Below are 57,671 nucleotides of genomic sequence, written 5' to 3' on the forward strand. Positions count from 1 at the left end.
GGCGGCACCAAATACCTGCTGCTCTCCGCCCTGCTCTACGCCCCCGGCGTGATCCTGTTCGCCAAGGCCAAGCATGAACTGGGCAAACCGATTTTCACCAACGTCGAGAAGCTGATTTTCGCCGCCGTCGTCATTGGCGCCCTGGTGGCTGCTTATGGCCTCTACGACGGCTTCTTGACTCTGTAGCTCTTATCTAAAGAAAGCTTTGTTCACTGGAGGATCTGTAATGACCACGGAAAAAGTGAAGTACGGCGTACATTCCGAAGCCGGCAAACTGCGCAAAGTCATGGTGTGCTCCCCAGGTTTGGCCCACCAGCGGCTGACCCCCAACAACTGCGATGAACTGCTGTTCGATGACGTGCTGTGGGTGGCCCAGGCCAAGCGCGACCATTTCGACTTCGTCACCAAGATGCGCGAGCGGGACATTGATGTGCTGGAAATGCACAACCTGCTGACCGATATCGTCGCCATCCCCGAAGCCCTGGACTGGATCCTGGAACGCAAGATCACCGCGAATACGGTGGGCCTGGGCCTGGTCGATGAAGTCGGCTCCTGGTTGCGCAGCCTGGAACCGCGCAAAATCAGCGAGTACCTGATTGGTGGCGTGTCGGCCGATGACCTGCCGAGCAGCTTCGGTGGCAAAACCATCGAGATGTTCCGCGACTTCCTCGGCCACTCAAGTTTCATTCTGCCGCCGCTGCCCAACACCCAGTTCACCCGCGACACCACCTGCTGGATCTATGGCGGCGTGACGCTCAACCCGATGTACTGGCCGGCGCGACGTCAGGAAACCCTGCTGGCCTCGGCCATCTACAAATTCCACCCCGAGTTCACCAACGCGGACTTCCAGATCTGGTACGGCGACCCCGACCAGGAACACGATGCCGCCACGCTGGAAGGCGGCGACGTGATGCCTATCGGCAATGGCGTCGTGTTGATCGGCATGGGTGAACGCTCGTCCCACCAGGCCATTGGCCAACTGGCGCGTAACCTGTTCAAAAACAAAGCCGTGGAACGCGTGATCGTTGCCGGCCTGCCGAAATCCCGCGCGGCGATGCACCTGGACACCGTGTTCAGCTTCTGCGACCGCGACCTGGTCACCATCTTCCCCGAAGTGGTCAACCAGATCGTGCCCTTCACTCTGCGCCCTGATGAAAGCAAGCCACACGGCATCGATATTCAACGGGAGAAAACCAACTTCCTCGAAACCGTGGCCGCCGCACTCAACCTCAAGGCCCTGCGTGTCGTCGAAACCGGCGGCAACAGCTTCGCCGCCGAACGCGAGCAGTGGGACGACGGCAACAACGTGGTCGCCCTGGAGCCAGGCGTGGTGATCGGCTACGACCGCAACACCTACACCAACACCTTGCTACGCAAGGCCGGTGTGGAAGTCATCACCATCAGCGCCGGTGAACTCGGCCGCGGCCGTGGCGGCGGCCACTGCATGACCTGCCCGATCATCCGCGACCCAATCGACTACTAACTTTCAGGCCTTGGCCGCCGCTCACAAGGCGCCGGCCAAGGGGATAACCTAAACAGAAGGAGATCCACCATGGCTTTTAACATGCGCAACCGCAGCCTGCTCTCGCTGATGCACCACACCACGCGCGAGCTGAACTACCTGCTGGACCTGTCCCGCGACCTCAAGCGCGCCAAATACACCGGCACCGAGCGTCCGCACCTGCAGGGCAAAAACATCGCGCTGATCTTCGAAAAAACCTCGACCCGCACCCGTTGCGCGTTCGAAGTGGCGGCCCATGACCAAGGCGCCCACGTCACCTACATCGACCCGGTGTCGTCGCAGATCGGCCACAAAGAAAGCATGAAAGACACCGCCCGCGTACTCGGCCGCATGTTCGATGCGATTGAATACCGTGGCTTTGAGCAGGAAATCGTCGAAGAGCTGGCCAAGTTCGCCGGTGTGCCGGTGTTCAACGGCCTCACCGCCGAATTCCACCCAACCCAAATGATCGCCGACACCCTGACCATGCGCGAGCACAGCGACAAGCCGCTGCACGACATCAGCTACGCCTACCTGGGCGACGCGCGCTACAACATGGGCAACTCGCTGTTGATGATCGGCGCCAAGCTGGGCATGGACGTGCGCATCGGCGCGCCAAAAGCGCTGTGGCCGCATGAAGATTTCATCAAGCAGTGCCAGGCGTTTGCCATCGAAAGCGGCGCGCGCATCACCATCACCGAAGACCCGAAAGAAGCGGTGAAAGGCGTGGACTTCATCCACACCGACATCTGGGTGTCGATGGGCGAGCCGGTGGAAGCGTGGGACGAACGAATCGAGCAACTGCTGCCATACCAGGTCAACGCCAAGATGATGAAAGCCTCGGGCAACCCTCGAGTGAAATTCATGCACTGCCTGCCGGCGTTTCATAACAGCGAAACCAAGGTCGGCAAGGACATCGCCGCGCGTTATCCGAACCTGGCCAATGGCGTGGAAGTGACCGAGGACGTGTTCGAGTCGCCGGCCAACATCGCGTTTGAGCAGGCGGAAAACCGCATGCATACCATCAAGGCGATTCTGGTGTCGGCGCTCGCGGATATCTAACTCAACACCGCTCCCACTGTTGGAACACGGTCAATGTGGGAGCTGGCTTGCCTGCGATGCAGACGCCTAGGTAGTTCAGATGTACCGAGGTGATGCCATCGCGGGCAAGCCCGGCTCCCACACAAGCCCGCTCCCACATTTTGTCCTGTGGTCACAAAGCTAAATTCTAGAAGGATTGCATTATGCGTATCGTCGTTGCACTGGGCGGTAACGCCCTGCTCCGCCGTGGTGAACCCATGACTGCGGACAACCAACGCACCAACATCCGAATCGCCACCGAACAGATCGCCAAGATCCACCCCGGCAACGAGCTGGTGATCGCCCACGGCAATGGCCCGCAAGTCGGCCTGCTGTCGTTGCAGGCGGCGGCCTACACCAGCGTGTCGCCCTACCCGCTTGACGTGCTGGGCGCCGAAACCGAAGGCATGATCGGCTACATCATCGAACAGGAACTGGGCAACCTGCTGGACTTCGAAGTGCCGTTCGCGACCTTGCTGACCCAGGTAGAAGTGGACCCCAAGGACCCGGCCTTCCAGAACCCGACCAAGCCCATCGGCCCGGTGTATTCCAAAGCCGAAGCCGAAAAACTCGCCGCCGAAAAAGGCTGGGCCATCGCCCCGGACGGCGATAAATACCGCCGCGTGGTTGCCAGCCCACGCCCGAAACGCATCTTTGAAATTCGCCCGATCAAGTGGCTGCTGGAAAAAAGCGCCATTGTTATCTGCGCCGGTGGCGGCGGGATTCCAACCCTGTATGGCGAAGACGGCAAGCTGCGCGGCATTGAAGCGGTGATCGACAAGGACCTGTGTTCATCGCTGCTGGCCGCGCAACTGGACGCCGACTTGCTGGTGATCGCCACCGACGTCAACGCTGCGTTTATCGACTTCGGCAAGCCGACCCAAAAGGCCATCGGCCAGGCCCACCCCGACGAAATGGAAAAACTCGGCTTCGCCGCCGGCTCCATGGGCCCGAAGGTGCAAGCCGCCTGCGAGTTCGCCCGCCAGACTGGCAAAACTGCCGTCATCGGTTCACTCTCGGACATCGAAGCCATCGTCCAGGGCAGCGCCGGCACGCGCATCAGCACGGCAAAACCTGGCATCACCTACCTGTGAAGTAGAGGAGAAACGCCTATGGCCACCTTTGAACCCGGTCACTTGCACGTCGAACGTCACGCGCTCAACAAGGATGACTACAGCTACAACCTGTGCATCGACTACGAGGTCATCCAGGATCCAAAGGAAGGCAAGGGAATGCTCTTCAAACTGCACGGATCGGTGCAAGGCAAGGACCTTAAGGAAGAGTTCTTCCTGCCCAAGGACCAGGCATTTGATTTCGCCCGGCACGCGATGAACCGCGCTCAGAAGTATGGGATGCCGAAGATTGCGACGCTTAACGGGCAGATGCACAAGCAGTACGACCTGATGTTTGAGGATGTACGGCATCAGTTGGATGTGAAGTCGGGAGATCCGGTCAAGCCCGAACACCTGGAATAACCCCGCTCCCACAGCCAAAACAGATCAACTGTGGGGGCTGGCTTGCCTGCGATAGCGGTGGATCAGTCGCCGCAAATATTGACTGATCGTTCGCCATCGCAGGCAAGCCAGCCTGCCCACATTTTTGATCTCTATCACCTGTCAGGCATACTTGCCGCCTCAAGCTCCCCAGAATTGTCAGCTGCCCCATGCGTATCCACGTCAGCTTTATCGACCGCGTCGGCATTACCCAGGAAGTCCTGGCCTTGCTCGGTGGGCGCAATCTCAACCTGGATGCGGTGGAGATGGTGCCGCCCAACGTCTACATCGACGCCCCGACACTGAGCGCCGAGGTGCTCGAAGAGCTGCGCGACGCGCTGTTCAGCGTGCACGGCGTACAGGCGGTCACCGTGGTCGACATCCTCCCCGGCCAGCGCCGTCACTTGCAGCTCGACGCCTTGCTGGCGGCCATGACCGACCCGGTGCTGGCCCTGGACAGCGCCGGCAAGATCCTGCTGGCCAACCCGGCGCTGATCGCCCTGTACGGCCGCGAGCCGGCCGGGGAAAGCATCAGCGAACTGTTCAACGATCCCGCGCTGCTGGGCACCTTGCTGGAACACGGCTTTCGCCTGCCCCTGCGCGAAATCAGTGTGAACGGCCAGACCCTGTTGCTGGACGCCACACCAATCACCGACGCCGGCGCCCTGCTGACCCTGTACCCGCCCAACCGCATCGGCGAACAGCTGTCGGCACTGCACCATGACCATGCCGAAGGGTTTGATGCGTTGTTGGGCGAGTCCCCAGCGATTCGCACCCTCAAGGCCCGTGCGCAGCGCGTCGCCGCACTGGATGCACCGTTATTGATCCAGGGCGAAACCGGCACCGGCAAAGAGCTGGTGGCGCGTGCCTGCCACGCCATCAGCGCGCGCCACAGTGCGCCGTTTTTGGCCTTGAACTGCGCAGCGTTGCCGGAAAACCTCGCCGAGAGTGAACTGTTCGGTTACGCCCCCGGCGCCTTTACCGGTGCGCAGCGCGGCGGTAAGCCGGGGCTGATGGAGTTGGCCAACCAGGGCACCGTTTTTCTTGATGAAATCGGCGAGATGTCACCGTATTTGCAGGCCAAGCTGCTGCGTTTTCTCAACGATGGCAGCTTCCGCCGGGTGGGCGGCGACCGTGAAGTGAAGGTCAATGTGCGCATCCTCAGCGCCACCCACCGCGACCTGGAAAAGATGGTCAGCGAGGGCACGTTTCGCGAAGACCTGTTCTACCGCCTCAACGTGCTCAACGTCGAAGTACCGCCGCTGCGTGAGCGCGGCCAAGACATCCTGCTGCTCGCCCGCTACTTCATGCAGCAGGCCTGCGCGCAGATCCAGCGCCCGGTGTGCCGCCTGGCGCCCGGCACTTACCCGGCGCTGCTGGGCAACCGCTGGCCGGGCAACGTTCGGCAACTGCAAAACGTGATCTTCCGCGCCGCCGCCATTTGCGAAAGCAGTTTGGTGGACATCGGCGACCTGGACATCGCCGGCACCTCGGTGGCGCGCCAGAGCGACGGCGAAGTCGACAGCCTGGAACAGGCGGTGGAAGACTTCGAGCGCAGCCTGCTGGAGAAGCTCTACGCCAGTTACCCCTCGACCCGCCAACTGGCCAGCCGCTTGCAGACCTCGCACACAGCCATCGCCCATCGCCTGCGCAAGTACGGCATTCCCAGCAAGCCCTGACTGAATAAACGCGGTCCAAATGTGAGAGCTGGCTCGCCTGCTCCCACAGTGATCGCATTCCACACAAAATTGGGTCTGAGAACGACATCGGCTGTACTGAAAGCGCTACAGCGTAACGATATCGCTACAACCCTGTTTTTTGCGCGCCATGCAAGGCTTTGATCCACATAGGCTTTTTTTCACAAGCCCGACTGTAGCGAAATCGCTACAGCCAAAACGTCTAACGCCATAACCAATTTTATTAACTTGTTGATTTACAACAACTTAATGACATTGGCCGCGATATTGCTAAGTAACTCCTCATTATTCCAATCCCGTCCACCAGACGAATCTGGCCCTGAGGAGTTTCCATGAGCGAGTTGCGTTTCACTGAAGATCACGAATGGCTGCGCGCCGAAGCCGATGGCAGCGTCACCGTGGGTATCACCGCTTTCGCGCAGAACGCGCTGGGTGATGTGGTTTTCGTGCAACTGCCGGAGTTGCAGGCCTACGACAAGGGCGCCGAAGCCTCCACCGTGGAATCGGTCAAGGCTGCGAGCGGCGTGTACATGCCGCTGGACGGCGAAGTCCTCGAAGTCAACGACAAACTCGATGGCAGCCCGGAACTGGTCAACGAAGACCCGATGGGCGAAGGTTGGTTCTTCCGCTTTAAACCCGCCGATGCCGATGCAGTGGCTAAGCTGTTGGATCAGGATGCGTACGACCGCCTGATCAAAGCCAACGCCGAAGCCTGAGGAGCGCGCCATGACTATCAATCTCAGCACCGCTAACGAATTCATCGCCCGTCATATCGGCCCGCGCCAGGAAGATGAGCAAAAAATGCTCACCAGCCTGGGCTTTGACTCCCTGGAAGCCTTGAGCGCCAGCGTGATCCCGGAAAGCATCAAGGGCACCAGCGTGCTCGGCCTGGAAGACGGCCTGAGCGAAGCCGAGGCCCTGGCCAAGATCAAGGCCATCGCCGGCAAGAACCAACTGTTCAAGACCTACATCGGCCAGGGTTACTACAACTGCCACACGCCGTCGCCGATCCTGCGCAACCTGCTGGAAAACCCGGCCTGGTACACCGCTTACACGCCGTATCAGCCAGAGATTTCCCAAGGCCGCCTGGAAGCGCTGCTGAATTTCCAGACCCTGATCAGCGACCTCACCGGCCTGCCGATCGCCAACGCCTCGCTGCTCGACGAAGCCACCGCCGCTGCCGAAGCCATGACCTTCTGTAAGCGCCTGAGCAAGAACAAGAGCAGCAACGCCTTCTTCGCCTCGATCCACAGCCACCCGCAAACCCTCGACGTGCTGCGCACCCGTGCCGAGCCGCTGGGTATCGACGTGGTCGTGGGCGACGAGCGTGAACTGACCGACGTCAGCGCGTTCTTCGGCGCCCTGCTGCAATACCCGGCCAGCAACGGTGACGTGTTTGATTACCGCGCACTGACCGAGCGCTTCCACGCCGCCAACGCCTTGGTCGCGGTCGCCGCCGACCTGCTGGCCCTGACCCTGCTTACCCCACCGGGTGAGTTCGGCGCCGACGTGGCCATCGGCAGCGCGCAACGCTTTGGCGTGCCGCTGGGCTTTGGTGGCCCGCACGCGGCGTACTTCTCTACCAAGGATGCGTTCAAGCGCGACATGCCGGGCCGTCTGGTCGGTGTGTCTGTCGACCGTTTCGGCAAGCCGGCCCTGCGCCTGGCCATGCAAACCCGCGAGCAACATATCCGTCGCGAGAAGGCCACCAGTAACATCTGCACCGCCCAAGTGCTGCTGGCCAACATCGCCAGCATGTACGCCGTGTATCACGGCCCCAAAGGCCTGACCCAGATTGCCCAACGCATTCACCAGCTGACCGCGATCCTGGCCAAGGGCTTGACCGCCTTGGGCTTGAAGGTCGAGCAGGCACACTTCTTCGACACCCTGACCCTCAACACGGGCGCCAACACCGCTGCCCTGCACGACAAGGCGCACGCACAGCGCATCAACCTGCGTGTGGTCGATGCTGAGCGTCTGGGCCTGTCGGTCGACGAAACCACCAGCCAAGCCGACATCGAAGCCCTGTGGTCGATCTTCGCCGACGGCAAGGCACTGCCCGCTTTCACCAACACCGAAAGCACCCTGCCCGCCGCGCTGCTGCGCCAGTCGCCGATCCTCAGCCACCCGGTGTTCAACCGTTACCACTCCGAAACCGAGCTGATGCGCTACCTGCGCAAGCTGGCCGACAAGGACCTGGCGCTGGACCGCACCATGATCCCGCTGGGCTCGTGCACCATGAAGCTCAACGCCGCCAGCGAAATGATCCCGGTGACCTGGGCTGAGTTCGGTGCCCTGCACCCGTTCGCCCCGGCCGCACAAAGCGCCGGCTACCTGCAGCTGACTTCCGAGCTGGAAGCCATGCTCTGCGCGGCCACCGGCTATGACGCCATCTCGCTGCAACCTAACGCCGGTTCCCAGGGTGAATACGCAGGCCTGCTCGCCATCCGCGCCTATCACCAGAGCCGTGGCGAAGAGCGTCGCGACATCTGCCTGATCCCATCGTCGGCCCACGGTACTAACCCTGCTACCGCCAACATGGCCGGTATGCGCGTGGTGGTCACCGCCTGCGATGCACGTGGCAACGTCGACATCGAAGACCTGCGCGCCAAGGCCATCGAGCACCGCGAACACCTCGCCGCGCTGATGATCACCTACCCGTCCACCCACGGCGTGTTCGAAGAAGGCATCCGCGAAATCTGCGGCATCATTCACGACAACGGCGGCCAGGTGTACATCGACGGCGCCAACATGAACGCGATGGTCGGCCTGTGCGCACCGGGCAAGTTCGGTGGCGACGTGTCCCACCTGAACCTGCACAAGACCTTCTGCATCCCGCACGGCGGTGGCGGCCCCGGCGTTGGCCCAATTGGCGTCAAATCCCACCTCACGCCGTTCCTGCCCGGCCACGCGGCCATGGAACGCAAGGAAGGCGCGGTGTGCGCGGCGCCATTCGGCAGCGCGAGCATCCTGCCGATCACCTGGATGTACATCAGCATGATGGGCGGCGCGGGCCTCAAGCGCGCGTCCCAACTGGCGATCCTGAATGCCAACTACATTTCCCGTCGCCTCGAAGAGCATTACCCAGTGCTCTACACCGGCAGCAATGGCCTGGTGGCGCACGAATGCATCCTCGACCTGCGTCCCTTGAAAGACAGCAGCGGCATCAGCGTCGACGACGTGGCCAAGCGCCTGATCGACTTCGGCTTCCACGCGCCGACCATGTCGTTCCCGGTGGCGGGCACCTTGATGATCGAGCCGACCGAAAGCGAATCCAAGGAAGAACTGGACCGCTTCTGTGACGCGATGATTGCCATCCGCGAAGAGATCCGCGCGGTGGAAAACGGCACGTTGGACAAGGACGACAACCCACTGAAAAACGCGCCGCACACGGCTGCTGAAATCGTCGGTGAATGGAGCCACCCGTACAGCCGTGAACAAGCGGTGTACCCGGTTGCGTCGTTGATCGAAGGCAAGTACTGGCCGCCGGTTGGCCGGGTCGACAACGTGTTTGGCGATCGCAATTTGGTGTGTGCGTGCCCGTCGATCGAGAGCTACGCGTAACCTGAGGTTGTACCCGATTTAATGCAGAAGCTGGCTTGTGTGGGAGCTGGCTTGCCTGCGATAGCATCACCTCGGTCTACCTGATAGACCGAGGTGCCTGCATCGCGGGCAAGCCCGGCGCCCACACAGTCCTCCTCCACCATTTGACCGAGTACGCCTGAAAAATAATAAGAAACCGGAGAACAACCATGTCCCTTAGCGTGTTCGACCTGTTCAAGATTGGCATCGGCCCCTCCAGCTCCCACACCGTTGGCCCGATGCGCGCCGCCGCCCGATTTGTCGAAGGCCTTAAGCGCGACAACCTGCTGAGCGCCACCACCGGCATCAAGGTGGAACTCTATGGCTCGCTGGGCGCCACTGGCAAAGGCCACGGCAGCGACAAGGCCGTGTTGCTCGGCCTGGAAGGCGAACACCCGGACACCGTGAACACTGAAACCGTGGCTGCACGCCTGGCGCAGATGCGCAGCGACGGTCGCTTGAACCTGCTCGGTGAACACAGCATTGCGTTCAACGAGAAAGAACACCTGGCGATGATTCGCAAACCCCTCGCCTACCATCCTAACGGCATGATCTTTCGTGCGTTTGACGCCGCCGGCATCCAGGTTCGCAGCCGCGAGTACTACTCGGTCGGCGGCGGTTTTGTGGTGGATGAAGACGCCGCCGGCGCTGACCGGATTGTCGAAGACACCACGCCCCTGACCTTTCCCTTCAAGCACGCCAAGGACTTGCTTGGCCATTGCGCCACCTATGGGCTGTCGATCAGCCAGGTGATGCTGACCAATGAAAGCGCCTGGCGCCCGGAAGCGGAAACCCGTGCCGGTTTGCTGAAAATCTGGCAGGTGATGCAAGACTGCGTAGACGCCGGCTGCCGCAACGAAGGGATTCTGCCCGGTGGTTTGAAGGTCAAGCGCCGCGCCGCCGCGCTGCATCGCCAGCTGTGCAAGAACCCCGAATCGGCGCTACGCGACCCGTTGTCGGTGCTCGATTGGGTCAACCTGTATGCGCTGGCGGTCAACGAAGAAAACGCCAACGGCGGGCGTGTGGTCACGGCTCCCACCAACGGCGCGGCCGGGATTGTGCCGGCGGTGTTGCATTACTACATGCGCTTTATTCCGGGCGCGAACGAAGACGGCGTGGTGCGCTTTCTGCTCACCGCCGCCGCCATCGGGATTTTGTACAAGGAAAACGCCTCGATCTCCGGTGCCGAAGTCGGCTGCCAGGGCGAGGTCGGCGTGGCCTGTTCGATGGCCGCAGGTGCACTGTGTGAAGTGTTGGGTGGCAGCGTGTCCCAAGTGGAAAACGCCGCCGAGATCGGTATGGAACACAACCTCGGCCTGACCTGCGACCCGATTGGCGGCTTGGTACAAGTGCCGTGCATCGAGCGCAATGCGATGGGCTCGGTCAAGGCGATCAATGCAGTACGCATGGCCTTGCGCGGCGATGGGCAGCACTTTGTCTCCCTCGACAAGGTCATCCGCACCATGCGCCAGACCGGCGCCGACATGAAAAGCAAATACAAGGAAACCGCCCGTGGCGGTTTGGCGGTCAACATTATCGAGTGCTGACGCTTACACACGCGTCCGCACGTTTTTCAGGAGCTGAATATGTCCACCGAAACCCTGTTGAAAACCCCACTGCATGCGCTGCACCTTGAGCTGGGCGCGCGCATGGTGCCCTTCGCCGGCTACGACATGCCGGTGCAATACCCGCTGGGCGTGATGAAGGAACACCTGCACACCCGTGAACACGCCGGGTTGTTCGACGTGTCGCACATGGGCCAGATCCGCCTGACCGGCCCGAATGCCGCCAAAGCCCTGGAAACCCTGGTGCCCGTCGACATTATCGACCTGCCGGTCGGCATGCAGCGCTACGCAATGTTCACCAATGACCAAGGTGGCATTCTTGACGACCTGATGGTGGCCAACCTGGGTAACGACGAGCTGTTCCTGGTGGTCAACGCCGCCTGTAAGGACCAGGACCTGGCGCACCTGCGCAAACACATTGGCGAGCAGTGCAGCATCGAACCGCTGTTCGAAGAACGCGCCCTGCTGGCCCTGCAAGGCCCGGCGGCGGTGAAGGTACTGGCGCGCCTGGCACCGGAAGTGACCAAGATGACCTTTATGCAGTTCGCCACCCTGCGCCTGCTGGGCGTGGACTGCTACGTCAGCCGCTCCGGCTACACGGGTGAAGACGGTTTTGAAATCTCCGTACCTTCCAGCAACGCAGAAGCGCTGGCGCGTAGCCTGCTGGCCGAGACCGAAGTGCAGGCCATCGGCCTGGGCGCGCGTGACTCGCTGCGCCTGGAAGCCGGCCTGTGCCTGTACGGCCATGACATGAACACCGACACCACACCGATTGAAGCCGGCCTGCTGTGGGCGATCTCCAAGGCCCGGCGTGCCGACGGCGCACGTGCCGGTGGCTTCCCCGGCGCCGACCGGATCTTCACCCAGCAACAAGCCGGTGTAAGCCGTAAGCGTGTCGGCCTGCTGCCACAGGAACGTACCCCGGTGCGCGAAGGCGCAGAAATCGTCGATGAGCACGGCACCGTGATCGGCAGCGTGTGCAGCGGCGGCTTTGGCCCGACCTTGGGCGGCCCGCTGACCATGGGTTACTTGGACAGCGCATTCATCGCCTTGGATACCGAAGTGTCTGCGTTGGTACGTGGGAAAAAGGTGCCACTGCGTGTAAGTAAAATGCCATTCGTGCCACAACGTTACTACCGTGGCTGATTGACTGTTTCTATAAGTAACGCGGTTGCGTTAACGCGCACTAAACTGTAACGCAACCGCCATAAAACAGTGCATTGACGATAGTCAATGCACTAATACTTAACCTATAACAAGTGATCAACTCTATCGAATAAGTGGGATCCACATTGTTGATCAAACAGCCATGAAGCCAAGCAAAACCTGGGCTTTTGACGGGGCTTGTTTTTTCTCCATTAGTTGGCGTAGAGTTTCTTCACTGTGTTTGCATGGGTCGCTTGGAACCTGGACCTGGGCAGTAGCTGAAGTAGTTGCGCTACAACCCGTTCGACGTCTCTTACTTTCCTGCAACCCAGCCCAGTACTCTTTCATGCGAAAGGGGCTGTCATTAATTTTTGCGTCAAGGAAATAAGAAAATGTCGGATAAAAGTGGACGTCAGAGCGGTACCGTCAAGTGGTTTAACGACGAGAAAGGGTTTGGTTTTATCACTCCAGAAAGCGGTCCGGATCTGTTCGTCCATTTCCGCGCTATTCAGGGCAACGGCTTCAAGAGCCTGAAAGAAGGCCAAAAAGTGAGCTTCATCGCCGTGCAAGGCCAAAAAGGTATGCAGGCTGACGAAGTACAAGCAGACGGTTGATCCTTACTGCGACAAAAAGCCCCTGATGGTGACATCAGGGGCTTTTTTATGTGCGTTTGCTCGTAAAATGGCTTTTTTCTCTAGAGAGACTGCCATGTCCAAACCCCTGCTGAGCCCCCAAGGCGAATTCCCCGCCGTTGGCCTGGGCCGTCGTCTGGCAGCGATGTTTTATGACTTTCTGTTGTGCACCGCCTTGCTGATCGTCACCGCGTTTGTCTACAAGCTGGTGTGGATGGCGTTTATCGGCGAAGCCAAGATGCGCACGCTCACCGAATCCGGCGCGCTGGACGGTGACCCGTTGCTGTCGACGATTTTGTTTTTTGTGTTGTTTGGTTTTTTCGCGAAGTTCTGGACCCATTCCGGGCAGACGCTGGGCATGCAGGTGTGGGGCGTGCGTGTACAGAACGCCGACGGCTCGCGGATCAGTCTGTGGCAGGCGCTGTTACGCTTTGTGGTGTCGATTGCGTCGTGGCTGTGCGTGGGGTTGGGGTTTATCTGGTCGTTGTTTGATAAGCAGAAACGCAGTTGGCATGACATTTATTCGGATACGCAGTTGGTGCGGGTTCCGAAGCAGAAGAAGTAATTCAAGGCAACCCAAATCAAATGTCGGAGCTGGCTGGCTTGCGATGCAGGTACCTCGGTCTATCAGGCAGACCTGGGTGATGCTATCGCAGCATAGGTATCTACACATTTTTTTATGGGTTGAGTTCTTTGGTTGTCGTGGGGCGCTGGGTGCATATCCGTTATTTGGGTAACGGCTGCGGAATTGATATGGGTTCCGCCCTTACGGCGGGTCACTTTGGAAAAAAGCCCCAAAGTAACCAAAGGGCTCTTGCCCACCACTCGGCACCTCGCCTCGGTGTGCCCCTGGCTTCACTCCGGCTTTGGACCGTGGGCCCCGCCATGCCATTTCATGTGCCCTCACTCCGGCTTTGGACCGGGCCGCCGCCATGGGCCATCCTGGCCCATCGCGGCTAAACCGGCGTCCTGCCGGTTTACCCACGCTCCAAAGCCTGCGTTCGGCCAGCGTGGTTTAACGGGGCGCCTAAGATCAAGATCAAAAGCAAGAGCACGGCGGCCTAGTAGCCGACCTGAGTGGTTGAAGCAAATCAAAAGCACGGCCGAGGCGGCCTGACAGCCGACCTGACATTTGAAACTGAACTCAATCTAATGTGGGAGCTGGCTTGCCTGCGATGCAGACACCTCGGTCTATCAAGTACACCGAGTTGATACCATCGCAGGCAAGCCAGCTCCCACAGAAAAGCAGAGCACTGCGGGGCTGGCAGCCGAACTCGGTCAAAATTGTGGGAGCGGGCTTGCTCGCGAAGGCGGTGTGGCAGTTACACATGAGCTGACTGACCCACCGCCTTCGCGAGCAAGCCCGCTCCCACATTGGGATCTCATTACATCAGCTAGATAGGGTGGTGCTCTGCTTCTGCCCTGCTTTTGCTTCTACCACTCAGGTCGGCTACTAGGCCGCCGTGCTCTTGCTTTTGATCTTGATCTTGATCTTGATCTTGATCTGAGGCGCCCCGTTAACCACGATGGCCGAACGCAGGCTTGAATCCGTGGGTAACCCGGCAGGACGCCGGGTTAGCCGCGATGGGCCAAGGATGGCCCATGGCGGCGGCCCACGGATTCAAGCCGGAGTGAGGGCATGCCGAGCCTAGGCGAGGCACCGAGTGGGGCGAAGACCTTTTGCTTACTTTTGGGTCTTTCCAAAAGTGAGCCGCTGTAAGAGCGGAACCTAAGCAGCCGTTACCGCAGCAACGGATATGTACTCACATCTACCTAAAACCCCGTCAAAAACTTAGCGCAACACAAAAAGTTGCGTAGATACCCATGCTCATCGCGGGCAAGCCAGCTCCCACAGTTTGACCGTTTTTACAGCTTGGGTCAGGCATTGCCAGCCAGTTTCAGGCGCGCAGCGTGGGTAAAATCCAGCATGCGCTTGAGCGGCCGCACCGCCTGTGGAATCACCGACGGCTCAACGAAGATCTCGTTGCTGCCCTCACGCAGGCATTGCAGCGTGCGCTCCAGCGTATTCATCGCCATCCACGGGCAGTGCGCGCAACTGCGGCATGCCGCGCCGTTACCGGCAGTCGGCGCCTCAACGAAGACTTTGTCTGGGCACAGCTGCTGCATCTTGTAGAAGATGCCGCGATCAGTCGCCACGATAAAGGTCTTGTTCGGCAAACGCTGGGTCGCCGCGATCAGTTGGCTGGTGGAACCCACCGCGTCCGCCAATTCAATCACCGCCGTCGGCGACTCTGGGTGCACCAGAATCGCGGCATCCGGGTACAGCGCCTTCATGTCTTCCAACTGCTTGGACTTAAATTCCTCGTGGACGATGCACGCGCCGTCCCACAGCAACATATCCGCACCGGTCTGGCGCTGAATGTAAGTGCCCAGGTGTTTGTCCGGGCCCCAGATAATCGTCTCGCCGTTGTCCATCAGGCTTTCGACGATTTCCAGTGCGCAGCTGGAGGTGACGACCCAATCCGCCCGGGCTTTAACTGCCGCCGAGGTGTTGGCATACACCACCACCGTGCGCTCCGGATGCTGATCGCAGAACGCCGAGAACTCATCCACCGGGCAGCCAAGATCCAGGGAGCAGGTGGCTTCCAGGGTGGGCATGAGGATGCGTTTTTCGGGCGTGAGGATTTTGGCGGTCTCGCCCATGAATCGCACGCCGGCAACCAACACGGTCTTGGCCGGGTGGGCAGCGCCGAAGCGGGCCATTTCCAGGGAGTCGGAAACACAGCCGCCGGTTTCTTCGGCCAAGGCCTGAATCACCGGGTCGCAGTAGAAGTGGGCAACCAGCACCGCGTCTTGAGCCTTGAGCTCGGCGGCGATGGCGGCACGCAGGCGCGTCTCCTCTTCGGCGCTCAGAGCCTTGGGCTGCTTGGCGTCGAGGTGGGCTTGAACCAGAAGGCGTTCGGAAATTTGCGTCATGTTCGCAAGACCTGCAGGCGCAGTTGCGCGAAAGTCGAGTGTACCACCGGCTCTGGAGCCCTTTGGGCGCCGCCGGACGAAGTGGTTGTGTTCATCAAGCACGGGTGAAGCTGCGCAAGGCTACAGAATATCGAATGGATTCAAAAGCCTAATCTGGCATTCTCGGGCACGTCTGTCGGGGGGAATAAACGGCGAAGAGCCCTGCCACAAGCCGGGCTCTTCGCGGTACAACGAAGCTCAGAAACGGTAAGTCACCGAACCACCAAAACCGTTGGCGCTGTTTTCATACTTGGCGTGGTAGGTCAGGCCCCGTGCTGGCTGAGTCTGGCGCACCTTGATCGGCTCTTCCTTCAAGTAGGAATACGCCACGTCGAAGGTCAGGTTATCGATCGGCGTGACCAGATAGCCCATCGGCACGGCAATGCCGGCGAGCAGCGGTGTGGAGGCGAGCGAAATGGAGAGCGCCAAGGCGCCTTTTAGCGTTTTTATTCATTACTAGGGCTCGAATTATTGGGCAGCGCCGTGCGTGAGGAAGTCGCTGGTGGGATAGGTATCGTAATGACATGATGAAGACCATTTAACCCACTCGGCCACACTCAAATGAATACCACTGTCGGGATGGGCCCTGAGCCAAGCGAACTGGCCACCAGCGGCCTGGGCAGGAACGAGGCATTCACCGAGCGCGTGTTGGCCAGCATCAACGACTGCATCAAGGTCCTCGACCTCGATGCCCGCCTCACCTTTATGAGTGAAGGCGGCATGAAAATCATGGAAGTCAGCGACTTCAACAGCATCCGTGGCTGCCCATGGCCCGACTTCTGGCAAGACCAGGGCAACCTGGATGCCAAGGCGGCCGTGCAGGCCGCCAAACGCGGTGAAAGCGCGAGCTTCATCGGCCCCGCCCAGACCTTGGCCGGTAACCCGAAATGGTGGCATGTGCAGGTCAGCCCGATCCTTGACAGTGCCGGCCAGCCGGAGCAGATCCTTTGCGTCTCCCGTGATATCACCGCCCTGCGTGAAGCCGAGGAGTCGTTGCGCAGCCTCAACGAATCCCTGGAACAACGGGTGGTGGAGCGCACCCGCGACCGTGACCGTATCTGGCGGCTGTCGCCGGACCTGATGCTGGTCGCCCAACTCGACGGCGTCATCTCCGCCGTCAACCCGGCCTGGACGCGCATGCTCGGCCACACCGAACACGACTTGGTGGGCAGCCAGCTGCTGGCCTTGGTGCACCCGGACGACCTGGCCGTCTCATCGTCAGCGGTCAGCCGCCTGGGGGATGGCAAGAATTTCCCCAACTTCAAGAACCGCTACCGCCACCAGGATGGCAGCTACCGCATGATTGCCTGGACCGCCGTGCCCGACAGCGACTACATCCACGCGGTGGGCCGGGATATCCAGGCCGAGGAAGAAGCCAAGGAAGCCCTGCGCCTGACGGAAGACGCCCTGCGTCAATCGCAGAAACTGGAAGCGATTGGCCAACTGACCGGCGGCGTCGCACACGACTTCAATAACCTGCTGACCGTGATCAAGTCCTGCGCTGACTTGCTCAAAACCCCTTCCCTGAGCGAAGTGCGGCGCATCAAGTACGTGGACGCCATCGCCAGCACCGTGGACCGCGCCGCGCGCCTGACCGCCCAATTGCTGACCTTCGCCCGCCGCCAAGCCTTGCGCCCGGAAGTCTTCAACGTCAGCGACAGCGTACTGCGGGTGGGCGAGATGATGGACAGCCTGACCGGCTCTCGCATCAAGGTCACTATCGAGGTACCGCAAGAAGCCTGCTTTATCAACGCCGATGAAAGCCAGTTCGATACCGCCTTGGTGAATATGGTGGTCAATGCCCGGGATGCCATGGACGGCAGTGGCCAGTTGGCGATCAAGGTAGCAACAGCTACGTGGCTGCCTTCAGTGCGTGCCCACCCGGTGCGCATCGCCGACTACGTGACCATTGAGTTGAGCGACACCGGTTCAGGCATTGCAGCGGAAAAGCTCGACGCGATCTTCGAACCCTTCTACACCACCAAGGGCATCGGCCAAGGCACCGGGCTGGGCCTGTCGCAGGTGTATGGCTTTGCCAAGCAGTCGGGCGGGGAAATTCTGGTGCAGAGCGAATGCGGCAAAGGCAGCCAGTTCATGTTGTACCTGCCCAAGGTCGAGGCCGGTGTGACGCCAGTCATCCAGGACAATCACGACGCCCTCATCGCCTCGAACTTGTGCGTGCTGATGGTCGAGGACAACGCCGATGTCGGCCTCTACACCTCGCAGACCCTGGAGCAGATGGGCTTTAAAGTGCTGTGGGTGGCAGACGCCAACAGTGCGCTGGAAGCCCTGGCGCCCAACCCGGAAAGCTTCCAGGTAGTGTTCTCCGACATCTCCATGCCGGGCATGAGCGGGCTGGAATTACTCGACGCCATCGAAGCCCTCTACCCCTGGCTGCCGGTGGTACTCACCACCGGCTACAACGATGAATACGCACGCATTGCCCAGGAAGAAGCCCAGCGCTTTGTGTTGCTGCAAAAGCCCTACTCCACCGAGGGGTTGGCCATGCTGCTGCAAAAAGTCGTCAAGAGCCGTCTGAACCTGATTGCACAAGCCTAAGCCAGAACCGGGGCTGCGCAGGCCCCGTTTATAAACACGCCGATTGAACGGTTCCTCTGCAACAATCAGAAACTGCCCCGCGCCTCTGCATTGCAACCAAAACCCGAAAATTCAACACACACTAGGTGCCCACACCGGCACCACGCACCATGTTTGCGCATTCTTTTATTGAATAACGCGGCATTCCTCACGTTTTATGCAATAAATCCTACAGCCGACGTAACAATCCGTTTAATGATGGCTCTAGTGGCAAAAGACCACTGGGCCCACGGTTTGGCTCAGGGTTATGAATCGTGTGTATGTTTACGTTAAGGATGTCGAGTGCCGAATCAGCCCTCAACACAACGCCGGTGTTGTATCCAGAGACTGGGCGTCGCCCTGCTCTGCCTGTGCGCGCTGCCGGCCGCCGCCGCCGATGGGCCGCAAGCGGGCCATGAAGCGCTGCGCTTGCAGCAGCAACAGCAGCGCGACTTGCAGCAATTACAACTGGAGCAGCGTCAACGGCAGCTGCAACGCGGCAGTTTCGGTACGCAACCGGCCACGCCGGCCTTGCCAACAGACATCGCCAAAGATGAACGCTGCTGGCCGCTGAGCGGCACGCGCCTGGCCGGGGTCACGCTGTTCAGCCAGGCTGAGCTGAACAAACGTATCGAACCCTATGTGGCGCCGTGCATGGGCGTCACCCAGATCAACCGCCTGCTGGCCGAGATCACCCAGCTGTATGTGCAAGCCGGCTATATCGCCAGCCGCCCGTACCTGATCAGCCCGCCGGCGGCCGGGCAGTCGCTGGATATTCACGTCGAAGAGGGCTACCTCGAAGCCATCGAACTGGCCGACCAGAGCCTGCCGGTGTCGTTAGGCGGCGCGTTCCCCGGGATGCTCGGCAAGCCGCTGAACCTGCGCGATTTGGAACAAGGCCTGGACCAGCTCAACCGCCTGCGCTCGGTGGACCTTACCGCCGACATCGCCCCTGGCAGTGAAGCTGGCGCCTCGCGCATCATCCTGCGTTCGCGCAGCACCGCCTCGCGCTGGGCGTTGGGGCTTGGGGTGGATAACCTCGGCAGCGCCGGCACCGGGCGTGATCGCAATGCCATCAACCTGAGCCTGGACAGCCCGCTGGAGCTCAATGATTCGCTCAACCTGAGCTTCAGCGACACGCTCAACCACGGGCCGCGCTACAGCCGCAGCAACAGCCTGTTTTATTCCATCCCTTACGGGTACTGGACCTACAGCCTGTTCGCCAGCCATAACGAATACCGCTCGCCGTTCAAGCTCAGCCGCGCCACGTTTTATAACAGCGGCCGTACCGACCAGGTCAGTTTGCGCACCGACCGCGTGCTGTGGCGCGACCAGGGCCATCAACTCAGCGCCAACCTGCAACTGGCCTACAAGGACGTCGACAGCTACCTGCAAAAGGTTCGCTTAGGCATCCAGAGCCCGACGCTGACAGTGGCCGAGGCTGGCCTGAATCTGTTCTGGCTCAACAGCGCAGTGTGGAACCTCGACGTCAATTACGCCCAAGGCCTGACGTGGTTCGGCGCCGACCGTGATGCTGACCAAACGCAAAAAAACTTGCCCCAGGCGCAATTCCATAAGTACCGCGCCAACCTCACCCAATGGCGCAACGGCCAATGGCTGGGCCAGCCGTGGCAGTGGCAGAGCCAGCTGTCGGCGCAATACAGCCCGGATGCGTTGCCTGCCATCGAACAACTGCTGGGCACCGACGATTCGGCGGTACGTGGCTACCGCGAAAACAGCGCGTCCGGGGCCATCGGTGCGGTATGGCGCAACACCTTGCGCCTGCCGTGGAGCAGCAACCTGCCGGTAAAAATCACCCCGCGCCTGGGCCTGGACAACGGCTGGCTCAAGCGCGAACACGGCGCCCAAAGCCAGCGCCTGAGCGGCGCCAGTGTCGGGCTCAACCTGAGCTGGAAAAACGTGCAACTGGACCTCGATTACCAACGCAACCTCAACACGCCCACGGGGTTTGGCCAGGAACCGGAGGTCTGGCTGACGCGCCTTAGCTTGCAGATATGAACAAACACCTGTTTAGCCTGAATTAACCGCCGTACCTGACCACCCCAGCAGCGTTGCAACGAACAACGCACGTCGCGGATCAGCCAACACAGAGCGAATTTATTTATGCCGACTAACATCCATACGTTTCACCTTTCACCCCAGGGCAAACTGCGCTGGGCCATCGCCAGCCTGTTCCTGCTGCCGCAGCTAGTGCTGGCCGGTGGCTTGACCGTCGTCGAAGGGCCTGGCGGGACCCCGCAGCTGCAAAACCAGGGCGGCGTGCCCATCGTCAATATCGTCGCGCCAAATGCCGGCGGCCTGTCCCATAACCAGTTCCTGGACTACAACGTCGACCGCCAAGGCGTGGTGTTGAACAACGCCTTGCAGGCCGGCCAATCGCAACTCGCCGGGCAGTTGGCGGCCAACCCGCAGTTCCAGGGCCAGGCGGCGAGCGTGATCCTCAACGAGGTGGTGAGCCGCAACGCCTCGGCCATCAATGGCGCCCAGGAGATTTTTGGCCGGGCCGCCGATTATGTACTGGCCAACCCCAACGGGATTTCCGTCAACGGCGGCAGTTTCATCAACACCCCGAATGCCAACTTGGTGGTGGGCCGCCCTGAGCTCAACGACGGCAAGCTACAAGGTTTGAACACGCGCGATGCCAGCGGCCAACTGACGGTGCTAGGCCAGGGCCTGCAAAACGGCGCGGGCTCGATCAACCTGATTGCGCCGCGCATCGACAGCGATGGGCGCCTCAGTGCGCGTGACCAATTGAACCTCACGGTCGGCCGCAATCAGGTCGACTACGCCAGCGGCCAGGTGCGCCAGGTCGACCCGGCGAGCAAAACCCAAGACCAGCGTATCGACGCCCGTCTGTTTGGGGCGATGCAGGCCGGCCGTATCAACATCATCAGCACCGCCGAAGGGGCCGGTGTGCGCGTGGGCGCGGTGCAAGTCGAGGGTCGCGACGGAGTGAATGTAAGCTCCGCTGGCGACCTCGATATCAGCGGCCAGGTCCACGCCAACAGCCTCGACGCCACCCGCGCCGGTGTGCAAAGCCGCCAGGGCGATGTCGACTTGCACAGCGCCAAGGACTTGAGCCTCGCCGCCACCGACGTCGGCGGGCGCAACGTCAAGCTCGACGCCGGCCGCAACCTCACCCTCAGCAGCCTGGAAAGCCGCAAGCTCCAGGAAAAGCGTGAACAGTGGAACAACAGCAACTTCCTGTTCACCTACGAAACCTATGACCGCACCACCACCGACAAGGACTCGCGCCAGCACGGCAACAACGTCGTCGCGCAACACAATGCCGCACTGTCGTCGGGTGCCAAGACCGAGATCGAGGGCAGTAAGGTCGAAGCGGGCGAAGACTTGCGCGTCAACAGCGGCGCCGACCTGCAATTGAGTGCCGCCACCGAAACCCATGAAACCCGCGACCAAGGCAACCATCGCAAGCACCTGTGGAAAGCCAACTGGGACAAGTCCAGCAGCGAACAGCGCAGCGTCACCAGCAGCCTCAAGGCCGGCAAGACCCTGGAGCTGACCAGCCAGCAAAAACTGCAGCTGCAGGGCGCCGAGCTGAAATCTGCGGGCGATATTCAATTGGCCGCCCGGCAAGTCGATATCACCAGCGCCAGCCGTACCCAGAGCAGCCGCGACAACGCTTACTCCGGCGACCTGACCGGCGGCAGCTTCTTCGGCAAGAACGGCGATGGCGATAAGGGCAAGACCCTGAACACCGGCAGCAAGGTCAACGCCGACGGCAAGCTGATCGTCAAGGCGGACGACGTGCGCATCAGCGGTAGCCAGGCGCGTGGTGGCCAACAGGCCAGCGTCATCAGCGACAAAGGCTCACTGGTGATCGACGGCGTACAAGACACCTCCCACGACAATAGCTACAGCAACGACAGCAAGTTCTTTGGTATCTCCAAGGATGAAAGCCGCAAGAACCTCAAGGACAGCACCGTCGTCGCCAGCAACCTGCGCTCGGACAGCAACCTCAAACTGCAAAGCGCCAAGGACATCAGCGTCAGCGGCTCCAAGGTCTCTGCGGCAGGCAAACTGCAAGCGGATGCCAAGGGTGACATCAAGGTCGTATCGGCTGAAAACACCTCTGACACCACCACCAGCACTCACACGCGGGGTTTCGATGGCTACGCCAAGGAAACCGCCGACGGCACCCGTCAGTACCGCGCGGGTGTGAACTATGCAGACCAGCAGCACACCAGCAAGACCGACACCACCCAGCAGCAAGCCTCCAGCCTCAGCGGCGGCAGCCTGGCCGTTACGGCCGGTGGCGACGTGAGCATCAAGGGTTCCGAGCTGAAGGCGACCCAGGGCGATGCGACCGTGAGCGGCAAAAACGTCGAGCTGTTGGCGACCGATAACAGCACCCGCAACCAAACCGACACCACCACCACCGCTGGCGGCGTGTATTACACCGGCGGCCTGGACCGAGCCGGCAATGGTGCTCAGTTCAGCCATCAGAGCAGCAATGACACCAGCCACAAAACCACGGCGCAAACCAGCAGCGTGGCGTCGGCCGGCACGTTGACGATCAACGCCGGCAACACCCTCACCAGCCAAGGCGCGCAGGTGAAGGCCGGTTCTGAGTTGCAGGTCAACGCGGCCCAGGTCGATAACCAGGCGGCGCATAACACCGAGACCGGTACCCACAAGGAGAACGGCTGGACCGCCGACGTCGGCGCTAATGTCGAATACAAAGGCCTCACCCGGCCTATCGAAAAAGCCGTCGAAGGCGTGGCGCAGGCCAAATTCCATCAGCCAGGCCTGCTGGATGCCTTCGAGCAACCGAATGTCGGGCTCGATGTGGAAATCGGCCATACCAACAAGACCCGCACACAGCAGGACAGTACCGCCGTGGTCAGCCAGTTCAGTGGTGGCACGGTGCAGGTCAATGTCGCCAACACCGTAAAAGATGAGGGCACTCAATACCGCGCCAGTGAGGGCGGGCTGAAGATCAATGCTGGCGAGCACCTCGCCACCGCCGCCGCCAACACCCACACCAGCAGCGAGCAAGGCGTTGACGCCAAAGTGGGCGTGCGCGTCTACACCACCACCGGTGAAGACTTGAACGTGCGCGGCAATGGCGCAGGCGGCAGCAGCGATGTGCGCGAGGCCAGCAGCACAGCGGTGGTCGGCAGCTACGCCGGCGCCCAGGGTGTAAACATCGAGACCCAAGGCGACGCGCGTTATGAAGGCAGCCAGTTCAACGGCGGCCAGGCGGGCGTCAACCTCAAAGCCGGTGGCGAATTGGCGCTGAACCAGGCCAACGATACCCAGAGCAACACCAATAACAGCCTGCGTGGCAGCGGTTCATTGACCGTGGGCACGGCGCCGGGCAGCAACGGTACGAACGTCAACCTCGGTGCCGGTGTGCAACTGGACGACAAGCGCCTGAACACCCAGGACAGCCTGGCGCGTGTCGCGACGCTGCAGGGCAACGGCCCGATCCAGCTCAGCAGCGGTGGCGACATGACCCTGCAAGGCACTCAGGTCGGCAGCAGCACCGCGAAGACCGGTGACATCAGCCTCAACGCTGGCGGCAAGCTGAACCTGCAAGCAGCCACCGATACTCACGTGAGCAGCGGCAGCAACCTGGGCGGCGGCCTGACGGTCGGTGCCGGCAAGACCAACAGCGCCGAAAGCAGCGGCACCACCGGCAGCCTGAGCGCCAACTTCAACATCGGCAAAGTCGCCGAAAACGACCAAGGCGTTAGCGTCGGGCAGTTGCACAGCCACGGCAAGGTGAGCCTCACCAGCGGCGCCAACGCGGCGGATGCCATCCACCTGCAAGGCACTCAGGTGGTGGCTGACAGCGTCAATCTGGATGCGCAAAACGGCGGCATCCTGCAAGAATCGGCGCAATCGACCCAGGCGCATAACAGCTGGGGCGTGACCCTGGGCGCAGGCGGCAGCGGCGGAAAAACGACCCTGGCCGACGCCGGTGAACACGACACCCCCAAGACCCAGCACGGCATCAATGCGCGGGCCAAGGTCGACGTGGATCACCTGCAAGGCACCACCCAGCACGACAGCCTGATCAAGGCGAATACGGTGGTGATCAACAGTGCCGGTGACACCCATCTGGCCGGCGCGCGGATTGAAGCCGAGCAGGTCAGTGGCAATGTCGGCGGCGACCTCGTCGTTGAGAGCCGCAAGGATCAAGTCAGCAGCACCCAAGTCAACGTCGACGCCAAGCTTGATGTCGAGAAAAACCAGCCCGGCGTGGTCAACAAACTGGCTAAGGCCAGCGGCCCGCTCAAGGACAAGGTGCAAGCCAAGGCCGAGGGCGCGTTCGACAAGCATCGCGACAAGTTGGAGAACGCCGTCGACAAGGGCACCGAGCACCTGGCCTCGGCCAAGGACAGCGTGGTCAACAGCGTTGGTAACGCCAAGGAACGCCTGGGCGAAAAACTCACCCGCAACGGTAGCTACGACGTGAACCCCGAGCCGCGTAGCGCCTTCGGTACGAGCGTGGACAAAGCCAAGGCTTACCTGGCGGACAAGAAGGATGCCGTGGGCACTCGCCTGTCGGACCTCAAGGAAAAGGTCTGGCCAAAAACCACTGACAGCTACGCCGTCAGCGGCAAGAACACCACCGGCAGCTCGGTGGCCAATACCGCCGAAAGCGTGCTGCTCGGCGACAAGAGCGGCAACACGTCCTACACCCCGACGTTGAACCTGGACGTCAGCCATGTGGTGAAAGACAGCGTCACTCAAGCATCGGGCATCCGCGGTACGCAGGGCGTCAACCTGCAGGTGAGTGGCGAAACCCGCCTGACGGGCGCGCGGATCAGCGCGGACCAGGGCAAGGTCGACCTGGGTGGTTCCAAGGTGACGGCAACGACGTTGGCCGGCAGCGACTACCGAGCCGATGTGGGGCTGAACCTGTCGAAGTCACCGGTCAACCTGGTGCTGGGCGCCAAGGACGAACTGACCCAGAAACAGGACGACGCCACGCGTAAGGATCAAGCCTTCAACCTTGGGCCGCTGCGGGTCGGCGGGCACAGTGATAGCCAAGAGTTGCAGGCTGGGATCGACCAGAGCATCAACTAAGTAGCATCGCGGCGGTGGACGTGGGCACGCCTACGTTCACCGCTGCAAACATTTCTAAATGTTCACCAACTACCTGGCCAAAGTCAGTGACAGCTGGAAAACCAAGATTGGTTTCGGCACCACCGTGCCGTGGCCGGTCAGTGTGGGCGGCAAGGGTAACGAAGGCGTTTCGGCCTACGTGAAGCAGATCAAGAACTCCATCGGCTTTGTGGAATACGCCTACGCCCTGCAGAACAAGATGACCTACGCCCAGCTGAAAAATGCGTCGGGCACATTCGTCAAACCTGACGCCAAGGCGTTCCAGGCGGCTGCGGATACCGCCGACTGGGCCAACGCCAAGGACTTCAACCTGATCATGACCAACGCCCCAGGCGAAGGCGCGTGCGCGTGCGCATTGCACGCACCATTGCGCTGCGCCCGCAGGTGTTGCTGCTGGACGAACCGACTTCAGCGCTCGACCCGATTTCCACTGGGCGTATCGAGCAGCTGATTACAGAGTTGAAGGCGCACTACACGGTGATCACCGTGACCCACAACATGCAGCAAGCCGCGCAGGTGTCGGACAACACCGCGTTCATGTTCATGGGGGAATTGATTGAGTATGGGAATACAGACGAGGTTTTTACCAAGCCGAAGATGAAGCAGACCGAGGACTATATTACCGAGCGGTTTGGCTGAGCCGTTGGCAGTGTATTTTATAAGTACCGCCTTCATCGTGGGGCGTGCGGGACTCTGACAGAGCCCCGCAGGTCAAGAAACAGTTTCTATCATTTCGCCGCCGCCGGGGCTTCCTCTTTAACCACGCCCTGTAAAGAAAACTCTAACTCCTTACCTACACCCCCTGCTTTGACAATCTGCTGCTGACCCACCACTGAGTTTTTGTACCTTCCATATAAACCATTGCTCTTGATTTCACCCACTTTAATATTGCCCTCATCATCTGTCGTGAAAGGTGCAAAAAAACTACCTCGAGTAGGCGCTATCTGCGAGCTTTGATTTATTTTCGCGCCGTACTGTTCGACGAAACCTGTATCTGTGCCGACCAATACAACACGCTGGTCGACAGACAGATCTTTGACATGCTGCCTGGGCTCAGGATTATCGGGATCCGTGACATCCTGAATATAGGCTTTCAAGTTCTTCGCATTCGCAGGATCTCGCTCAACCGTAAGGTTATATTTATTGCCAAATTTAAAGTCTACCAATGTGCTATTGCTGGCCCCCTTTACTCCATCAAACTCAGCTGTGCCTTGTGATGCTTTGAAGTGCGGCCCATACCCAGAAAAAATAATCAGCGCCTTTGCGTCCCCGCGTGGCTGCATGCCGATATAGCCGCGGCCAAGATAGGTATTTTTCTCGGTATTAACACCAAACATCATCGCGTAATAAATGCCCGCGTCCGTGCCACTCTTTCTTTGAAGACCTTCGTCGATAGACATTGGAAAGGTGATATTGCTCAACCCAGAGCTTGGTGTAGCAAGTGAGTAACTCACAGCAAGCAGTCCATTGGGCGATGTTGCCTCTTTCTTAATTTCGTGCATTGGATCGCTGACTTTATTAAGCTTTGAAGTATCGGTAGTGAGCGCTGGCAAAACAGTCCGTGCGCCAGCAGCACCATTTGAGAGGGGATGCACAGTGTTCGAAGCGATACCACGCGCCGGTAACTGAAGGCTGTTGTTATGTTCTTTGTTCTGGTCGTTATGTGATTTTTCAGTGACTGAAGCTGAGGATGGCGTTTGAGGTTGAACAAACGACTCGGGAGTTGTTTGTGGAAACAGTTGAGGACGATAAATATTCATATTCGCGACAGACCCTTTCTTGAAAAAGCAATTAACAATCGTTAATCCAGCGCCTATTCATTGGCATAATCTTAAGGAGTCCTGTCCAACTTGAATAACTAACGTAACGCATGCCAGGGGAACGTCCATCCTTGACGGACAAGGGCTCAGGCTCGTTAATTTTTCATAACACAACAGTAGAGGGCCGACACCAGAAGAGACTGTCAGAAAAATCACTAAAAGAGCCCGGGCTTTTCCTAAAAAAACAAGGTCAGTAACTGACAGTCACGGTTGATGTGACAGAAGACGTCTAGCACTCAGGCGTGATATTAGACGCCTGCACAGCTAGCAGTACCGTACGTTGGTGATACCCGTGTATCGGGACTCGAACCCCACCAAATCGCAGGCAAAAAAAAACCCGGAAATCCTCACTTGCGTGGGCCTTCCGGATTTTCTAAACCGCCAAAAATGGTGGGTCGTGTGGGATTCGAACCTACGACCAATTGGTTAAAAGCCAACTGCTCTACCAACTGAGCTAACGACCCGCTGTGTTGTGGCGCGTATAATACTGATTTCTAAGGATTATTCAACACCTTATTTTAAATAAATCAGAAATAACGCGTTGGGTCAGTCATTCCGGCGGCTTGGAAGCCTTCTGCACGCAATCGGCAAGCGTCACATTTCCCACAAGCACGGCCGGCATTGTCTGCCTGATAGCAGGAAACAGTCAGCGCGTAATCAACGCCAAGTGCTATACCAGCCTTCACAATGTCCGCTTTGCTCATGCTCTGCAGCGGTGCCTGGATACGAAACCCCTGCCCCTCTACGCCGGCCTTGGTCGCCAGGTTGGCCATGCGCTCGAATGCCTCGACATACTCTGGACGGCAGTCCGGGTAGCCGTTGTAGTCCAGTGCGTTAACGCCGATGAAGATCTCGCGGGCATTCAGCACTTCGGCCCAGCCGAGGGCCAGGGACAGGAACACGGTGTTACGTGCGGGCACATAGGTCAGCGGGATGCCTTCGCTCGGCGCCTCGGGTACGTCGATGCTGCTGTCAGTCAGGGCCGAACCGCCGATGCCATTAAGGTTGAGGCCGATCACTTTGTGCTCGACTACGCCCAGGTCATGGGCGACACGCGCGGCGGCGTCCAGCTCGGCGCGGTGGCGCTGGCCGTAGTCGAAGCTCATGGTGTAGCAGCTGTAGCCTTGGGCGCGGACCATGGCCACCAGCGTGGCGGAATCCAGGCCGCCAGAGAGCAGGATGACTGCACGTTGTTGATCAGCCATCTCAGCGCCCCGGTTCGTCATTCCACAGGTATTTGTGCAACTGCAATTGCAGGCGTACCGGCAGGTTGTCCGCTACCACCCAGTCCGCCAGGTCGCGGGCGTTCAGGTCGTGATGGCTTGGGGAGAACAGCACCTCGCCTGCGCGACGGTCAAGGCCGTACTGGATCAGCTTGGAGGCCGCCCAGTCATAATCGTCGCGGGAACAGATCACGAACTTGACCTGATCGTTGGCCGTCAGCAGGTCCATGTTGTCGTAGAGGTTACGGTGCGCCTCTTTGGAGCCTGGGGTCTTGAGGTCGACCACTCGGCTGACGCGCGGGTCCACCGCCGAGATGTCCAAGGCGCCGCTGGTTTCCAACGAGACCTCGTAACCGGCGTCACACAGCTGCTTGAGCAATGGGATGGCATTGGGTTGGGCCAGGGGCTCGCCGCCAGTGACACAGACGTAGCGCGGCTTGAAGCCGGCAACCTGCTCAAGGATGTCGTCGAGGGTGCGCACGGTGCCGCCACTGAAGGCGTAGGCGCTGTCACAGTATTGGCAACGCAAAGGGCAGCCGGTCAGCCGTACAAATACGGTGGGCAGGCCAGCGGTTCGCGTTTCACCCTGTAACGAGTAAAAAACTTCGGTAATACGTAATGTGTCTTGCATAGTCGCCACGGGCGTAACAGCTAAACAGGCTGTCCGCCTCCGTCAGGCACTTCGAGGGATTGCGCCAACGCGTCAACCCCAAGGAGCGTGTTTCATAAAAGGGCGTGGATTCTAACGAAAAAACCCGCGCCAGGCGCGGGTTTCTTCTGAACGGGGCTGCAGCGCTTACAAGCGTTGCAGATCCCGTTGCGCCAACTGGGCAGCGGAGGTACCCGGATATTGGGCAACCACCTGCTGCAGAATGCCTTTGACCTTGTCGGTATGACCCAGGCGGCGTTCTACGTCAGCGAGTTTGTACAGCGAATCAGGCACCTTGGCATGCTTTGGGTAAAGCTGGCTGACCTTGGCAAACGCCTGGCCTGCTGCTTGCAAATCACCCTTGGCCAAGTTGACCTCGCCCAACCAGTACTGGGCATTGCCCGCGTATTGACTGTTCGGGTACTTGCGCAGGAAGGCGGTAAAAGCCTGGCTGGCCTTATCGAAATCCTTGGCTTTGATCAGGTCGAAGGCTGCATCGTAATACAGTTTTTCCTTCGCAGGATCACCCGGTTCGCTACTGGCGGCAGGGGCTTGGCTGGCAGCAGCGGCCCCCGCTGCAGCACCACCGGCGGCAGCACTTGGCGCACCACCGGCAGAAGAATTATCAGGAGTGGCGGCAGGTGTAACACCGGCTCCAATACGACGATCAAGATCCTGGTATCGCTCCAGGCCTTCTTGCTTCAGCTGGTTCACTTGGTTCTGCAGAACTTCAATTGCGCCTTGTTGCTGGGACAATTGATCCTGCATGCGTTGCAGCTGGTTGAACAGTGCGCCCTGTGCCGAGGGAGCGGACGTAACCGCTCCCCCAGCATAGGCGCCGTTCGTGCCATAACCCGCTGGCGGATAACTGCTCCCGCTATTGTTATAGCCTGAGTTGCTATCCGTTACAGGAACCGCAGCCCACACCGCAAGCGGTGCGAGGCTGAGAGCCAATACAGTTAGAGCACGACGGCACGTTCGCATGACGAATTACTTACGCAGTTCGACGCGACGGTTCTGAGCCCACGACTGTTCGTCGTTGCCAGTTGCAACTGGACGCTCTTTACCGTAGGAAACCAGTTCCAGTTGGCCTGGAGCAACACCTTGCAGTACCAGGTAGCGCTGAACGGCTTTCGCACGACGCTCGCCCAGTGCCATGTTGTACTCACGAGTACCACGGGCGTCAGTGTTACCTTCCAGAACAACGCGAGCGCCGTTAGCTTTCAGGTCCTTGGCGTGAACGTCCAGAGCGCGCATGGCTTCTGGCTTCAGGTCCGAACTGTCGTATTCGAAGTAGAAAGTGGTGATAGCGCGCAGAGCAGCTTCTTCGCTCAGGGAGCCGTCAACTGCACCAGTGTTAGCGCCGTAACCAGCGTTTGGATCAACAGCTGCGCCTTCACCGGCATTGTCGCCGCCTTTAGAGGAGCAACCAACGGCTACGGACAGAGCCAGAGCCAGAGCAGCAAACTTACCAAACTTCAGCATTTCCATCGTGAAACTCCTAATGAACCCCAGTGTGTTAAGTACTTCTTTTTGTAGCGCCGCGTCAGTTCAGGTAAGGGGACCAGGATGGTTCTCTGACTTCGCCTTGTGCGGTAGGAAGTGGGAGCCTTACGCGTCCATTAATGGATACGAGCATCAAGACTCCCCGGCCCTGCTGGCGGGTGGCGTAGATTACCATGGTGCCGTTGGGCGCAACAGTAGCTGACTCATCAAGGTTGGTATCTGTAAGGATTTTTACGGTTCCGCGCTGCAAATCCTGGGCCGCAACCCGGAAATTAGTGAAACCATCCTGACGGTGAATCATCACCAACGTCTTTTCATCAGCCGAAAGCTTCGGATTTGCGTTGTAGTTACCAATAAAGGTCACTCGTTCCGCGCTGCCGCCGCTCACATTTGCCTTGTAGACCTGTGGCTTGCCGCCCCGGTCGGAGGTGAAGTAGATGGTAGAACCATCTTTACCCCAGAACGGTTCAGTGTTGATGCCCGGGCCGCTGGTAACACGGCTGATCTGGCGCGAAGCCATGTTCATCACGTAGATGTCCGGGTTGCCGTCTTTGGACAGTACGAACGCCAGGCGCGAACCATCCGGCGACCAGGCAGGTGCACCGTTGAGGCCTTCAAAGTTGGTGATCTGCTCACGACGACCCGTATCAATGTGCTGCACGAAGATACGTGGACGGCGCTGCTCGAACGACACGTAGGCAATACGCTTGCCGTCCGGCGCAAAACGCGGCGACAGGATTGGCTCACGCGATTGCAACAACGTCACAGCCCGTGCACCGTCGTAGTCCGAACGCTGCAATGTGTAACGCGTGTTATCTACGGAGAAACGCTCAGCCGTTACATAAAGCAGACGCGTCGAGAAAGCACCTTTGATACCGGTGAGCTTTTCAAACGACTGGTCGGAGATGTAGTGCGCCATGTCCCGCAGTTGTTCGGCGGTGCCCGATACGCTGCCGGTCAAGACCTGCTGCTCGGTGGCCACGTTGAACAACGTGTACTGGATTTGCAGGCGACCGCCGGCTGGCGTGATGTTGCCGACCATCAGGTACTGCGCGCCCACTGCTTTCCAGTCACGGAACACAACTTCGCTCGCCTGGTTGGGCTGGCTGATCATGTTGCCTTTCGGAATCGGCGCGTAGTAACCGGAGTTGCGCAGGTCGTCACTGACGATCTGGGCCATGTCGTCCGGCAGCACGCTGCCGCCCTGCCAGCCGAACGGTACTACGGCGATCGGGGTGGCCCGATCGCTACCGCTGGTGACCAGGATGTTCTTTTCATCCGCCGCCGCTATCCCTGCCATACAGCAAATAACGACAAGCATTCCTCGAAGAAGGTTTCTCACAAGGCTAGATCCTCAGGTGTGAATGTCATCTTGAATGAACGATAGGGAGCGAAGTCGCTTGGTTTCATTCCCTGCATCTCGGTCAACCGGCCAATGTTCTTGACCGCGGCAACCGCCGAACTGTCGAACGAACCGTCACCACTGGACTTGGCCACGCTGACCGAAGTCACCGTACCGTCCGGCAACATGCCGATCTGCAGCACTACTGTCATGCCTTTGCGTGCCGAAGGTGGACGTGTCCAGCCTTCCGCTGCCCGTGCCCGAATCAGATCGTCGAAACTGCCCGCGACTTCATCACCACGTTCATCTGCCAAGGCTTGCTGACGCTGCGGCGTGTCGGAGAGCAAATCTGCCAAGGCCTGGGCCTTTTTCTCTTCGGCGGATTTACGTGCTGCTTCCTGGGCCTTTTTCTTGCTGGCGTCGGCGGCAGCTTTCTTCTTCGCGTCGTCGGCGACTTTCTTCTTCGCCTCGTCTGCTTCAGCTTTTTTCTTGGCGTCTTCGGCGGCTTTTTTCTTCGCGTCTTCGACTATCTTTTTCTTGGCGTCTTCAGCGGCCTTTTTCTTGGCCTCTTCTTCGGCCGCTTTTTTGGCTTCTTCTTCAGACTTCTTCTTGGCTATATCAGCCAATTGTTTCTCTTCGGCTTTTTTAGCTTCGGCAGCTTTGTCGGCTTTCTTGGCTTCATCAGCCTTTTTCGCCTCGTCAGCTTTCTTGGCTTCGTCAGCCTTTTTCGATTCCTCGACCTTTTGAGCCGCCTCTTCTTTCTTTTGTTCCGCAGCAGCCTTCACCGCTTCCTGCTCGACCTTCTTCTGTTCCATCTGCTCGACTTCAGTCTGGCGCGCAGCCGACTTCTGGGCCTCACCCGCAATCTTCTGATTGGTCTGGGTGGTGGCCTGACTTTTCGATTTCAGCTGATACAGGGTCGCCTGCACGATCGGCTTGGCTGGCGGCAGGTCCGGGGTCATGGCAAAGCTGACGAACAGCATGCCAAACACCAGGACGTGCAGGGCAATTGCCCAGACGCTAGGCCAGAAGAAGCTTTCCGAGGCGGACGGCTCTCGCTGTTGGTGCATCAGGGCGCCTCGGTAATCAAGCCAACGTTACCCACGCCGGCCTTCTGCAGCCCACCCATGGCGCCCATGACGGAGCCATAGTCGACCACTTTGTCGCCGCGAATGAACACTTGCGTGTGCTTGCCGCCTTCGTTGCCGGACCGGATGATCTTGGTCACGGCGTCGGTCATCTGCGGCAAGGTCATGGCCTTGTCCTGCTGTTTCTGGGTGTCGACTTCGCTGCCAAGGTTCCAGTAATAGGTCTTGTCAGCCTTGATCGAAATGGTCAGGACCTGAGTGTTGTTGTCTTGCGGCAAGGCTTCGCTGGAAACCTTGGGCAAATCAACTTTCACGCCCTGATTGAGCATCGGCGCGGTCACCATAAAGATCACCAGCAGCACCAGCATCACGTCGATGTAGGGCACTACGTTCATCTCGGCGACCGGCTTGCGCTTTTTGCGAGCTCGAGCGATTAAAGCCATTGGGAATTACCTGCTTATTCTTCGCTGGTGTGCACTTTACGGTGCAGGATCGCCTGGAATTCATCGGCGAAGGTGTAGTAACGGCTGATCAAAGTCTCGCCGCGCGCGGCAAAACGGTTGTAGGCGATTACTGCCGGGATAGCGGCGAACAAGCCGATCGCGGTGGCGATCAGGGCTTCGGCGATACCCGGGGCCACGGTGGCCAGGGTCGCTTGCTGGGCCTGGGCCAGGCCGCGGAAGGAGTTCATGATCCCCCACACAGTACCGAACAAGCCGATGTACGGGCTGACGGAACCCACGGTGGCGAGGAACGGCAAACTTTGCTCAAGCTTCTCTTCTTCGCGGGAAATGGCGACGCGCATGGCACGGGCCACGCCTTCCATGACCGCTTCCGGGTCAACGCCCGGTTGCTGACGCAGGCGGGAGAATTCCTTGAAACCGGCGCGAAAGATCTGCTCGACGCCCGAATCAGGGTCCGGGTTGCTGCCGGCCTGGCGGTACAGCTTGGACAGGTCGATACCCGACCAGAAGCGCTCCTCGAAGCTCTCCAGGGCACGTCGACCGGCACGCAGCAGGTTGCTGCGCTGAAAAATCATGACCCAAGAGGTAACCGATGCGGCTACCAGGATCAGCATCACCAGTTGAACCACAACACTGGCATTGCTGACCAGGCTCCACATGGAGGAATGGTCGACGACGGTAGGTTCCACGCTAAATCTCCTGCTTTGATTGTTTACCCGCGCCGCTTACGCCGGCAAAGGCCGCACGTAGAGCTTCGGGAATGGCCCGGGGTTTCAAACTATTGGTGCGCACACAGGCCACCAGGAACTGCCCCTCACAGAGCAGCGTTGCATCCGTTGCCCGCCTGACCTGCTGTTTAAAGCGCAGGCTGACACGGTTCAATTCGATTACTTCAGCGCTGACCAACAATTCATCGTCCAATCGCGCCGGTGCGTGGTAGCGCGCCTCGCTGGAATGCACGACAAATAACAGGTCCTCCCCTGCCAGCTGGGATTGGGCAAAGCCCAGCTCCCGTAGCCGCTCGGTTCGAGCCCGCTCCATGAACTTGAGGTAGTTGACGTAATAAACGATGCCGCCAGCATCGGTGTCCTCGTAATAAACGCGACAGCGATGTGCGAACGACTGATCCCCGTTTTGCGCGCGCATACTCTAGTGCTTACTCCTCAGGTTGCCAATCCGGCTGGGCAACTGTTTTTTGATCCTATGACACATTTCTAACAACTGAATGACGACACCAGCCACTAGGACAGCACAAAGCTCAGATAAATCGACTGGCGTGACCTTTTTAATCGTCCACTGCATCGAGGAATTCGTCTACTACAGGCATCTCACCCAATCGTGACGGAATGTTTAACCCGAAGTGCAAATAGGCATGGCGCGTCACCACCCGCCCCCTTGGCGTACGCATGATGTAACCCTGTTGGATCAGGTACGGCTCCAGCACATCTTCAATCGTGTGGCGCTCCTCGCTGATCGCCGCCGCCAGGCTGTCTACGCCCACCGGGCCGCCGTCGAACTTCTCGATCATGGTCAAGAGTAGACGCCGATCCTGGTGATCGAAGCCATGTTCGTCCACATCCAGCAGGTTCAAGGCCAGATCAGCCACGGCCTTGGTGATATGCCCCTTGGCCCGCACCTCGGCAAAATCGCGCACACGCCGTAACAAACGGTTGGCGATCCGCGGCGTACCACGGGCGCGGCGGGCGATTTCAAACGCGCCGTCCGGGTCTAGGGGCAAGCCAAGGATGCTCGCCGAACGGCTGACGATGGTGGCCAAATCCGCAGTGCTATAGAACTCTAGACGTTGAACAATGCCGAAACGGTCTCGCAGCGGGTTGGTCAACATGCCTGCGCGGGTGGTCGCCCCCACCAGAGTGAACGGCGGCAAATCGAGCTTGATCGAGCGGGCCGCCGGGCCTTCGCCGATCATGATGTCGAGCTGAAAGTCTTCCATGGCGGGGTACAGCACTTCCTCGACGATGGGCGACAGCCGATGGATTTCGTCGATAAACAGCACGTCGTGCGGCTCAAGATTGGTCAGCAACGCCGCCAAGTCCCCCGGACGCTCCAGCACCGGGCCGGAGGTGGACTTGATCGACACCCCCATTTCATTGGCGATGATCATTGCCAGGGTGGTTTTACCCAGCCCCGGCGGGCCGAAGATCAACGTGTGGTCCAAGGACTCGCTGCGCCCGCGCGCGGCCTGGATGAACAACTCCATTTGCTCACGCACGGTGGGCTGGCCGATATAGTCGGCCAGGCTCAGCGGGCGGATGGCCCGGTCCTGGACTTCTTCACGGTCGCGCGGGCCAGTGGCCGCGATCAGACGATCAGCTTCAATCACTTAAATCATTCCCTTCAGGGCTCGGCGGATCATGTCTTCGCTGCTCAGGTTCTTATCCTTGATGGCCGATACGGCTTTGCTCGCTTCCTGCGGCTTGTAGCCCAGGGAGATCAACGCGCTGACCGCATCGCTTTCGGCGCTGGCGACCTGGCCGGCCGGCATATCCGGCTGGTTCGGCACCAGGGCAAACATGCTCGGTACGACTTCCCAGGCTTTGAAACGGTCCTTGAGTTCCACCAGCAGGCGCTCGGCAGTTTTCTTGCCAACGCCCGGCACCTTGGTCAACGCCGAGGTGTCCTGGGCCGAAACCGCGCGCACCAACTCATCCACTTCCAGGCTCGACATCAATGCCAGCGCGAGCTTGGGGCCCACGCCATTGAGGCGAATAAGCTCGCGAAAGAAGTCGCGATCACGCTTGCCAATGAAACCATAGAGCAATTGCGCATCTTCACGCACTACCAGATGGGTGTGCAGGGTCAGCGGCTCGCCGACCGACGGCAGGCGATACAGGGTGGTCATGGGCACTTCCAGCTCATAGCCCAACCCATTTACATCCAGAATCAGGTGCGGCGGCTGTTTCTCAGCCAGGGTGCCGCGCAAGCGTCCAATCACGGTTCAGATCCTTAAAGCTTAGGGTCAGAACAAGGCCTGACCGGAAATAACGATTGCGCTGATGCTATCAGAGACGCAGCCGCCCGCCACGACTGCGTGCCGTGCCCAGGCCATGCGGCAGCAAGCTTGAGCGGGTGTGCGCATGGCAAATGGCAATGGCCAGGGCGTCGGAGGCGTCGATCTGCGGTTTTGAGGTGAGCTTGAGCATGTGCATAACCATCATCTGCACCTGCTCCTTATTCGCCGCACCGGTGCCGACCACAGCCTGCTTGACCTGGGTCGCGGTGTATTCGGCGATTTCCATACCCTCCTCCGCGCCGGCGACGATGGCGGCGCCACGCGCCTGGCCGAGTTTCAGCGCGGAGTCGGCGTTTTTGGCCATGAACACTTTTTCGATGCCCATGGTCACCGGGCCGTAGGTCTGGATCACTTCACGCACGCCGCGATAGACGATCTGCAGGCGCTCGGCCAACTCGCCCGCGCCGGTGCGGATGCAGCCCGAGGCGACGTAAACGCAGCCGCGCGGGGTATGTTGCACCACGCCAAAACCGGTGATGCGCGAACCGGGGTCGATACCTAGGATTAAAGTCATAACGCCTGCGGAGTAGGGAAAACACAATTCTTGCGGCCAACATCAATCAACTGTGGGAGCTGGCTTGCCTGCGATGCAGACACCTCGGTGCTTCTGTCAAACCGAGGTGACGCTATCGCAGGCAAGCCAACACCCACCCAAACCAGCTCACACAGTGGAGCGGCGCGCCCCTTAAGAGAGCTGTTCGGCCACTTCTTCTGGAATGTCGGCATTCGAATAAACGTTCTGCACATCATCCAGGTCTTCAAGCATATCGAGCATCTTTAGCACTTTCTGCGCACCGTCCAGGTCCAGCTCGGCGCTGGTGGTCGGCAGCATCACGATTTCCGCGTCAGTGCCTTTGAAACCGGCGGCTTCCAGGGCATTACGCACCGCGTAGAAACCTGCGAACGAGGTGAATACGTCGATGGAACCGTCTTCGTTGGTCACCACGTCGTCGGCATCTGCCTCCATTGCGGCTTCGATCAGCGCATCTTCATCCACGCCGGGTGCGAAGGAGATCTGCCCCTTGCGCTCGAACAGGTAAGCCACCGAACCGTCGGTGCCCAGGTTACCGCCGCATTTGCTGAACGCATGGCGCACGGCTGCGGCAGTACGGTTGCGGTTGTCGGTCATGCACTCGACCATCACCGCCACGCCGCCCGGGCCGTAGCCTTCGTAGCTCAGCTCGACCATGTCGTCGGTGTCGGCCGCGCCGGCACCACGGGCCACAGCGCGGTCGATGATGTCGCGGCTCATGTTCGCGCCCAACGCCTTGTCCAGCGCCAGGCGCAGACGTGGGTTGGAGCCCGGGTCACCGCCGCCCTGGCGGGCAGCGACGGTCAGTTCGCGAATCCACTTGGTGAAGATCTTGCCTTTCTTGGCATCCTGTCGCTCTTTGCGGTGCTTGATGTTCGCCCACTTGGAATGGCCAGCCATAACACAACTCCGAAATTCTCTAGAAACTTTAACAATCCCGCCCCAGGCAGGACTTCTCTCTTAAAAGCACAACCCTTGTAACGCAAAGGCGCATCCGAAGATGCGCCTTTTTAGACTGCGTAAACCTCAGTGCGCTTTCACGCAGCAGCCTTACTCAGCCTTCGGCGTCTCGCGCAGACGGATGTGCAGCTCGCGCAGCGCCTTGGCATCAACCACGCCCGGCGCCTGGGTCATTACGTCCGCAGCACTCTGGGTTTTCGGGAAGGCGATCACTTCACGGATCGACTGGGCGCCGGTCATCAGCATCACCAGACGGTCCAGGCCGAATGCCAGGCCACCATGCGGCGGTGCGCCGTACTTCAGGGCGTCGAGCAGGAAGCCGAACTTCTCTTCCTGTTCCGCTTCGTTGATGCCCAACAGGCGGAACACCGCTTGTTGCATCTCTTTGCGGTGGATACGGATCGAACCGCCACCCAGCTCGGTGCCGTTGAGCACCATGTCGTAGGCACGCGACAGCGCGCCTGCCGGGTTGGCTTCCAACGCTTCAGGCGAGCACTTCGGCGCAGTGAACGGGTGGTGCAAGGCGCTGAAGCTGCCGTCGTCGTTCTCTTCGAACATCGGGAAGTCGACGACCCACATCGGGGCCCACTTGCAGGTCAGCAGGTCCAGGTCGTGGCCCAGCTTGATCCGCAGCGCGCCCAGGGCTTCGCTGACGATCTTGGCTTTGTCAGCGCCGAAGAACACGATGTCGCCGTCGACCGCACCGACGCGATCGAGGATCGCGTTCAGGTTGTCCAGCGGGATGTTTTTCACGATTGGGGACTGCAGGCCATCAACGCCGTTCGCACGCTCGTTGACCTTGATGTACGCCAGGCCCTTGGCACCGTAGATGCCTACGAACTTGGTGTAGTCGTCGATCTGCTTGCGCGGCATGCTCGCGCCGCCAGGCACGCGCAGGGCGGCGATGCGGCATTTAGGGTCATTGGCCGGGCCGCTGAACACCTTGAAATCGACTTCTTTGAGCTGGTCGGCCACGTCCACCAGTTCCAGCGGGTTACGCAGGTCTGGTTTGTCGGAACCGTAGCGGCGCATGGCTTCTTCGAAGGTCATGTGCGGGAATTCGCCGAATTCCAGATCCAGCACTTCCTTGAACAGGTTGCGGATCATTTGTTCGGTCAGGCCCATGATCTCTTTTTCATCGAGGAAGCTGGTCTCGATGTCGATCTGGGTGAATTCAGGCTGACGGTCAGCGCGCAGGTCTTCGTCGCGGAAGCACTTGGCGATCTGGTAGTAACGGTCGAAGCCGGCCACCATCAGCAGTTGCTTGAACAGCTGCGGCGATTGCGGCAAGGCGAAGAAGGAACCGGCGTGGGTACGGCTCGGCACCAGGTAGTCACGCGCGCCTTCAGGGGTGGCCCGGGTGAGGATTGGCGTTTCCACGTCGAGGAAGCCGTTTTCGTCGAGGAAGCGGCGGATGCTGGTGGTCATGCGCGAACGCAGACGCAGCTTCTCGGCCATTTCCGGGCGACGCAGGTCCAGGAAGCGGTAGCGCAGGCGAGTTTCTTCGCCCACATCAGAATATTCGTTGAGCGGGAACGGCGGGGTTTCCGACTCGTTCAGCACTTCCAGCTCGTAACCCAGCACTTCGATGGCGCCGGAAGCCATGTTCGCGTTCACGGCACCGGCCGGACGCAGGCGAACCTTGCCAGTGATTTTCACGACGTATTCGCTGCGCACGCGGTCGGCGGCGGCGAAGCTTTCAGCGCGGTCCGGGTCGAACACCACCTGGGCCAGACCATCACGATCACGGATATCGAGGAAAATCACCCCGCCGTGGTCGCGGCGACGGTGAACCCATCCGCAAAGGGTGATTTCCTGACCTTCCAGGGTCTCGTTCAGTTGGCCGCAATAGTGGCTGCGCATCATGGTAGTGGTTTCACTTCTCGTAATTCGAAATTCGGTGGAGGCTCGCCTCGTCACCGTACAGTTAAGCAGGGGACGGATAATGCAGGAGCCTGCGCGTAGAGTTCAACTCAGTCTGCTTTGTCGCCGCCTGCCAGGTTCTTCTTGGCGCCGGTCTTGAAGTCGGTCTCGTACCAGCCGCTGCCACTCAGGCGGAAGCCCGGCATGGACAACATCTTCTTCAGCTCAGGCGCCTGGCAGGCAGGGCAATCGACCAGCGGCGCTGCGCTGATCTTCTGAATGGCTTCCAACTGATGACCACAGGAAGCACATTGATAGTCGTACATGGGCATGGAGATGTCTCGGCGATCAGATCTAACTGCGCCACGCCGGCCCTGTGGGCAAGCCCGGGATGCGTAGCAAAGCGCGGGATTATATCTGGTAAATCGACACAGCGCAGCCGGCTTTCTACCCCAGGGCCGGCCCGCCATGACGCAAGGCCGGCTCCGCAACCGCCGGATTAATCGGCGCTCGTCGGGGTAGTGCGAGCTTTTAATACGTGAACCACGCACACCACCCTGACCAGCCCGCTGAAGTTCTTCACTCCTCCATAACGCAAATGCACTTCCCGATCGACATAAGACAGCAACGCACTGACTGAGCAGGCATTGATCCTGGCTATCTCCGTGAGGATATTCCAATAGATCTGTTCGAGCCGCAGACAGGTGGAAAACCCGTTGAGCCTGACCGACCGGGACAATGGCTTGGCCAGTCCCATATCGAACCCTTTTGCAAAGGGGTCGACCTTTATCTTATGAAAACCACAGGTTTCCATCACTCCATTACCCACTCCGCGTGACATACACCTGACACTCCATTGCCAAACAGCAGCCCATGGGTTTCTCCCATCGGACAGTGGGTCTATAAAACAGCAGGAAGCGCGGGGCAGCCAGAAGACGGGGATCTGATAGTCGTAGGACAACGCCAGGAAGTGCAGCGAAACAAGTGAGCGGCGCCAGGGCGGCGCCGCTCAGGCGCGGGTTTACTGGTTTTCGAGCAGAGAACGCAGCATCCACGCGGTTTTTTCATGAACTTGCATACGCTGGGTCAGCAGATCGGCAGTCGGTTCATCGCTGACCTTATCCAGCAAGGGGAAGATGCCACGTGCGGTGCGCGTCACCGCTTCCTGGCCCGCCACCAACTGCTTGATCATCTCTTCAGCGCTGGGCACACCCTCTTCTTCTTTGATCGAAGAAAGGCGGGCATAGATCGAATAGGCGCCCGGCGCCGGGAAACCCAGGGCGCGGATACGCTCGGCAATGGAGTCCACCGCCAGCGCCAGTTCGTTGTACTGCTCTTCAAACATCAAGTGCAGCGTACGAAACATGGGGCCCGTGACGTTCCAATGGAAGTTGTGGGTCTTCAAATACAGTACATAGGTATCGGACAGCAGCCGCGAAAGCCCATCAACGATGGATTTACGATCTTCTTCACTGATACCAATATCGATTGCCATGTTTTTCCCCTTCAATTGACGAGCATTCATTGATCAGGTGCAGGACCACTCTAGCAAGAGTGCCGACTCTGTGCAGCCCGACACACACAGCTGGCATGCGGCAAATCGCCCCTCTGCGGCTCGCCTGACGGCGGCGCGCAAGCCTTTTCACAGAGTAGGAAAATTCTCAAAAATGCCGCAAAAAAAGCCCGCACCTGTCTAGGACAAGCGTTTGACGCAGAAATGCCATGGCGCTCGCAACGCCCCGAAATGCTTGATTTGAGTAGGCACAGCCTTTGCTGTTAAATAGGCGCTGTGTGGTTGGCCGTTTATTTCTGCGGCACGCCACATAGGCTGATACCCGCGCACGTGCCCAACGCCTCCCATTGTTCAGAAGCGAACCGTGCCAGTCAGCTCTTCCTTGTGATCCTTCTAAACGTGAGTTAATCAAAATGTTGAAAATCGTCCACCTGCTAACGGGCGTTGCAGCGTTGCTGCTGTCCTTTATACCGAGCTTGCAACAGGGAAGCCCTCCCTACCTGGAACAACACGACGCTCTGTACCTGGCCTTGTTCGGCCTTCTTAACCTGACGCTGGCACCGGTGATCCCTTACTGGAACAAAGGCACGCGTCATCAACTGCAAAACCTGGTCAGCGCGCTGCTGGTACTGACCGTTGTCGTTCAAACCCTCACCCTCCTCGCACCGATGCCTGAAGTCGGCGGCCACCCGGCCATCCTGCTCAGCCTGGTGATTGCTGTGGTCGCCATCGTTCTTCACCTGGCCATCAGCTTCTACCGTTCGTCCCCCGCCGCTGCGTCGCAAAACTACGACATGACCAACCGGGATACCGGGACCGTCAAGTGGTTCAACACTTCCAAAGGCTTCGGCTTTATTTCCCGCGATTCGGGCGACGATATCTTCGTCCATTTCCGGGCCATCCGCGGCGAAGGTCACCGCGTTCTGGTCGAAGGCCAGCGCGTAGAGTTCTCCGTCATGAACCGCGACAAGGGCCTGCAGGCCGAAGACGTGATCGCGGCATTGCCGCGTCGCTGATTCCCACCCTCGGCGCAATAAAAAACCGCGATCCAGCTCTGCTGGGTCGCGGTTTTTTTATGCCGTGCACTTAATAATGCGGCGGCGGCGCTTCTTCTTCGGAGGATTCGAACTGGCCGCCCATTTCCTCCTGACGCTTGAGCAGCGCCATCATCTGCAATTGCAGGCGCTCCACCGCCCGCTGCTGAGCGACGAGGATGGCATTTAGGGTGTCGATGGTGTCGTCCTGGAAGGACAGGCGCATTTCCAGGTCGTTGACGCGGTCTTGCAGGTCCATGGCTCAGTCCTGGGTAAAGATGAAGTGGGCTGGCAATAACCCGCGCAGTCGGGCGCGAATCGCCGCCACTTGCTCTTCGGTATACGGCTGGGCCGGATGTTTGCCCCAGACCGGTGCGGGCCAGGCGGCATCATCGCGTTTGCGCACAATCACGTGCACATGCAACTGGCTGACGACATTCCCCAGCGCGCCAATGTTCATCTTGTCGGCAGCCAGGCCCTCATTGAGCAGTTGTGCCAAGGCCGTCGTTTCTTGCCACAGCATCTGTTGATCTGCGACATCCAGTTGAAACACTTCACTGATACCGTCTATGCGCGGTACCAGGATGAACCAAGGGTAATTCGCGTCATTGGACAGCAGCAGGCGGCAGAGCGGGAAGTCTCCAATAGCCAGTGTGTCTTGTTGCAGGCGTTGGTCTAAGGCGAACACGCGGGCACTCCGTTCGGGCAAGTCAGTTTCAGGCGCCCAGCATACCTTTGAATGCTCAAGGCTTCACGGCGAATACGGGGAGCTTTGAAGCGGCCCGATAAAAAAACACACCCGTTCGAGGCAGTCGGATATTTGAGCTACGCTAGATCGGGCCCGGGCGGAATGCACCAAAATGACCCACTTGTGCCTCAAAGGGATCCGCCAATTACCCACTATGAGGGTCAACCGGTAACGTTTTGCACAGGCACAGGATTTGTGTACGACCCCGCCTCGGTAAAACGTGAGCGCCAGGCCCAAACCAAACGACGCAAAAAGCCCGTGCTTATGAGGTTTTTACACTGCCGTAACGTTTTTCACGAAAAAATGACATTCGGTTACCGCTTTGTGCACGCTTGTTGCATTCACACCCGTATCGTCGGCAACGGCACCCGTTTGGACGCAGGTGTTTCGCGATAAAAAACAGTAGCGTTTGAGTGCCTATCAAGGATGAGTTCAAACTTCGAAAGGGGTCTGAAAGCAGCACTTAAGTTGTCAGCCTGTTTACATTCGGGCTGTGAATTTGCGACAGGGAACTAGCAATTTACGACAGCCTCGTAAAGAAGCTGAAAGGATAGATGACTAAGTATCGTCAATAGAGTCTGCGTGATATAACTTTGCGCCGACACAAAAAAGAAAGAGCCGCCCAGATAAAAATACAGGTGGGACGGCAGTACTCTTCCTAAAACCAAAGGAGCAAATCACGATGCGCGTGATGAAGTGGAGCATGATCGCCCTGGCTGTTTCAGCAGGCACCTCGCAGTACGCAATGGCGTCCGCCCAAGATGATTCCAAGGGCTTTGTTGAAGACAGCACTTTCAGCATCAACACTCGCCTCCTGAACTTCGGTCGCGACTTCCGTAACAATGACACTGGCAAGAGCCGCGTCAACGAAACCGGTCTGGGCTTCAACGGCCTGTTCCAGTCGGGTTACACCCAAGGCACCATCGGTGTCGGTGTAGACGTGATCGGCCTGCTGGGCGTGAAACTGGACAGCGGCAAGGGTCGTTCGGGCACCGGCCTGTTCCCGACCGGTGCAGACGGTCGCTCGCAAGACGACTACTCCAAAGGCGGCGGCGCCGTTAAGTTCCGCCTCTCCGACACCGTGCTGAAAGTCGGCGACCAATACACCACCGCACCGGTCTTTGCCTCCGATGACAGCCGCCTGCTGCCAGAGCTGCCGCAAGGTATCTCGATCACCAGCAACGAGATCAAGGGCCTGAAACTGGAAGGCGGTCACTTCACGTCGAGCGTTGCGCAGGCACAGACTTACCGTGACAGCCTGGGTCTGACCAAAACCGACTTCATCGGTGGTGTCTACGCCCTGACGCCGGAAGTCAGCGCCAGCCTCTACTACGCCAAGACTGAAGATTACTGGAAGAAAACCTACGCCAACCTGAACTGGACTCACGCCCTGAGCAACGAGCAGTCGCTGGCAGTAGACTTCAACATCTACAGCACCAAAAGCGACGGCGCTGGCCTGCAACGCGCAGAAAAAGACGGCAGCACCAAACTGGATAACCGTGCCTACAGCTTGCAAGGCGCGTACACCATCCAGGCTCACACCTTCACCCTGGCCTACCAAAAAGTCAGCGGCGACGGTGACTACGGCTACGGCGTAGACGGTGGCGGCACGATTTTCCTGGCCAACTCCATTGCCCGTTCCGACTTCAACGCTGAAGACGAGAAATCGTTCCAAGCTCGCTACGACCTGAATATGGCCACTTTCGGCGTGCCAGGCCTGAGTTTCATGACTCGTTACGTAACGGGTAGCGGCGCAAATACCGCCACTACGTCGAACGGCAAAGAGTGGGAACGTGACATCGAAGCCAAATACGTGATCCAGAGCGGCCCAGCCAAAGACCTGAGCCTGCGCGTTCGTCAAGCGACCTATCGTTCGTCTGACGGCGTTTACTACGGTTCGGCGTCTATCGACGAACTGCGTCTGATCGCGCAATACCCGCTGAACATCTTGTAATTGGCTGTTTGATTACAACGATGACTTAAGGCCTCGGCCTTAAATAAAAAGCCGCTCCCCTGTTTAAAAGGGAGCGGCTTTTTTATTACAGTTTTATTTCAGCTTAAAATAACTAGCAAGCTAACTAACGAGATTAGCTGCCAGACTCGAACCTGACCTATCGGCCAAGTTCGAACCCTTGCCGCTTAGTTATTTGGCCGCTGGTTCCTGCATTACTCGAATAACCCGCTGTGGAAACGGAATATCAATCCCCGCCCCTTTCAAGCGATCACGCGCCAATTCATTAAGCATGAATACTACGTCCCAATAATCCGACGTCTTGGTCCAGCAGCGCAAAGACACGGTGATCGAACTGTCGCCCAAGGTCGACACCACAGCCACCGCCTCAGGATCTGTTAGCACGCGCGGGTCTTTCGCCAGTTCCAGCAGCACTTCACGGGCTTTCTGCAGGTCGGCTTCGTAGTCTACACCTACGTCAAACACCACCTTGCGGGTCGGCTGACGGTTGGTATTGGTGATGATGCCGTTGGACAAGATGCCGTTCGGTACGATCACGGTTTTGTTGTCGCCGGTGCGCAGCACGGTGTGGAAAATCTGAATGCTGTCGACCGTACCGGATGTGCCCTGGGCTTCGATCCAGTCACCGATGCGGAACGGGCGGAACAACAGAATCAGTACGCCGCCGGCAAAGTTGGTCAGGCTGCCTTGCAGCGCCATGCCGATGGCAAAGCCTGCAGCTGCGATAGCCGCAACGAACGAAGTGGTTTCCACGCCAATCATCGAAGTCACGCTGATCACCAGCATGATCTTGAGCACGATGTTCACGATACTGGTAACAAAGCTCTGAAGCGCCAGGTCAGCGTTACGCATGGCCAACAGACGACCCATCTTGTGAGTCAGTTTGTTGATCAACCACCAGCCGATGGCCAGGGTGATAACGGCCAGCAATACCCGGCTGCCATATTCCATGATCATCGGGATCCATGACTGCGAGGTCTTGATCAGTTGATCCACTTCTGCGTTTAAATCCATGTAGCTTCTCCTATTTAGCGGATATGCGGCTTTATTGACTGCCTGAAAACGCAAATGAGCCCCGTGGGGCTCAAGTGTAGGCACAGACTCTGGGGCGTGGGACGTCAAAAACGCCTACAGGTTCCCCAAAGTGCCATCAGTCGCGGAAGTTATTGAACTGCAGCGGCATGTCGAAGGTCTTGGCGCGCAGGGCCGCGATCGCGTCCTGCAAATCATCACGCTTCTTGCCGGTAACGCGAACCTGCTCACCCTGGATGGCGGCCTGGACTTTCAGCTTGGCGTCCTTGATGTGCGCAACGATCTTCTTCGCCAACTCTTTGTCGATGCCTTCCTTGAGGACCGCTTCCTGCTTCATCAGCTTGCCGGAGGCGTAGGCATCCTTGATTTCAAGGCATTGCGCGTCGATCTTGCGCTTGACCAGCGACAGCTTGAGGATTTCGATCATCGCTTCCAGCTGGAAATCGGCTTCAGCGGTCAGGTTGACGGTCAGTTCCTTTTCCTTGAATTCGAAGCTGCCCTTGCCTTTCAAGTCATAGCGGCGGTCCAGTTCCTTGACGGCGTTCTCGACGGCGTTGGTGACTTCGTGTTTGTCCAGTTCGGATACCACGTCGAACGAAGGCATGTCATTTCTCCAATATAAGGGGCGGGCTCAGTAGAGATGGAGCGCGCCCGAGCTAAAATGCCGAGGCATTATAGCGGTTCTTTCGTCCCGTTCACTGTGAGCGACCCCACGGAGCATAAACTGATGTCGACCACCTGGCACATTCTCGGCGCCGGCAGCCTGGGCACACTCTGGGCCACCCGCCTGGCCCGCGCGGGCGTGCCCGTGAAACTGATCTTGCGCGATGCTGCGCGCCTGGCCAGCTACCAGGCAGGACCTGGGCTAACGCTGGTCGAACAAGGCGTAGAACACACCTACCCGGTGATCGGCGAAATGCCCGACAGCCCTGAGCCGATTCATCGCCTGCTAGTGGCGTGCAAAGCCTACGACGCCCAAGGCGCCATCGCACAGCTGCAACACCGGCTGGTACCGGATGCCGAACTGATCCTGCTGCAAAATGGCCTCGGCAGCCAGGACGCGGTGGCCGCACAGCTTCCCCAGGCCCGCTGTATCTTTGCCTCCAGCACCGAAGGCGCATTCCGCGATGGCGATTGGCGCGTGGTGTTTGCCGGCCACGGCTACACCTGGCTGGGCGATGCAGGCCACCCTACTCCACCGTTATGGCTGGACGACCTGCACGCCGCCGGCATTCCCCACGCCTGGAGCACTGACATTCTTACGCGCCTGTGGCGCAAACTGGCCCTCAATTGCGCCATTAACCCACTGACCGTGCTGTACCAGTGCCGCAACGGTGGCCTGCAGGATCATCAGTGTGAAGTCGCCACCTTGTGCGCCGAATTAAGCGAGTTACTCGAATGTTGCGGCCAGCCGGCGGCGGCCGAGGATCTGCACAATGAAGTGGAACGGGTGATCCAGGCCACAGCGGCCAACTACTCGTCCATGTATCAGGACGTGGCGAACGCCCGACGCACCGAAATCAGCTACTTGCTGGGCTATGCCTGCTCGGCCGCCGCCCGTCACCAATTGGTCCTGCCGCACCTGCAACAACTGCAATCGCGGCTGATCGACCACTTACGTGCACGCGGATTGGCCAGCAACTGAGGCACGCGCTACCCTGCCTACCTGTCTATCACCTGGGAAAACCCTGATGCCACTGCGCCAGCGTCTTGAAAATCTACCGGTAGGGCAGAAACTGCTGGCCGCCTTGCTGGTGTTGTTGACCACCGTATTGCTGGTGGCCAACCTGACGTTTATCAGTGCCGCCTATTGGATTTCCCAGGAGAGCATGGCGCCCCAGGCGCTGCAGGCCATCGGGCGTCTGGTGTCCAACCCGTCACTTGCCGCTGAAGGCCTGGAATCCCCAGCCAAGGCCGAAGCCTTGCTCAATGAACTGACCAGCTATTCGCCGCTACGCGCCGCCGCGCTTTACGACGGCGAAGGCAACCGCCTGGCGCAGATGCAACACGGCAACCGTTTGCAGTTGCCGGAAAACTACCGGCATATCGAGGCCTGGCGCGTCACCGAGTTTCGCAGTAACCAGATCATCACCCTGCCCCGCACCGGCCAGCCTTCTGGGCACCTGCTGCTGGTGGCCACCAGTGAGCTGCCCGTGGCGTTCTATACCGGCACGCTGACCGCGAGCCTCGGCATCCTGATTTTCAGTGTGTTGCTCTGGCTGGTCATCGCCCGGCAGATCAAACGCCTGATCACCCGCCCGATCCACGAACTGGAAGAACTCTCGCGCCAGGTCACCCGCGAAGAAAACTATGCCCTGCGCGCCGGGCGCGGCAACCATGATGAAATCGGCAGCTTGGCCGAAGCGTTCAACACCATGTTGTCGCGCATCGAAGCCCGCGAGCAACAACTCAAGCGTGCGCGTGACGACTCCCAGGCCGCCTACGCTCAGGCTCAGGGCCTGGCCGAGGAAACACGCCACACCAACCGCAAGCTGGAACTGGAAGTCCAGGTACGCAGCAAGATCGAGAAAAAGCTCACTGGGTTTCAGAACTACCTGAACAGCATTATCGACTCGATGCCGTCGGCCCTGATCGCCCTGGACGAACAGCTCTACGTCACCCAGTGGAACCAGGAGGCCAGCGCGCTTTCCGGTACACGCCTGGATGAAGCGCTGAACCAGCCGATCTTCCTCGCCTTCCAACCGCTTAAGCCCTACCTGCCGCAAATCAAGGCCACGGTCGAGCGACACACGGTGGAACGCATTGAGCGCGTCACCTGGTTCAAGGACGATGAGGCCAAGCATTACGCCCTGACGTTCTACCCGTTGATGGGCGGCGCCGGGCGCGGCGTGGTGATCCGTATCGACGACATCACCCAGCGCCTGTCCTTGGAAGAAATGATGGTGCAGTCAGAAAAAATGCTCTCCGTCGGCGGCCTGGCGGCCGGCATGGCCCATGAGATTAATAACCCGTTGGGCGCGATCCTGCATAACGTGCAAAACATCCGCCGCCGCCTGTCCCCCGACCTGCCGAAGAACCTGGAACACGCCGAACAGTCGGGCATCGATCTCGATACGGTCAACCGCTACCTGCAAGGCCGCGAAGTCCCGCAACTGCTTGACGGCATCCAGCAAGCCGGCGCGCGGGCGGCGAAGATCGTCACCCATATGCTCAGTTTCAGCCGCCGCAGTAATCGCCAGATGGCGCCGTGCGATTTGCCGGCGCTGATCGACCAAGCGGTAGAAATTGCCGGTAACGACTTCGACCTCACGGTCGGCTTCGACTTCAAGGGCCTGGCGATCATCCGCCAGTTCGACCCGCAACTGGGCCCAGTGCCCGGCACCGCCAACGAACTGGAACAGGTGTTGCTCAACTTGCTGAAAAACGCTGCCCAAGCCATTCACCTGCGTGAAGACGGCCGCGAGCCTGGACGCATTATTTTGCGCACACGCCTCAATGCACCGTGGGCGGAGATCCAAGTGGAAGACAACGGCATCGGCATGAGCGAAAACGTGCGCAAACGCACCTTCGAGCCGTTTTTCACCACCAAGGAGATCGGCCAAGGCACTGGGCTTGGGCTGTCGGTGTCGTATTTCATCATCACCAATAACCATAAAGGCCAGATGGAAGTGCACTCCACCCTCGGCCAAGGCACGTGCTTCACCCTGCGCCTGCCCCTGGCCGGCAGCCAAATACCATCCTTTGACCTGACTCAACTGGAGCAATGACCATGGGCTTTCGCCTCTCGAAAATCTACACGCGTACCGGCGACAAAGGCGAAACAGGCTTGGGCGACGGCCGCCGCGTGCCCAAGGACCACCCACGGGTGGAGGCCATTGGCGAGGTGGACACGCTGAATAGCCAGTTGGGCTTGTTGTTGGCCAACCTTGAAGAGCAGAGCGGCAAACATCCGCAACTGAACGATGTGATTGAGGTGCTCACACCTTGCCAACATCGCCTGTTCGACCTGGGCGGTGAGCTAGCGATGCCGGTGTACAAGGCGTTGAATGCGGCTGAAGTCGACCGGCTTGAAGCGGCGATTGACCGCTGGAACGAGGAAGTCGGGCCGTTGGAAAACTTCATCTTGCCCGGTGGTTCAGCGCTGATTGCCCAGGCGCATGTGTGCCGCAGCCTGGCGCGCAGTGCGGAACGGCGGTGTCAGCAGTTGAATACGCTGGAACCGCTGGAGGGCGTGGGGTTGGCGTATATCAATCGGTTGTCGGATTTGTTGTTTGTGGCGGCGCGGGTGATTGCCAAGCGACAGGGGGTGGCTGAGGTGTTGTGGCAGGCGGCAGCGAAGCCACACTAAGATCGTTCCCATGCTCTGCGTGGGAATGCCTCTTGTGACGCTCCGCGTCACGCTTTGGGACGCGGAGCGTCCTCGGCTGCATTCCCACGCAGAGCGTGGGTACGATCATCAAACCTGCGGCCAGAACGCCCGAATCCCTGCCACACCCTGAGCCCCAGCTTCCCAAGCCTGTTCCCGCTCCGCCGGCCCAACGCCGCCCAACAGAAACACCGGCTTGCTGAACCCACGGATCAACTCGGCCGACTGCTCCCAACCCAATGGCTGAGCATCAGGATGCGTCTGGGTCGGCTGCACCGGCGACAGCGTGACAAAATCCACGTCCATCATTTGCGCCAGTGCCAGCTCTTCAGCGTTGTGGCATGAGGCCGCCAACCAGCGATCCTTCGGCAGCGGCCGGCCCTTGCTCGCGTATTTACGCAGCTGCGCCGACGTCATGTGCCAACCGGCCGCCGGGAAATCTCCCAGCCACTCGAACGGGCCCTTGAGCATCAACTGCGCCTTGCCAGCACACAAACCCACTGCATCCACCGCCAGGTCACGGTATTTCGGGTCGTAGCCATTAGGCGCACGCAACTGGATCAGCTTGATACCACCGGCAACAGCTTTCTGAATACCGCGCAGCAACACCGGGGTTTCCAGCTCGCCAGGGGTAATCAGGTACTCAGCCGGTAACCGCGCCGCCGCAACGATCGGGGCATTCGCCGCGGGGAACTCATAGTTGATCAAGTCCCGCGGGGTCACCCATTCCAACGGCTGCCCTTCGGCACCATGGGGCTCGCCGGTAAAGGCCGAGACTTCCCAGACATCCAGCAACACCTGCTTGTCCGGGTAGTCATGTTGCACCTTGATCAACGGCCGCGCCGTGGTGACCTGGATGCCCAGTTCTTCCTGCAACTCGCGAGACAGCGCGGCAGCGACCGATTCATCGGCCTCCACCTTGCCACCGGGAAACTCCCAGAGGCCGCCCTGGTGTTGGGTATCGGCGCGGCGTGCCAGCAGGATCCTGCCATCGACACCGCGGATCACCGCTGCTGCTACATGCACTCGTTTCACCGCGCTTATCCTCTTGGCTGTCAGGTGCGGTATTCCGCATTGATCTTCACGTACTCGTGGGACAGGTCGGTGGTCCAGATGGTTTCGCTGCACTCACCGCGACCCAACTCGATACGGATGGTGATTTCTTCTTGCTGCATCACCGCCGAGCCCTGGGCTTCGGTATAGGTTTCGGCGCGGGCGCCACGGCTGGCAATGCACACGTCGCCGAGGAACACATCGATCTTGCTCACGTCCAGGTCCGGCACGCCGGCACGGCCTACCGCGGCGAGGATACGACCCCAGTTCGGGTCGGAGGCAAACAGTGCAGTCTTGATCAGCGGCGAATGCGCCACGGTGTAGCCCACATCCAGGCATTCCTGGTGATTGCCGCCGCCGTTGACTTCAACCGTGACGAACTTGGTGGCGCCCTCGCCGTCACGCACGATGGCCTGGGCCACGTCCATGCACACCTCGAACACCGCCTGTTTCAGCGCCGCAAACAGCGGGCCTTCGGTGGACGTGATTTCCGGCAGGTTGGCCTGGCCGGTCGCGATCAGCATGCAGCAGTCGTTGGTCGAGGTATCGCCATCAATGGTGATGCGGTTGAACGACTTGTTGGCGCCGTCCAGCATCAGGCGTTGCAGCACGTCACGGGAGACTTTGGCGTCGGTGGCGATGTAGCCAAGCATGGTGGCCATGTTCGGGCGAATCATGCCCGCGCCTTTGCTGATGCCGGTGACGGTGACCGTCACGCCGTCGTGCACAAACTGACGGCTCGCGCCTTTTGGCAGGGTGTCGGTGGTCATGATGCCGGTGGCCGCAGCCGCCCAGTTATCCACAGACAGGTCATCCAGCGCGGCTTGCAGGGCGCCTTCGATTTTTTCCACCGGCAACGGTTCACCGATCACGCCGGTGGAGTACGGCAGCACTTGGCTGGCGTCCACGCCAGTAAGCGCAGCCAGCTTGGCGCAGGTGCGCGCGGCGGCCACCAGGCCTGGCTCGCCGGTGCCGGCGTTGGCGTTGCCGGTGTTGGTCAACAAGTAGCGAATCGGCCCGGCCACGCGTTGCTTGGCCAGGATTACCGGCGCCGCGCAGAACGCGTTAAGGGTGAACACACCGGCGACGGTCGAGCCTTCGGCACAGCGCATCACCACCACATCCTTGCGCCCCGGGCGCTTGATGCCGGCCGAAGCGATACCGAGTTCAAAACCGGCAACCGGGTGCAATGTGGGCAAAGGACCAAGACCAACAGCCATGAATGCGCTCCTTAAAAATAGGTGATGTCTGTGCCGTCGCTATCGACGGTGGGAATTAATGGCAAAACGCCGCGACGGCTGATGCCGGTCGCGGCGCGGGGTGTTGCAGCGTCAGGCAAAAATCTTAGTTGATTTCGCCGTGGCAGTGTTTGAACTTCTTGCCCGAACCGCACCAGCACAGCTCGTTACGGCCCAGCTTCTGATCATTGCGAACCGGCGCTTGAGCCAAGGCCACATCGACCTCTTCGCCCAATACTTCAGGCGCGTCCAGGCCCGGCGCTTCGTCGTGCTGGAACTGCATGCGGGCCGCCAGTGCCTCGGCTTCCTGGCGCAGGCGAGCTTCTTCCTCGATCGGGTCTTCGCGACGCACCTGAACGTGGGACAGCACGCGAATCGAATCGCGCTTGATCGAATCCAGCAGCTCGGAGAACAGCGTGAACGACTCGCGCTTGTACTCTTGCTTCGGGTTCTTCTGGGCGTAGCCACGCAGGTGGATACCATGACGCAAGTGGTCCATGGTCGACAGGTGGTCTTTCCACAAGTCGTCCAGCACGCGCAGTACGATTTGCTTCTCGAAGGTGCGCAGTGCTTCGGCACTCGCCTGCTCTTCTTTCTCGTTGTATGCGGCCAGAAGCTCGGTCATCAGCTTCTCGCGCAGCGTCTCTTCGTACAGGTGGTCGTCTTCGTCCAGCCACTGCTGAACCGGCAAGTCGACACCGAAGTCGCTCTTCAATGCCGCTTCCAGACCGGCAACATCCCACTGTTCCGGCAGGGACTGTGGCGGAATATGTGCGCTGACGGTGGCGTTGAGCACGTCCTGACGGAAATCAGCGATGGTCTCGCCAATGTTGTCGGCGGCCAGCAACGTGTTACGCATGTGATAAATCACTTTACGCTGTTCGTTGTTGACGTCATCGAACTCGAGCAGTTGCTTACGAATGTCGAAGTTGCGGCCTTCAACCTTGCGCTGGGCTTTCTCGATGGCGTTGGTCACCATGCGGTGCTCGATCGCTTCACCGGACTGCATGCCCAGGGCTTTCATGAAGTTCTTCACCCGATCAGAAGCGAAGATACGCATCAAGCTATCTTCCAGCGACAGGTAGAAACGGCTGGAACCGGCGTCACCCTGACGACCGGCACGACCACGCAACTGGTTGTCGATACGGCGCGATTCGTGACGCTCGGAAGCGATCACCTGCAGGCCGCCGGATTCCAGCACTGCCTGGTGGCGTTTCTGCCAGTCGGCCTTGATCTGGGCGATCTGCTCAGGGGTCGGATTGTCCAGCGAAGCCACTTCCACTTCCCAGTTACCGCCCAACAGGATGTCGGTACCACGACCGGCCATGTTGGTGGCGATGGTCAGCGCGCCTGGGCGACCGGCCTGGGCGATGATCTCGGCTTCTTTTTCGTGGAACTTGGCGTTGAGGACCTTGTGCTCGATGCCTTCCTTGTTGAGCAGGTTGGACACGTGCTCGGAAGTTTCGATGGTGGCGGTACCCACCAGGATCGGACGACCCTGGGCCATGCCGTCCTTGATGTCGTTGATGATTGCCGCGTATTTCTCTTCGGCAGTCAGGAACACCAGGTCGTTGAAGTCTTTACGCGCCAGCGGCTTGTTCGGTGGGATCACCATCACGGCCAGGCTGTAGATCTGGTGGAATTCGAACGCTTCGGTGTCGGCCGTACCGGTCATGCCGGACAGTTTGTTGTACAGACGGAAGTAGTTCTGGAAGGTGGTGGACGCCAACGTCTGGCTTTCGGCCTGGATGTTGAGCCCTTCCTTGGCTTCGATGGCCTGGTGCAGGCCTTCGGACAGACGACGACCCGGCATGGTACGACCGGTGTGTTCGTCAACCAGTACGACCTGGCCGTCCTGGACGATGTATTCAACGTTGCGGTGGAACAGCTTGTGGGCGCGCAGGCCGGCATACACGTGGGTCAACAGGCCCAGGTTGTGTGCCGAATACAGGCTTTCACCCTCGGCCAGCTCACCGATCTGGGTCAGCATGTCTTCAACGAACTGGTGACCGGCTTCGTTGAGTTCGACCTGGCGGGTCTTCTCGTCGATGGAGAAGTGACCTTCTTTGGTCACCACGCCTTCCACTTCCTCGATGTGCTGCTCCAGACGCGGGATCAACTTGTTGATCTCGGTGTACAGACGCGAGCTGTCTTCGGCCTGGCCGGAGATGATCAGCGGGGTACGGGCTTCGTCGATGAGGATGGAGTCGACTTCGTCGATCACGGCAAAGTTGAGTTCGCGCTGGAATTTCTCATCCATGCTGAACGCCATGTTGTCGCGCAAGTAGTCGAAACCGAATTCGTTGTTGGTGCCGTAGGTAATGTCGCAAGCGTAGGCGGCGCGTTTCTCTTCCGGCGGCTGGAACGGCGTTACCACGCCGACGGTCAGGCCGAGGAATTCATACAGCGGACGCATCCAGTTGGCATCCCGACGAGCCAGGTAGTCGTTCACCGTCACAACGTGCACGCCCTTGCCGGACAATGCGTTGAGGTAAACACCCAGGGTTGCCACCAGGGTCTTGCCTTCACCGGTGCGCATTTCGGCAATCATGCCTTCATGCAAGGTCATGCCGCCGATCAACTGGACGTCGAAGTGGCGCATGCCCATGACACGCTTACCGGCTTCACGGGCGACCGCAAAGGCTTCGGGAAGCAGCTTGTCGAGGGTTTCACCTTTGGCTATGCGGGCCTTGAACTCTTCGGTCTTGGCGCGCAATTGCTCGTCCGAAAAGGCAACCATCTGCTCTTCGAAGGCATTGACCAGCTGCACCGTCTTGAGCATGCGTTTAACTTCGCGCTCATTCTTGCTTCCAAAAAGTTTCTTTAACAAAGGCGCAAACATATCGGCAGGTTCTTCCACACATAGGGATGGAGGGCGCACCGTGAGTGGCCCGAGCAGCCCTCACGGCCGCATGCGAACGCGCATTCTACCCGGAATCGTGGGTGAGGAAAGTGGCGTTGTTCCTCGATGCTGGCATGGCGCTGTGAGAGGGCTTGTTTAAAATAAGGGCTTTTGCTGGAACTTCAACCCATGGAGCGCAGAAGTTACCTATTGATTTCATGGGCAAAGCTGGCTGACGCATGGCCTGGGGGCACACAGGCGCTTTCTGCTAAGATGGCGGCTCTGTAACCTAAGGTGTCTAGACATGGCATTTCGCCCTCTTACAGCCCGCGCGCCAAGCGTGTTGCTCCGCGAAGCCAAACCGTTGAAAGCCATCTTCGGCCACGCGCAACGCCTGGGCCGTTTGCAACGCCTTGTAGAAAGCCAGCTGCAACCTGCCGCGCGGGAACATTGCCATGTGGCGTCCTGGCGCGAAGGTAATCTTCTATTAATTGTCACCGACGGTCATTGGGCCACCCGTTTGCGTTATCAGCAAAAACGCCTGCTGCGGCAATTGATGGCATTTGACGAGTTTGCCAGATTGACCCGTATCCAGTTCAAGGTGCAGCCACCCACTGCGCCACAACGCGCAGTGGGTCACAGCATAGACCTCTCGGTAAATGCGGCCGAAACCATCCAGGCCACGGCCGACGGCATAAGCGATCCGGGCTTGCGTGCAGCACTGGAGCGGTTGGCCGCCCACGCCAAGCCCAAAGCCTGAACCGCTACTTGCGCTTGCTGCCGCCTAGCAACGAGCCCAACAACCCCCGCACCAACTGACGCCCCATCTGATTGGCGGCCTGTTGCATCGCGGATTTAAGCGCCTTGCCGGCCGCAGTGCCCAAAAACGCGCCAGCCTTGTCGGTAAAGCTCGGCTCTTCGGCGGCGGGCTTGGCCTCTTCGCTCGGCCCCAGCTCCTTACGTGCCATCAGCACTTCATAGGCTGATTCACGATCAATCGGCTTGTCATAGCGCCCTTGCAACGGCGAACTGGCGATCAGTGCGGCACGTTCGGCCTCACTGAGTGGCCCAATGCGTGATTGCGGCGGCGCTACCAGTACACGCTGGACCACTTCCGGCGTGCCTTTTTCCTGCAAGGTGCCCACCAGCGCCTCACCCGTGCCCAGTTCAGTCAGCACCGACAACGCATCAAACGCCGGGTTGGGCCGAAAACCATCCGCCACTGCGCGCAGGGATTTCTGCTCTTTCGTGGTGAACGCCCGCAAGCCGTGCTGAATACGCAGGCCGAGTTGCGCCAGGACCGTGTCAGGCAAATCACCTGGGGATTGCGTGACAAAGTACACGCCGACGCCTTTGGAGCGAATCAAGCGCACCACTTGCTCCAAGCGATCCTGCAAAGCCTTGGGCGTGTCCGCGAACAGCAAATGCGCCTCGTCGAAGAACAGCGCCAAGAGCGGTTTGTCAGCATCACCACGTTCAGGCAACTGTTCGAAGAGCTCTGCGAGCAGCCATAGCAAGAAGGTCGCGTAGACTTTCGGCGCCTCATGCACCAAGCGGCTGGCATCCAGCAGATGGATGCGCCCGCGACCGTCACTGGCGGGCTGCAAAATATCTTCAAGTTGCAGGGCCGGCTCGCCAAACAAGGCCTCGGCGCCCTGCTGCTCAAGCACGGCCAGGCGCCGTAACAGCGCCTGGCTGGAGCCGGTGGTCATCAGCGCGGCATCGTCGCCCAGCAGTTCCGGGTGATAGCGCAAGTGGTTGAGCAACGCCTTGAGATCTTTGAGGTCCAGCAGCAATAGACCTTCGCGGTCCGCGACCTTGAAGGTGGCATAGAGCGCCGACTGCTGGCTGTCGGTGAGTTCCAGCAGGCTGCCCAGCAATAACGGCCCCATTTCGCTGATGGTGGTGCGCAGCGGATGACCGGATTGCCCGTGAATATCCCACAGCGTTACCGGATAAGCCTTCGCCGTGTAATTAAGGAAAGGCATGCCCGCGATGCGCTCGGCCACTTTACCTTGAGGGTTGGCCGCAGCCCCCAGGCCACACAGGTCGCCCTTGATATC

The 57,671-nt window shown here is 59.5% G+C and carries 48 protein-coding genes, 1 tRNA gene and 3 pseudogenes (2 of these 52 only partly in view); 23 read left to right on the forward strand and 29 right to left on the reverse strand.

What is annotated here, in order from left to right:
* The 12 genes from arcD to KZH41_RS24815 form a co-directional block, all read left to right on the forward strand.
* Positions 1-186, forward strand: the end of a protein-coding gene (arcD, locus tag KZH41_RS24760) for an arginine-ornithine antiporter (protein ID WP_094950810.1). 1,242 nt of this gene lie to the left of the window's left edge; only the last 186 of its 1,428 coding nucleotides appear in the window; its start codon lies off the left edge, out of view; it ends in the stop codon at positions 184-186.
* 40 nt (positions 187-226) lie between these two features.
* Positions 227-1,483, forward strand: coding sequence for an arginine deiminase (arcA, locus tag KZH41_RS24765; protein WP_263273897.1), 1,257 nt, complete (start codon positions 227-229; stop codon positions 1,481-1,483).
* 69 nt (positions 1,484-1,552) lie between these two features.
* The gene (locus KZH41_RS24770; RefSeq protein ID WP_094950808.1) at positions 1,553-2,563 is read left to right on the forward strand and encodes an ornithine carbamoyltransferase; all 1,011 of its coding nucleotides are present in this window, start codon (positions 1,553-1,555) and stop codon (positions 2,561-2,563) included.
* 182 nt (positions 2,564-2,745) lie between these two features.
* Positions 2,746-3,675 (forward strand): carbamate kinase, encoded by a 930-nt coding sequence (gene arcC, locus KZH41_RS24775; RefSeq protein WP_094950807.1) that lies wholly within the window; start codon positions 2,746-2,748, stop codon positions 3,673-3,675.
* A gap of 18 nt (positions 3,676-3,693) precedes the next feature.
* A complete protein-coding gene (locus KZH41_RS24780; RefSeq protein ID WP_094950806.1) occupies positions 3,694-4,056 on the forward strand; it encodes a DUF5064 family protein in 363 nt (120 codons plus the stop codon).
* Between the two features lie 188 nt (positions 4,057-4,244).
* On the forward strand, positions 4,245-5,753 hold the full coding sequence (locus tag KZH41_RS24785) for a sigma-54-dependent transcriptional regulator (RefSeq protein WP_094950805.1): 1,509 nt from the start codon (positions 4,245-4,247) through the stop codon (positions 5,751-5,753).
* A gap of 350 nt (positions 5,754-6,103) precedes the next feature.
* Positions 6,104-6,487, forward strand: a complete 384-nt coding sequence (gene gcvH, locus KZH41_RS24790; protein WP_005790845.1) for a glycine cleavage system protein GcvH — start codon at positions 6,104-6,106, stop codon at positions 6,485-6,487.
* 10 nt (positions 6,488-6,497) lie between these two features.
* Positions 6,498-9,335: an aminomethyl-transferring glycine dehydrogenase gene (gcvP, locus tag KZH41_RS24795; protein ID WP_242152253.1), complete on the forward strand. Its 2,838-nt coding sequence runs from the start codon at positions 6,498-6,500 to the stop codon at positions 9,333-9,335.
* Between the two features lie 188 nt (positions 9,336-9,523).
* Positions 9,524-10,900 (forward strand): L-serine ammonia-lyase, encoded by a 1,377-nt coding sequence (locus tag KZH41_RS24800; protein WP_263273898.1) that lies wholly within the window; start codon positions 9,524-9,526, stop codon positions 10,898-10,900.
* Positions 10,901-10,939: 39 nt separating this feature from the next.
* Positions 10,940-12,064: a glycine cleavage system aminomethyltransferase GcvT gene (gene gcvT / locus KZH41_RS24805; protein WP_263273899.1), complete on the forward strand. Its 1,125-nt coding sequence runs from the start codon at positions 10,940-10,942 to the stop codon at positions 12,062-12,064.
* A gap of 392 nt (positions 12,065-12,456) precedes the next feature.
* Positions 12,457-12,678, forward strand: coding sequence for a cold-shock protein (locus KZH41_RS24810; RefSeq protein ID WP_094950801.1), 222 nt, complete (start codon positions 12,457-12,459; stop codon positions 12,676-12,678).
* Positions 12,679-12,772: 94 nt separating this feature from the next.
* Positions 12,773-13,261, forward strand: a complete 489-nt coding sequence (locus KZH41_RS24815) for an RDD family protein (RefSeq protein WP_094950800.1) — start codon at positions 12,773-12,775, stop codon at positions 13,259-13,261.
* 1,313 nt (positions 13,262-14,574) lie between these two features.
* Here the strand turns inward: KZH41_RS24815 and nadA are convergent.
* The gene (nadA, locus tag KZH41_RS24820) at positions 14,575-15,633 is read right to left on the reverse strand and encodes a quinolinate synthase NadA (RefSeq protein ID WP_263273900.1); all 1,059 of its coding nucleotides are present in this window, start codon (positions 15,631-15,633) and stop codon (positions 14,575-14,577) included.
* A gap of 237 nt (positions 15,634-15,870) precedes the next feature.
* A pseudogene (locus tag KZH41_RS24825) lies at positions 15,871-16,029 on the reverse strand (transporter); the annotation flags it as partial.
* 204 nt (positions 16,030-16,233) lie between these two features.
* Here KZH41_RS24825 and KZH41_RS24830 point away from each other — a divergent pair.
* The 5 genes and pseudogenes from KZH41_RS24830 to KZH41_RS24850 form a co-directional block, all read left to right on the forward strand.
* Positions 16,234-18,231 carry a PAS domain-containing sensor histidine kinase gene (locus KZH41_RS24830; RefSeq protein WP_263273901.1) on the forward strand — a complete coding sequence of 666 codons (1,998 nt, stop codon included), beginning with the start codon at positions 16,234-16,236 and terminating at the stop codon, positions 18,229-18,231.
* 321 nt (positions 18,232-18,552) lie between these two features.
* Positions 18,553-20,268 (forward strand): ShlB/FhaC/HecB family hemolysin secretion/activation protein, encoded by a 1,716-nt coding sequence (locus tag KZH41_RS24835; protein WP_094952487.1) that lies wholly within the window; start codon positions 18,553-18,555, stop codon positions 20,266-20,268.
* 105 nt (positions 20,269-20,373) lie between these two features.
* Positions 20,374-25,329 carry a hemagglutinin repeat-containing protein gene (locus KZH41_RS24840; protein WP_094952488.1) on the forward strand — a complete coding sequence of 1,652 codons (4,956 nt, stop codon included), beginning with the start codon at positions 20,374-20,376 and terminating at the stop codon, positions 25,327-25,329.
* A gap of 61 nt (positions 25,330-25,390) precedes the next feature.
* A pseudogene (locus KZH41_RS24845) lies at positions 25,391-25,711 on the forward strand (phosphate ABC transporter substrate-binding protein PstS); the annotation flags it as partial.
* Between the two features lie 2 nt (positions 25,712-25,713).
* A pseudogene (locus KZH41_RS24850) lies at positions 25,714-26,007 on the forward strand (phosphate ABC transporter ATP-binding protein); the annotation flags it as partial.
* Between the two features lie 89 nt (positions 26,008-26,096).
* Here the strand turns inward: KZH41_RS24850 and KZH41_RS24855 are convergent.
* The 19 genes from KZH41_RS24855 to KZH41_RS24945 all read right to left on the reverse strand — a co-directional run bounded on the left by KZH41_RS24855 (position 26,097) and on the right by KZH41_RS24945 (position 41,344).
* Positions 26,097-27,128: a hypothetical protein gene (locus KZH41_RS24855; RefSeq protein WP_263273902.1), complete on the reverse strand. Its 1,032-nt coding sequence runs from the start codon at positions 27,126-27,128 to the stop codon at positions 26,097-26,099.
* 448 nt (positions 27,129-27,576) lie between these two features.
* Positions 27,577-27,652 (reverse strand) — tRNA-Lys (locus KZH41_RS24860).
* A 63-nt stretch (positions 27,653-27,715) separates the two neighbouring features.
* Positions 27,716-28,393 carry a 7-cyano-7-deazaguanine synthase QueC gene (gene queC, locus KZH41_RS24865; protein WP_263273903.1) on the reverse strand — a complete coding sequence of 226 codons (678 nt, stop codon included), beginning with the start codon at positions 28,391-28,393 and terminating at the stop codon, positions 27,716-27,718.
* Position 28,394: 1 nt separating this feature from the next.
* On the reverse strand, positions 28,395-29,042 hold the full coding sequence (gene queE / locus KZH41_RS24870) for a 7-carboxy-7-deazaguanine synthase QueE (protein ID WP_083356998.1): 648 nt from the start codon (positions 29,040-29,042) through the stop codon (positions 28,395-28,397).
* A gap of 165 nt (positions 29,043-29,207) precedes the next feature.
* A complete protein-coding gene (gene ybgF, locus KZH41_RS24875) occupies positions 29,208-30,044 on the reverse strand; it encodes a tol-pal system protein YbgF (protein WP_263273904.1) in 837 nt (278 codons plus the stop codon).
* 6 nt (positions 30,045-30,050) lie between these two features.
* Positions 30,051-30,551, reverse strand: coding sequence for a peptidoglycan-associated lipoprotein Pal (pal, locus tag KZH41_RS24880; RefSeq protein WP_003193861.1), 501 nt, complete (start codon positions 30,549-30,551; stop codon positions 30,051-30,053).
* Between the two features lie 55 nt (positions 30,552-30,606).
* A complete protein-coding gene (gene tolB / locus KZH41_RS24885; RefSeq protein ID WP_176462982.1) occupies positions 30,607-31,887 on the reverse strand; it encodes a Tol-Pal system beta propeller repeat protein TolB in 1,281 nt (426 codons plus the stop codon).
* Positions 31,888-31,904: 17 nt separating this feature from the next.
* The gene (tolA, locus tag KZH41_RS24890) at positions 31,905-32,978 is read right to left on the reverse strand and encodes a cell envelope integrity protein TolA (RefSeq protein WP_263273905.1); all 1,074 of its coding nucleotides are present in this window, start codon (positions 32,976-32,978) and stop codon (positions 31,905-31,907) included.
* Positions 32,978-33,430, reverse strand: coding sequence for a protein TolR (gene tolR, locus KZH41_RS24895; protein WP_161630238.1), 453 nt, complete (start codon positions 33,428-33,430; stop codon positions 32,978-32,980). Before tolR ends, tolA begins: the two co-directional genes overlap by 1 nt.
* A gap of 23 nt (positions 33,431-33,453) precedes the next feature.
* Positions 33,454-34,149 (reverse strand): protein TolQ, encoded by a 696-nt coding sequence (gene tolQ, locus KZH41_RS24900; protein ID WP_048727035.1) that lies wholly within the window; start codon positions 34,147-34,149, stop codon positions 33,454-33,456.
* Between the two features lies 1 nt (position 34,150).
* On the reverse strand, positions 34,151-34,606 hold the full coding sequence (gene ybgC / locus KZH41_RS24905; RefSeq protein WP_071484353.1) for a tol-pal system-associated acyl-CoA thioesterase: 456 nt from the start codon (positions 34,604-34,606) through the stop codon (positions 34,151-34,153).
* Between the two features lie 139 nt (positions 34,607-34,745).
* Positions 34,746-35,804, reverse strand: a complete 1,059-nt coding sequence (gene ruvB, locus KZH41_RS24910) for a Holliday junction branch migration DNA helicase RuvB (protein WP_094952494.1) — start codon at positions 35,802-35,804, stop codon at positions 34,746-34,748.
* Positions 35,805-36,416 (reverse strand): Holliday junction branch migration protein RuvA, encoded by a 612-nt coding sequence (gene ruvA, locus KZH41_RS24915; protein ID WP_025854761.1) that lies wholly within the window; start codon positions 36,414-36,416, stop codon positions 35,805-35,807.
* 67 nt (positions 36,417-36,483) lie between these two features.
* On the reverse strand, positions 36,484-37,008 hold the full coding sequence (gene ruvC / locus KZH41_RS24920; protein WP_024077147.1) for a crossover junction endodeoxyribonuclease RuvC: 525 nt from the start codon (positions 37,006-37,008) through the stop codon (positions 36,484-36,486).
* Between the two features lie 171 nt (positions 37,009-37,179).
* Entirely contained in the window at positions 37,180-37,926 is a 747-nt protein-coding gene (locus tag KZH41_RS24925; RefSeq protein ID WP_094952496.1) for a YebC/PmpR family DNA-binding transcriptional regulator, read from the reverse strand.
* Positions 37,927-38,076: 150 nt separating this feature from the next.
* Positions 38,077-39,852, reverse strand: a complete 1,776-nt coding sequence (aspS, locus tag KZH41_RS24930) for an aspartate--tRNA ligase (RefSeq protein WP_094952497.1) — start codon at positions 39,850-39,852, stop codon at positions 38,077-38,079.
* 107 nt (positions 39,853-39,959) lie between these two features.
* Positions 39,960-40,181, reverse strand: coding sequence for an FmdB family zinc ribbon protein (locus tag KZH41_RS24935; RefSeq protein ID WP_003193872.1), 222 nt, complete (start codon positions 40,179-40,181; stop codon positions 39,960-39,962).
* A gap of 167 nt (positions 40,182-40,348) precedes the next feature.
* Positions 40,349-40,690: a ribbon-helix-helix domain-containing protein gene (locus KZH41_RS24940; protein WP_094952498.1), complete on the reverse strand. Its 342-nt coding sequence runs from the start codon at positions 40,688-40,690 to the stop codon at positions 40,349-40,351.
* Positions 40,691-40,870: 180 nt separating this feature from the next.
* A complete protein-coding gene (locus tag KZH41_RS24945) occupies positions 40,871-41,344 on the reverse strand; it encodes a Dps family protein (RefSeq protein ID WP_003193874.1) in 474 nt (157 codons plus the stop codon).
* Between the two features lie 431 nt (positions 41,345-41,775).
* Here KZH41_RS24945 and KZH41_RS30345 point away from each other — a divergent pair, with 431 nt between their 5' ends.
* A complete protein-coding gene (locus tag KZH41_RS30345; protein WP_083356990.1) occupies positions 41,776-42,378 on the forward strand; it encodes a cold-shock protein in 603 nt (200 codons plus the stop codon).
* Positions 42,379-42,448: 70 nt separating this feature from the next.
* Here KZH41_RS30345 and KZH41_RS24955 read toward each other — a convergent pair whose 3' ends face one another.
* Together KZH41_RS24955 and KZH41_RS24960 are read right to left on the reverse strand one after the other, a co-directional pair.
* Positions 42,449-42,655 carry a SlyX family protein gene (locus KZH41_RS24955; RefSeq protein WP_094952499.1) on the reverse strand — a complete coding sequence of 69 codons (207 nt, stop codon included), beginning with the start codon at positions 42,653-42,655 and terminating at the stop codon, positions 42,449-42,451.
* Between the two features lie 3 nt (positions 42,656-42,658).
* On the reverse strand, positions 42,659-43,084 hold the full coding sequence (locus KZH41_RS24960) for an HIT domain-containing protein (protein ID WP_094952500.1): 426 nt from the start codon (positions 43,082-43,084) through the stop codon (positions 42,659-42,661).
* Between the two features lie 742 nt (positions 43,085-43,826).
* Here KZH41_RS24960 and KZH41_RS24965 point away from each other — a divergent pair.
* Entirely contained in the window at positions 43,827-45,098 is a 1,272-nt protein-coding gene (locus KZH41_RS24965; protein ID WP_263273906.1) for an OprD family porin, read from the forward strand.
* 189 nt (positions 45,099-45,287) lie between these two features.
* Here KZH41_RS24965 and KZH41_RS24970 read toward each other — a convergent pair whose 3' ends face one another.
* Both KZH41_RS24970 and KZH41_RS24975 read right to left on the reverse strand, forming a co-directional pair.
* Positions 45,288-46,130: a mechanosensitive ion channel family protein gene (locus KZH41_RS24970; protein ID WP_094952428.1), complete on the reverse strand. Its 843-nt coding sequence runs from the start codon at positions 46,128-46,130 to the stop codon at positions 45,288-45,290.
* Between the two features lie 136 nt (positions 46,131-46,266).
* Positions 46,267-46,752 carry a YajQ family cyclic di-GMP-binding protein gene (locus KZH41_RS24975; protein ID WP_053135814.1) on the reverse strand — a complete coding sequence of 162 codons (486 nt, stop codon included), beginning with the start codon at positions 46,750-46,752 and terminating at the stop codon, positions 46,267-46,269.
* A 123-nt stretch (positions 46,753-46,875) separates the two neighbouring features.
* On the opposite strand from KZH41_RS24975, the gene KZH41_RS24980 reads away from it, so the two are divergent.
* From KZH41_RS24980 to KZH41_RS24990, 3 genes are read left to right on the forward strand one after another with little or no spacing between them, the layout of a single operon-like run.
* Positions 46,876-47,793 carry a putative 2-dehydropantoate 2-reductase gene (locus KZH41_RS24980; protein ID WP_263273907.1) on the forward strand — a complete coding sequence of 306 codons (918 nt, stop codon included), beginning with the start codon at positions 46,876-46,878 and terminating at the stop codon, positions 47,791-47,793.
* 46 nt (positions 47,794-47,839) lie between these two features.
* On the forward strand, positions 47,840-49,876 hold the full coding sequence (locus KZH41_RS24985) for a sensor histidine kinase (protein ID WP_094952426.1): 2,037 nt from the start codon (positions 47,840-47,842) through the stop codon (positions 49,874-49,876).
* A 2-nt stretch (positions 49,877-49,878) separates the two neighbouring features.
* The gene (locus KZH41_RS24990) at positions 49,879-50,457 is read left to right on the forward strand and encodes a cob(I)yrinic acid a,c-diamide adenosyltransferase (protein ID WP_094952425.1); all 579 of its coding nucleotides are present in this window, start codon (positions 49,879-49,881) and stop codon (positions 50,455-50,457) included.
* Between the two features lie 108 nt (positions 50,458-50,565).
* Here the strand turns inward: KZH41_RS24990 and KZH41_RS24995 are convergent, their stop codons facing one another.
* The 3 genes from KZH41_RS24995 to secA form a co-directional block, all read right to left on the reverse strand.
* On the reverse strand, positions 50,566-51,510 hold the full coding sequence (locus KZH41_RS24995) for a Nudix family hydrolase (protein ID WP_263273908.1): 945 nt from the start codon (positions 51,508-51,510) through the stop codon (positions 50,566-50,568).
* A 20-nt stretch (positions 51,511-51,530) separates the two neighbouring features.
* On the reverse strand, positions 51,531-52,748 hold the full coding sequence (argJ, locus tag KZH41_RS25000) for a bifunctional glutamate N-acetyltransferase/amino-acid acetyltransferase ArgJ (RefSeq protein WP_094952423.1): 1,218 nt from the start codon (positions 52,746-52,748) through the stop codon (positions 51,531-51,533).
* Positions 52,749-52,872: 124 nt separating this feature from the next.
* Positions 52,873-55,608 (reverse strand): preprotein translocase subunit SecA, encoded by a 2,736-nt coding sequence (gene secA, locus KZH41_RS25005; RefSeq protein ID WP_263273909.1) that lies wholly within the window; start codon positions 55,606-55,608, stop codon positions 52,873-52,875.
* A 304-nt stretch (positions 55,609-55,912) separates the two neighbouring features.
* Here secA and KZH41_RS25010 point away from each other — a divergent pair, with 304 nt between their 5' ends.
* The gene (locus KZH41_RS25010; protein ID WP_263273910.1) at positions 55,913-56,368 is read left to right on the forward strand and encodes a DUF721 domain-containing protein; all 456 of its coding nucleotides are present in this window, start codon (positions 55,913-55,915) and stop codon (positions 56,366-56,368) included.
* 4 nt (positions 56,369-56,372) lie between these two features.
* On the opposite strand, the gene KZH41_RS25015 is transcribed toward KZH41_RS25010, so the two are convergent.
* Positions 56,373-57,671: the 3' portion of a helicase HerA-like domain-containing protein gene (locus tag KZH41_RS25015; RefSeq protein WP_094952420.1), read on the reverse strand. It continues 180 nt past the right edge of the window; only the last 1,299 of its 1,479 coding nucleotides appear in the window; the start codon falls outside the window, past its right edge — the gene reads right to left on this strand; its stop codon occupies positions 56,373-56,375.

The sequence above is a fragment of the Pseudomonas sp. YeP6b genome (genome assembly GCF_025642995.1).
Taxonomy (GTDB): domain Bacteria; phylum Pseudomonadota; class Gammaproteobacteria; order Pseudomonadales; family Pseudomonadaceae; genus Aquipseudomonas.

Bases quoted from the DNA above. Each gene is read 5' to 3' on its own strand.
- arcA (WP_263273897.1), top strand. From the start codon at position 227: ATGACCACGGAAAAAGTGAAGTACGGCGTACATTCCGAAGCCGGCAAA.
- KZH41_RS24990 (WP_094952425.1), top strand. From the start codon at position 49,879: ATGGGCTTTCGCCTCTCGAAAATCTACACGCGTACCGGCGACAAAGGC.
- argJ (WP_094952423.1), bottom strand. From the start codon at position 52,748: ATGGCTGTTGGTCTTGGTCCTTTGCCCACATTGCACCCGGTTGCCGGT.
- KZH41_RS24975 (WP_053135814.1), bottom strand. From the start codon at position 46,752: ATGCCTTCGTTCGACGTGGTATCCGAACTGGACAAACACGAAGTCACC.
- KZH41_RS30345 (WP_083356990.1), top strand. From the start codon at position 41,776: ATGTTGAAAATCGTCCACCTGCTAACGGGCGTTGCAGCGTTGCTGCTG.
- KZH41_RS24925 (WP_094952496.1), bottom strand. From the start codon at position 37,926: ATGGCTGGCCATTCCAAGTGGGCGAACATCAAGCACCGCAAAGAGCGA.
- KZH41_RS24940 (WP_094952498.1), bottom strand. From the start codon at position 40,690: ATGTCACGCGGAGTGGGTAATGGAGTGATGGAAACCTGTGGTTTTCAT.
- tolB (WP_176462982.1), bottom strand. From the start codon at position 31,887: ATGCTTGTCGTTATTTGCTGTATGGCAGGGATAGCGGCGGCGGATGAA.
- KZH41_RS24980 (WP_263273907.1), top strand. From the start codon at position 46,876: ATGTCGACCACCTGGCACATTCTCGGCGCCGGCAGCCTGGGCACACTC.
- aspS (WP_094952497.1), bottom strand. From the start codon at position 39,852: ATGATGCGCAGCCACTATTGCGGCCAACTGAACGAGACCCTGGAAGGT.
- KZH41_RS24985 (WP_094952426.1), top strand. From the start codon at position 47,840: ATGCCACTGCGCCAGCGTCTTGAAAATCTACCGGTAGGGCAGAAACTG.
- KZH41_RS24815 (WP_094950800.1), top strand. From the start codon at position 12,773: ATGTCCAAACCCCTGCTGAGCCCCCAAGGCGAATTCCCCGCCGTTGGC.
- KZH41_RS24945 (WP_003193874.1), bottom strand. From the start codon at position 41,344: ATGGCAATCGATATTGGTATCAGTGAAGAAGATCGTAAATCCATCGTT.
- KZH41_RS24965 (WP_263273906.1), top strand. From the start codon at position 43,827: ATGCGCGTGATGAAGTGGAGCATGATCGCCCTGGCTGTTTCAGCAGGC.
- KZH41_RS24935 (WP_003193872.1), bottom strand. From the start codon at position 40,181: ATGCCCATGTACGACTATCAATGTGCTTCCTGTGGTCATCAGTTGGAA.
- arcC (WP_094950807.1), top strand. From the start codon at position 2,746: ATGCGTATCGTCGTTGCACTGGGCGGTAACGCCCTGCTCCGCCGTGGT.
- gcvP (WP_242152253.1), top strand. From the start codon at position 6,498: ATGACTATCAATCTCAGCACCGCTAACGAATTCATCGCCCGTCATATC.
- nadA (WP_263273900.1), bottom strand. From the start codon at position 15,633: ATGACGCAAATTTCCGAACGCCTTCTGGTTCAAGCCCACCTCGACGCC.
- secA (WP_263273909.1), bottom strand. From the start codon at position 55,608: ATGTTTGCGCCTTTGTTAAAGAAACTTTTTGGAAGCAAGAATGAGCGC.
- KZH41_RS24830 (WP_263273901.1), top strand. From the start codon at position 16,234: ATGAATACCACTGTCGGGATGGGCCCTGAGCCAAGCGAACTGGCCACC.
- queC (WP_263273903.1), bottom strand. From the start codon at position 28,393: ATGGCTGATCAACAACGTGCAGTCATCCTGCTCTCTGGCGGCCTGGAT.
- gcvH (WP_005790845.1), top strand. From the start codon at position 6,104: ATGAGCGAGTTGCGTTTCACTGAAGATCACGAATGGCTGCGCGCCGAA.
- KZH41_RS24955 (WP_094952499.1), bottom strand. From the start codon at position 42,655: ATGGACCTGCAAGACCGCGTCAACGACCTGGAAATGCGCCTGTCCTTC.
- KZH41_RS24780 (WP_094950806.1), top strand. From the start codon at position 3,694: ATGGCCACCTTTGAACCCGGTCACTTGCACGTCGAACGTCACGCGCTC.
- KZH41_RS25010 (WP_263273910.1), top strand. From the start codon at position 55,913: ATGGCATTTCGCCCTCTTACAGCCCGCGCGCCAAGCGTGTTGCTCCGC.
- KZH41_RS24840 (WP_094952488.1), top strand. From the start codon at position 20,374: ATGCCGACTAACATCCATACGTTTCACCTTTCACCCCAGGGCAAACTG.
- KZH41_RS24970 (WP_094952428.1), bottom strand. From the start codon at position 46,130: ATGGATTTAAACGCAGAAGTGGATCAACTGATCAAGACCTCGCAGTCA.
- ruvC (WP_024077147.1), bottom strand. From the start codon at position 37,008: ATGACTTTAATCCTAGGTATCGACCCCGGTTCGCGCATCACCGGTTTT.
- KZH41_RS24855 (WP_263273902.1), bottom strand. From the start codon at position 27,128: ATGAATATTTATCGTCCTCAACTGTTTCCACAAACAACTCCCGAGTCG.
- KZH41_RS24810 (WP_094950801.1), top strand. From the start codon at position 12,457: ATGTCGGATAAAAGTGGACGTCAGAGCGGTACCGTCAAGTGGTTTAAC.
- tolA (WP_263273905.1), bottom strand. From the start codon at position 32,978: ATGCACCAACAGCGAGAGCCGTCCGCCTCGGAAAGCTTCTTCTGGCCT.
- gcvT (WP_263273899.1), top strand. From the start codon at position 10,940: ATGTCCACCGAAACCCTGTTGAAAACCCCACTGCATGCGCTGCACCTT.
- queE (WP_083356998.1), bottom strand. From the start codon at position 29,042: ATGCAAGACACATTACGTATTACCGAAGTTTTTTACTCGTTACAGGGT.
- ybgC (WP_071484353.1), bottom strand. From the start codon at position 34,606: ATGCGCGCGCAAAACGGGGATCAGTCGTTCGCACATCGCTGTCGCGTT.
- KZH41_RS24800 (WP_263273898.1), top strand. From the start codon at position 9,524: ATGTCCCTTAGCGTGTTCGACCTGTTCAAGATTGGCATCGGCCCCTCC.
- ybgF (WP_263273904.1), bottom strand. From the start codon at position 30,044: ATGCGAACGTGCCGTCGTGCTCTAACTGTATTGGCTCTCAGCCTCGCA.
- pal (WP_003193861.1), bottom strand. From the start codon at position 30,551: ATGGAAATGCTGAAGTTTGGTAAGTTTGCTGCTCTGGCTCTGGCTCTG.
- KZH41_RS24770 (WP_094950808.1), top strand. From the start codon at position 1,553: ATGGCTTTTAACATGCGCAACCGCAGCCTGCTCTCGCTGATGCACCAC.
- KZH41_RS24785 (WP_094950805.1), top strand. From the start codon at position 4,245: ATGCGTATCCACGTCAGCTTTATCGACCGCGTCGGCATTACCCAGGAA.